This is a genomic window from Pectobacterium versatile (genome assembly GCF_003932035.1).
In the GTDB taxonomy this organism is placed as follows: domain Bacteria; phylum Pseudomonadota; class Gammaproteobacteria; order Enterobacterales; family Enterobacteriaceae; genus Pectobacterium; species Pectobacterium versatile.
In genome coordinates, this window is the sequence record NZ_CP034276.1 from 576,714 (window position 1) to 634,384 (window position 57,671).

Genomic DNA, 57,671 nt, shown 5'->3' on the forward strand with positions numbered 1-57,671 from the left:
TGACCGGGCGCTGCTGAACGATATGTGGGGCGCAGGGCTGAATAATCATCCTGAAAAGCAGCGTGTCGTGAGCGCGCTGGCACCGGATGAGCACGATACGGTGCTGGTGAAGTGGCGCTATAGCGCCTTCCACCGTTCGCCGCTGGAACCGATGATGAAGGAAATGGGTAAAGACCAGCTGATTATCTGCGGCGTTTACGGGCATATCGGCTGCATGATTACCGCAACGGATGCCTTCATGCGCGATATCAAGCCGTTCATGGTCGGCGATGCGGTAGCGGATTTCTCACTTCAGGAACACCAGATGGCGCTGAAATATGTGGCGACGCGCGCCGGACGGGTGGTTAGCACGGCAGAACTCACAGGAGCAAAAATGGCACAGGCACTGACGAAACAAGGACTGAGAGCGCACCTGCTGACCTTAATCGACGAAGAAGAAGATCAATTCGATGAAGATGAAAACCTGATCGACTACGGTTTGGATTCGGTGCGCATGATGGCGCTGCTGACCGAATGGCGCAATCAGGGCGTCACGCTGAGCTTTGTCGATCTGGCGCGTAACCCTAGCCTGAATGCCTGGTGGGTGCTGATCGAAAAACAGCAGGGAGCCGCATCATGAAGCCCTTGAGCGTTGCGCAGCGAGGGCTGTGGTTAGGTCATGCCCTGAACGATGATAAAGCGACGTTCAACACGGCGGAGTGCATCGCGTTTGATGGCAAAGTCGATAGTGAAGCCATGCTAAGCGCGATCCGTCAGGCAGTCATGGAGTGCGAGTGCCTGTACTGCCAGTTTGTTGAAATTGCAGGTGAACAGGCCGACCAGCCGGAAATCGGTTTTGTGGCTTCACAACTGCCGGTGCCGATCGGCGTGCTGCCGATTATTGAACTGTTGCCTGCGCCGATGACGGATGAAGAGCAGACAATACGCCACTGGGCGCGTGAGGAAATCTCCCAGCCGTTGGATCTGCTAAACGGATTACCCTGCCGCTTTGCGCTACTGTGTGGTGAAAAGCGTGATTTTCTCTATAGCTGCGTTCACCACATTGCGCTGGACGGCTTTGGCACCACGATGCTGTTTCAACGCATCGCCCAGATCTATACCGCACTGACGGCGGGGCAACCCGTGGCGGTGGCGGAGTTCGGCCCGTTCAGCGAGGTACTGGAAGAAGAACAGCAGCGTGATGCCAGCGGGCAGACGACGCAGGCGCGTGATTTCTGGCTAGAAACGCTGAACGCAATGCCGGAGCCGGCCAGCTTCAGCGAGAAAAAAGCCCCGATTGCGGCACGTTTTTTACGCCAGAGCAGCGTGTTGCCGACGGATATCTGGCAGCCGCTGACGGCGCTGTGTGAAGGCAACAAAATCAGCTGGCCGGATCTGTTTCTGGCGATGCTGGCGACGCACCTCAAGCTGGTGTCCGGCAGCGACAGGCTGACGTTCGGCATGATGGTGATGAACCGTATCGGCTCCGCTTCGCTGACGGTGCCGAGCATGCAGATGAATATCGTGCCGCTGTGCATTCAGGTAGATGAACAGGCGGACTTTGTCACACTGGCACAGCAGGTTGCCCGCACCAAACGCACGCTGCGTCGTCATCAGCATTATCGCTATGAACATTTACGGCGCGATCTGAACCGCGTCGGCGGCGAACAGCGCCTCTTCGGCCCGCTGATCAATATCATGCCGTTCGATCATCCGCTCAATTACGGATCGTTGTCGTCCAGCACCCTGAATCTCAGTGCCGGGCCAGTAGAAGATCTGACGATCGAGATCCATTTCAAACCGGATGGCACGCCGGTGTTGGATTTTGATGCTAACCCAGCTTGTTACAGCGCGGAAGCGCTTGCCAGTCTGCAAGAAACCCTGTTCACGCTGCTTCAACGCTGGCTGGCACAGCCGCAGCAGACCAGCGGCGAGCTGCTGGGACGCTGGCTGCGTGAAGAACGCGAACTGTCGCTGATCACCAGCCGCGAGCCTGAGCCGTTTGCCGAACCGGTTCTGACGGCGATCGCCAAACAGGCGCGTAAAAACCCGAACCATCCGGCGCTGACGCAGCGCGATCGGCAGTATAGCTACCAGCAGTTGCTGGATCTGAGCGGTCAGGCTGCCGCGACGCTGCATGAGTGCGGCGTTCAGCCCGGCGAACGCATCGGCATTATGCTGAACCGTAGCCCTGAAACCATCATTTGCCTGCTGGCCGTGATGCAGTGCGGTGCGGTGTATGTGCCGCTCGATCCTGAACAGCCACGTGAACGTCAGCAGCACATCATCCAGATTGCCGATCTGCATACGATCGTCACGCAGGCGGATTATCAACATCGGCTGGCGTCGGTCTTTTCCGGCGAGATCGTTCTGGCGGGGCATCTTCTGTCATCCAACGCACAGGCCGCCGCGCTGCCGCCTGTGGAAGCGAGAGACGGGCAGATTGCCTATGTCATGTTCACATCGGGATCGACCGGATTGCCTAAAGGCGTGGAGATCGGCGCCAGTGCGTTGGATCACTTCACGGCGGCGGCACGTCAGCGCTACGGCCTGCGTGCGGTGGATCGCGTGCTGCAATTTGCCCCGTTCAATTTTGATGCCAGCATCGAAGAAATTTTTGCCACGCTGACCAGCGGTGCGACGCTGGTGCTGCGTACCGATGAGATGCTGGAATCGATTCCGACCTTTGTCGAACAGGTCGAAGAGCAGGCGATTACGCTGCTCGATCTGCCAACGGCATTCTGGAATGAATGGGTGGTGGGGCTGAAAACCGGCACGCTGACCATGCCTTCCGCACTGCGCGCCATCATCATCGGCGGTGAAGCGGTGTACCCCGAACAACTGGCGCAGTGGCAGCGTCATGCACCGAATACGCTGCGCTTAATCAATACCTATGGCCCAACCGAAACCACGGTAGTCGCGACCAGTTGCGATCTGCAAACGCAGTCTGCCGATGTGGCGCAGCTTCCTATCGGTCTGCCGTTGGCGGGCGTTAACGCGCTGATTTTGGCGGCGGGCGATCGCCCTGCGGCGGAAGGAGAACTGGTGCTGCTGGGGCCAACGCTGGCGGCGGGTTACATCGGTACAGAACACACGGCGTTTACGCAAATAGCGGTGGGTGATCAGGATCTTCCGGCTTACCGCACCGGCGACAGAGTTCGGCTGGAAAAAGGACAGCTACTGTACCTCGGGCGTATGGATAACGAATTTAAAATCAGCGGCTACCGGATCCAGCCAGGGGAAGTCGAAGCCCATCTGCTGGCGCAGCCGGACGTTGATGAAGCCTGCGTGCAGGGCATTGTTTACCCTAACGGCGTGCGGCGTCTGGTGGCGTTTGTCGCTACGAAAGCAGGCGAGATTGATGCACGTGCGCTGAAACAGAGTTTGAGCAGCGTGCTGCCGCCAGCGATGATCCCGACCGATTACCGCGCCTTCCGTCAGTTGCCAAAAACCGGCTCTAACAAGGTCGATCGCAAACGTCTGCTGGCGGAATACCGCGACGAGGCACCTGTTCAGGCGTTAGCCAGCGAAACCGAGAACCGGGTCAGCGCCATCTGGCAGCAGATCCTCGGTGTGTCGGGGATCCAATCGCGGGATAACTTCTTCGAACTGGGCGGACAGTCATTGCAGACCATCCAGATCGTTAATCGTCTGGCCGCCGAATTTTCCGTCAGCATCAAGGTGTCTGATGTGTTCGATCATCCCCAGCTCAGCGACTTCTGCCGCTATCTGGACGACAGGCTGTCACAGGATGAAAACAGCGTGGAAATGGTGTGGTAGGGAAAATGATGAACAAGGCACAACCTCTTCAGTTTGATTTCAGCGGCAAGACCGTCTGGGTAACCGGGGCGGCGAGCGGCATTGGCGAAAGCATTGCCCGCCAGTTTGTCGCGCTGGGCGCGAACGTGATCGGCTTCGATCGCGCATTCCGACATGACGATCATCCGTTTAGCTGTGTGACGCTGGATATCAGCGAGCCGGACAGCGTGGCGGCGGTGTGTCGCCAGCAGTTGGCGGAAACTGGGCTCGATGTTCTGGTCAACGCGGCTGGGATTCTGCGTCTCGGTGATATTGATGCGCTGAGCGTGGACGACTGGCACCAGTGCATTAACGTCAACGCTTCTGGCGCGTTTTACCTGCTGAACGCACTGATACCGCATTTCAAGCAGCAGCGTCGTGGGGCGATTGTCTGCGTCGGCTCCAATGCCGCTCATGTTCCCCGTATGCAAATGGCGGCGTACTGCGCGTCAAAAGCGGCGCTCACCAGCCTGTCTCACTGCGCGGGTCTGGAGTTAGCGCCTTACGGCGTGCGCTGCAATCTGGTGTCGCCAGGATCGACGGATACGCCGATGCAGCGCGGCATGTGGCACAGCGCGGATGCTGAGCAGCGCACTATCGCGGGCTTTCCTGACCAGTACAAACTGGGAATTCCCCTGGGCAAGATCGCTCAGCCGGAAGAGATCGCCAATACCGTGGTTTTTCTGGCTTCCGATCTAGCCAGCCACATCACCATGCAGGACGTGGTGGTGGATGGCGGGGCAACGCTGACGGCCTGATTTGCTGAGAGAGTGATAAGTCATGAAAGATATCGTAACGCTGTTAAAACAGTTGGAACGGCAGGGTGTTCGTCTGGCGTTGAATGCACAGGGGCAGCTGATTTCGCAGTCCAACAAAGACGCGATCACGGCAGACATTGGGCGCACGATTAAGGAAAACAAAGACGCCATTGTGCGCTGCCTGACGGCGCAGCAGGCGTTTGAGCGCCCCATCACGCCGCAGAATGCGACGTCCGGCCCGCTGTCATCATCGCAAAGCGGGCTGTGGTTTATCGAGCAGTACGAAGAGCAATCACACCTCTACAATATGCCGGTCTATTTTCGGCTGACCGGCACGCTGGATGTGGCTGCGCTGGAGTTTGCCTTTGATGCGCTGGCGCAGCGCCATGCCAGCCTGCGCACCCGTTTTGTGGTCAATGAACAAGGCAAGGGTGAGCAGCGTATCGATGCCTATCAACCGTTTGTGATACAGCCTGATGATTTCTCACTGTTGCCGGAAGCCGAACGGGAAGGGCGTTTGCAGCAGCAGGTGAAAGCGGAAATCAGCCGTCCGTTCGATCTCACGGCGGGCGATCTCACCCGCGTGCGGCTGGTGAAGATGAGCGAACGGGTGCACGTTCTGCTGATCACCCAGCACCATATTATTTCCGACGGCTGGTCGGTGAAGAATATGTTCGCGGACTTCAAACCGGCTTTTCTTGCTTGTCAAAATCGCCAGCCTCATCCCGTCGAACCGACCCAGCTTAACTATATCGATTACGCACACTGGTTTAATTCCGCTTCGTTTCTGGATTACCACAATGAATTCAAACCGTTCTGGGTTGAGCGACTGACGGGGATCCCCGAAGTGCATAGCCTGCCGCTGGACAAACCGCGTCCGGCGCATCAGAACAGTGGTGGGGAGGTGATCTTCTCCGCGATCAACAACGATCTGTGGGATAAATTCAAACGCCTGTGTCAGCGCTACAATACGTCTAACTTCATCGGCCTGCATGCGGTGTTCTCCTTAATGCTGGCGCGCATCAGCGGTGAGAAAGACATCGTGATTGGTTCGCCGCTGGCTTACCGCGAAAGGCCGGATATCGAAGATGTCGTCGGCTTCTTCGTTAACACCATCGTGCTGCGCACCCAGTTGCAGGACAGCCAAAGCTTCGTGGATTACCTTCAATATTGCCGTGAACAGGATCTGTCGGCTTTCGATCATCAACTCTACCGTTTTGAAGCATTAAGCGAGGCGATCGGCTCCGATCGCACCACTGCGATCAACCCGATCTTTCAGGTGATGCTGGTTTATCAGGCCAAAGTAGATTTCAACGATCTGATCCCCGGTTGTGATGCAGAAGAAGAAACCTCGCCCGTGCTGCCTGCCAAGACCGATATTTCGGTCAAGGTGACGGAGCTGATGGGCGAGGTGCGGCTGGACTGGCTGTTTGCCACCGCGCTGTTTGAGCGCCAGACGATCCAGTATTATGCCGACCGCTTTATCAGGCTGATTGAGGCCGTGGTTGAGGCACCGGAAACCGACGTCTGGCATCTGCCGCTGATGGAAGCGGAGCGGTTTACTGCCGTGCTGGCGGAAAGTCAGCAACTGCCGCGCAGCTATCCGCAGCCACAGTTGACGGTAACCGATGTGATTGAAGCGATGGCACAGCGTGCTCCACAGCAGCTGGCGATTGCTTTTGATGGTGAACAGCACACTGACACACTGACGTACGCTGAACTGAACAGGCAGGCGAATCAGCTGGCGCATTGGCTGCACCGTCAGGGGCTGGGCGAACAGTCGCTGGTTGGCGTGCTGGCGAAACGCGATCGCTATTTTGTCATTGCGCTGCTGGCCGTCTGGAAAGCGGGTGCTGCCTATGTGCCCTTGGATCCTGACTATCCGCCGGAGCGGCTGCGCCACATCATTACCGATGCCAATCTTGCCGTCATTCTCGGCGGCGATGGGCAGCAGCTGGCGCAGTGGTCCGCCGAACGGTGCATCGATCTGACCGATCCTGCGGTTGTCGCGCAGTGGCACGATCTACCGAGCGATGAAGCGCCAACCATTCCGCGCCATGCACAGCAACTGGCACAGGTGATCTACACCTCGGGATCGACCGGTTTGCCGAAGGGCGTCATGATCGAACACGGTTCGCTGATCAATCTGCTGGACGATCACCGCGATCGCATCGGTTTCACGCCACAAAGCACCATGTTCAACTGCATGTCGCTCTCGTTTGACGCCGGTAACATGACGACGCTGCTGCCGCTGAGCAGCGGCGGCACGCTGGCGTTTGGCGAACCCAACGATCGGGCGATTGTGCAGGCCGAACAGGCGGGCGCGACGCATCTGATCTTGCCAACGGCGCTGATGTCGATTCTCGATCCACAGCAGGTTAATGGCATTCAGGCGATTGGCATGGGCGGAGAAGCCTGCCCGAACGCGGTGGTGGAAAACTGGGCCGATAAGGTGGCGCTGTACAACATGTACGGGCCGACGGAGTGTACCGTCACGGCGTTGAGTACCCGTCTGCGCAAAGGCCAGCCTGTCACTATCGGTAAACCGCTTACTCATATTCAGGCACTGATCCTGGATGCGGCGGGGCAACTGTGTCCGGCGGGCGTACCGGGAGAGCTGTGTCTTGCGGGGCTTGGGCTGGCGCGTGGCTACCTCAACCAGCCACAAATGACGGCCAGCCGCTTTGAACACATCACGCTGAATGACGTGAATAATGTCGAGCACGGCACGGCGACGCTGCGCATTTATCGCACGGGCGACAAGGCCAGACTGCTGAACAACGGCGACTATGAATACTGTGGCCGTATTGATGAGCAGATCAAGCTGCGCGGCTACCGCATTGAACCGGGTGAAATCGAGGCGCAGCTGGCGGCAGTCTGCCCGTCGCTGAAACAGGTTAAAGTCATCGTGGCGCAGGTGGGGAACCGTCCGGCGCTGGTTGCCTATGGCACGGTGAAAGCCGATAGCAGCACGCCGGAACCCGCCGCCGTGCTGATTGATGTCGCGAAGCATCTGCCCGAATACATGGTGCCGTTCCGACTGATTCTGCTAGAAGACATGCCGCTGACGCCGAACGGCAAGCTTGATACGAAACAGCTGCCGCCGGTGCTGGAAGCCAGCGAGGGGGACGGCGAAGCCGATAATCCGCTGGAAGCCGATGTGCTGGCGATTTGGCGTAGCGTGCTGAATACGCCGCTAGGCGTTGAGGATGATTTCTTCCGCTTAGGCGGCGATTCCATCCTCAGTATCCAACTGACCACTCGCCTGCGCAGCGCGGGCTATGTCTGCACGGTGAAAGACGTTTTCGAAGCGAAGAGCGTGCGGCGTCTGTGCCGCGTGCTGGCGCAGAATAACCGTGACACAGGCATTGTCGCGGAGCAGGGCACGCTGGAAGGCGAATTCGCGCTGCTGCCGATTCAGCGCTGGTTTATGGAACAGCCGTTGGCATGTCCAGAACACTGGAATCAGGCGGCGATGATCCAACTACCGGACGTGGATACCGAACGTCTGACCACGATGTTGCAGGCGTTGATGGCGCAGCATGACGCGCTGCGTCTGGCCTGTGATACCGACGGGCAACGCTATCTGACGGAGGTGCCTTGCCCTGTTGTGTCGACGCTGGATTATCGCCAGCTTGGCGATGACGGCCTGCAACAGGCGTTTACCGCGTTGCAGAGTGAATTCGATCCCGCGCAGGGAAGAACGATGGGGTGTGCGCTGGTGCGACACCATCCGCAGGCGGACACGGCTGTATTCCTCGCTTTCCACCATCTGGTGATTGATGCCGTGTCTTGGCGCATTCTAGTTGACGATCTGGAGCGGCTGTACCTTGGTGAAGCGCTGGCGCCGAAAACGTCGAGCTATCGCCAGTGGGGCACGGCGCTGCATAACTACGTCACACAGCATACGGATCAGTTGACGTACTGGCAGGCGCAGGAAGACGGCGTGGATCAGGCAGCGCTGCTGGCGGCGAAAGATCCGCAGGGCCAGGCCAGCGCCGCGATTCTGACGCTAGATGCCGACACTACAGGCCAACTGGTGAGTGAGGCCAATCGTGCCTTTAATACAGAAGTCAGTGATTTGCTGCTGGCGGCGCTGACCCGCACGTTAAACGATCTCGGCTGGGGCGACAACGCGCGCATCATGCTGGAAGGGCACGGCCGCGAAGCGATTGATCCGACGCTGGATGTCAGCCGCACGGTGGGGTGGTTTACCAGCACCTATCCGGTGTGCCTGCAAGACAAGCCTGACTGGGCTTCCCTGATTAAATCCAGCAAGGAACAGCTGCGTCAGGTGCCGGATAAAGGCGTTGGGTTTAACCCGTTGCGCTACCATCATCCGCAGGGCAATGCGCTAACGCTGTCTCCGATTGTGTTCAACTATCTCGGGCTGTCGGTTCAGGCCGCTGGCACATGGCGTCCGGTGGACATCGCGCCGGGCTGCTGTGTGTCTCCAGAGAACAAACCGGCGGAGGTTATCAGTCTCCACGGTGGTATTGCAGGCGGGCAGTTAACGCTGCGTCAGGTCGGCTGCCTCAATCAGCGCGACAGCGAACGCCTGATGCTGCAATTGACGGAGAATCTGCGGGCGCTGACGGCAGCCTGTCTGGCACAGTTGCACCACGGAACTGCCTTTACCCCCAGTGATTTCCCGGCGGTTGTGCTGAGCCAGACGCAACTCGATAGCCTGTCGCAGCGTTATGACATCGACACCTTGTTGCCGCTGTCATCGCTCCAGCAGTCGATGTTGTATCACCGCCTACGCTGTCCGCAGGATGATGCTTATCATCTGCAAACGCCGATTCGCTATGCGCAGGCGCTGGATGTGGAAGGCTATCGTCAGGCATGGCAGCGTCAGATTCAGCGTTTCCCAGCGCTGCGTGCCGCACTGGAAAGCGAATGTGCCAGCGTGCAGGTGATTGTGAAGCAGGCAGACCTGCCTTTCTACTATCAGGATGTGGCGCAAGACGCCGATCCACTGGCGGTCATCGAGCGCTATCGCCAGCAGGATTTACGTTCAGGATTTGACTTGTCGCAGCCGCCGCTGTTGCGCATTGCCTGTTTCCGTTTGGGTGAGCGTGACTATCGAGTGCTCCTGAGCTGTCACCATAGCGTGATTGATGGCTGGAGCGGGCCACAGCTGCTGGGCGCGGTACACCGCGACTATCTGCTGCTGATGAACGGCCAGACATTCATGCACGGCGAGACCCCCGCGATTCAGGTGGATCGCGCCTATGTGGATCATGCGCTGCACGCCGTGGCGCAGCAGCCTGCCGTCGATGCCTTCTGGCAGCAGCGTCAGCCGCTGCTGGCGCAGACGAATGATGTGGCGATGCTGTTTGCGGCGGCGGGGAAACGCGCCGATCTCAGTCAGCATCTGACGCAGGTTGAACCGCAGGTCACCGGTGTGAGCCTGAACCAACAGGATCAGGCTGCACTCATTGCCTTTGCCCGTGAGGTGGGCGTTACGCACAGCATTATCGCGCAATATGCCTGGCACCGGCTGCTGGCGCGGTCGACTGGCGATGCGGTCAGTATTGTCGGCAACGTGCTGTCGGGCAGGGAAAGTCCGGTAGAAGATGTGGCGAGCAGCGTGGGTCTGTACATCAACAGCCTGCCGCTGGCGTTGAGCTGGCAGCAGCCGGTGTCGCTGCAACAACATCTGGTGCAGTTGCAGAATGAGCTGATGGCGATGAACCAGCATGCCACGCAGTCGCTGATTGCCCTGACGGCCGGACGTCCGCGTCTCTTCAACAGCCTGTTTATTTATGAAAACTATCCTGGCGCGAAAGCGGAACAAGGCCAGCGTGCTGATGAGCCGCATCGGTTATCTCCCGAATTCTCCACCGCCTATGAAAAAGTCGAAATGCCGCTGAATCTGGTGGTGCGTGAGCAGGCGGGCTGCATGCTGCTGCGCTTCGAGTTTGATGCCGATGTGCTGGACAGTGCGCAGGCGCGTCGGGTGCTGATGCGCTGGCATGACGAAGTGGTGGCGCTGGTGAATAGCTCACCGCAGCAGCCAGCCGAGATCGTTGGACATAATAAGGTGACCGATGCGGTGATGAAACAGGCTGTCACGCCGGAGAACCGCGCTGGCTCGCCTGATACGCCGTCAGCCCAGTCGCTGCTGCGCGTGTGGGCGCAGGCGCTGCATCTCAGTGAATCTGGCCTCTGGTCGCAGACGCTGTGTGAAAGCGGTGTCGATTCGCTCCAGCGTATTGCGCTGGCACAGGCATTAAGCCGTGCGTTAGCGCAGCCGGTGAGTGTGGCGTTATTACAACGCTGCCCTTCACCGCAGGCGCTGAGCGGGTATCTGGCACAGTCGAGGTTTACCGCCAATGAGGAAACGCTGTCATGACAGGGAACGATGAAATCGTAGGGAACCCGCTGGCGGATATCCAACAGCCCACGGCCTTCGGGCAGCGGGTGGGTGCCGCGCACGGTGAACAGCGGCACAGCAGTGAGCTGATTAAGCACTATCCTGCATCGCTGGTGAGCGCAGCATGGAGCTGGCTGCTGTACAAATACAGCGGTGAAGAGCAGGTGTGTGCCGCGCTCATCACGGCCGATCTTCCTGATAACGTAAGGCCGTTGATCGCGCATTTTCAACGGCGCGATCGTCTCGTCAGCGAGTGGATCGCTGCGGTGGGATCGTCGTGCGATCCGCAGTCTGCGTCAGAGCTTCTGGCAGCAGACATCCAACATGCGCTGTTTAGCAGCCTGCTGATCGTGGGGGAGATAGCATCGTTACCTGTGGTAGTACAAAAAGCGGCGCAAAACGTAGCGCTGATCGTACAGGTTCAAAACGATCGGGTCATTCTGACCGCACCTGACGGACAGTTCGATAATCGGCAGCTACAGCGCATTGCCCGCCATCTCACGCAGCTACTTGATGGTTTGCTGGCATCGAGCTGGGAACGGCTGACGCAGATCCGCCTCAGCCCGCGGGTGGCGCCGTTACTGCACCGGGCGACGACGCATACTCTGCACGATGAACTGCTGGCGCGCCTGACTCAGGAAGCGCGTCAGGATTGCGTGGCGATCGCTTTTCAGGAGCGCGACATTCGTTATCGGGAACTGCTGCAACGCGTGGCGCTGATTCAACAGGCGCTGGCTGCACAGGGGGTGACTGTGGGTCAGCGTGTGGGGCTGCACCTTAGCCGCCAACCTGACACCGTCGCGGCGCTGCTGGCCTGCCTGTTTTCTCAGGTAACGTTTGTGCCGCTGGAGCCGGATTTTCCGGGGGAGCGTCTACAGGCGATTCAGCAGGAGGCGGCGTTGGCAGCGGTCTTGCAGGACGGCTACACCGGCGGTTCGCTGGCGTTTGACTGCCCGATACTGAATCTCTGCGATTTACCGTATGCGGCCAGTGATTCCACGGCGAACGTACAGCTGGCGCGGGCCGGTGGGCCGGAAACAGCGGCCTACATGATGTTTACCTCCGGTTCGACGGGGAAACCAAAAGGCGTGGTGATTGGTCAGCGGGCGCTGCAAACCTTTATTCATGCCAGCGTAGAACGGCTGGCGTTAACGGATAAAGCCAACTGGCTGCTGATTACCACGCTGGCGTTTGATATTTCCATGCTGGAAGTGTTTGCGCCGCTGTGGGTGGGTGGCGTGCAGCACCTGACCACGCACGAGGAATACAAAGATCCGCAGGCGGTTTCGGCGTATTTGCAGTCTCGGCCGGAGATTAATGTCTTGCAGGCCACGCCCGCTTTCTGGCGCATGATGTTCAAAGCGGGCTGGCAGGGTAAACCCGATCTGGTCGCGCTGTGCGGCGGTGAAGCGCTGGATCTGCGACTGGCACAGCGTCTGGTTAGCCGTTGCAGGACGCTGTGGAATTGCTACGGGCCAACCGAAGCGACAATTTGGTCGCAGATGGCGCAGATCGACGGGGCCGCGTTGGAGAACCAGCACACGGTCGCGTTGGGCAACACGCTGGCGGGCTATCAGCATTTGGTGATCGATGACGATCGGCATCCGTTAGAGGAAGGGATGGTCGGTGAACTGTGTATTCTCGGCGAAGCGCTGAGTAGCGGATACTGGCAACGTGACGATCTGACGCAGGATCGTTTTATTCAGCAGGTGGAATCCGGGCAGCGAATGTATCGCACCGGCGATAAAGTCCGGCTGCTGGCGGACGATCGTTATCAGTATCTTGGTCGCTTCGACGATCAGGTAAAATTACGGGGATTTCGCATCGAATTAGGAGAGATCGAGGCGCAATTGAAGCGGATCGAGCAGGTGCAGGATGCGGCCGTCAAACTTCAGGGGGAAGGGGATGACGCGGTGCTGGTGGGCTACGTTGAGTATAAATTCGGCTCGGAGATGACCAAACTGGCGCTGCGCAAACAGCTGCATCAGTTCTTACCGGCTTACATGGTGCCAGGGCGCATTGTGGTGCTCGACAAGCTGCCGAAAACCGGTAGCGGCAAGGTCGATCGCAAGCGCCTGACGGACGTCTGACAGCAAGAGGGGCAGCGCTGCTGCCCCTCCTACTCGCGTAAAACATGATATTTCAGGCACGACAATAATGCGTATCAGAACGATTGCAATGTACTGATTTTGCCCTGTTGCCAGTTGGTGTCAGATTGACGCAGTGCCTGACTGATATCTGCAAGGCTGTTGGACGGGAGGGTTTTCGGTAGCAAATCCAGTCCGATCGTTGAGAATATCTGGCCGTAGCTATTGCGTAGCTCTGCATAGGCCAGATCTTGACGCAAACTGGCGTTGAGGGCGTTCAGCTCACCTTGAATCAATGGTAGTTCACCGATGCTATTAGCCTTATAGCGGTTTCTCAGCTGTTCGACGATTTTAGTGTCAAGGTTGCGCAATTCTGAACTGGTTTTATATTGTCGCTGCGCCTCATTGAAGTTGGCTCGGGCGATGTATAACTGTGCCATAATTGCCAGTGACATCGCTTGGCGCTGCATTTCCGACACGGACTCGTTAGCCTGAGCGGCTTTACGCGCGGCTGGGCCGGACAGCAGATTGAACAGGTTCCAGGTGGCTTTCACGCCGACGTCAGCCCAGCTGTTGTTGACCAGAAAAGAGTTGCTGTCATAGTGGCCACCTGCGCTGATTTCCACGCCGGGCAGCATACGCAGCAGCGCTTTACGGGTTTCAGCGGCATGAATTCGTACCTGATAATCCTGCTCGCGCAGTTCTGGGCGACTGACCAGCGCCGCTTCTTCCAGCACCTTCACATCGACATTCAGTTGCGGTACGGTTTCGTCACCGCTTTGTGGCAACGCAAGCTTGTAGGCCGTATCCAATGGCAGGTTCATCAAGGTTGCCAGCTCAGTCTTGGCTAGCGACAATGCGCGACGCTGCTCCTCCAATTGGCGTGTGGCGTCGATCAGCGCGCGTTGGTAGCTAAGGACTTCAATCGGGTCACCAATCTGCTGTGACGACATGTGTTCGCTCGCGTCGCGCGCAGCGTTGACACGGACGATCAGGCCATCAATCTGTCCCAACAAGCGTTCAGCTGCCACGGCGCGCCAGTAGGCGGAGCGTACGTCTTGCTGGATGGTGTGCACAACCTTACGTTTGCGCTCTTCGGCAATCCAGCGCTGATCTGATTTTTGCTGGGCGGTCACGTAGCTGACGCCAAAGTCGAGGACGTTCCACACCATAGTCAGATCGGCCACGTCACGATCGCGATCTTGTGAGGTTGAATAAGGTACGGACGTGGTACCGGTATTCACGCTCCGACTGCTGGATGCGCTGACGTTATTACGACCAACGTAACCCGCTGAGGCCGCCAGTTTCGGCAACATATCGTAGCGTGCTAGCTCCACCTGCTGCTGGCTCAGCGCATATTCCATCACTTTTAAGCGTGATTCGAGGTTATATTTCAGCGCACGTGCCATGGCATCATACAGCGTGATCGGTGCTGTGACGGGCTCCTGCTGGCTGAACATGGCGACTCGGTCCTGCTGGCTGCGTTGCTCGCTTTCGACCTTGCTGATCGGCTGGGTGGTCACGGCACAGCCGCTGGCGGCTAGCACGATGGCGCTAAGGCTAAATAGTTTCCGACCCTTTAACACGATTCCGCTCCTCGTCATTATCATCATTACCAATGTTATTCTTGTGATGGTTCTCGTTGTTCTTGCGATCGTCTTACGTATCGCAGTTGCTGCGCTGCCGCGCAGGGTTATCCCTGCTGCTGACCACTTTCCTGCAATGCTTGCTCAATGGCCGCAAGACGTTGCTGTTTCGAATCACCTATCTGTTGTAATTGCTGATGCAGCGAGGGCGTAAATGCCACCGAGCGCCCAGTGCCGTCATCAGTGCTATTCATTGCGTTATTCGCCCCATCGAGCGGAATATCCTTCCAACTGCCGCCGGAGAAGACCTCCATTGGCTTCAGTGAAGGCAGATAGATCCCTGAGAACGTGCTAGCCAGCGATGAGGTGCCACCTAAAGCGGGATCTTTGCTGAAGCTTGGGAAGGAACCTAGTGTGCTGTCGAAGTTAATGCCAATGCCGCTGGCGGCTCCACGTCCGAAAGTGCCCGCCATCTGACTCGTTGGGAGGGTGCCTCCCTCGGTGTTCTGGCGTCCGGTAGCAAAAATGGCCGACATCACTGACTTCGGTGCGCCGTCGTTACCCACGGTGAAACTGCCGAGCGATGTATTGGCAATCAGACCATCCAATGCCGGCAGTGCTACCGTAGCATCTTGCGTAAACAGCTGGCGTGTATCGCTGGCTGACGGCGTCCGGCCAATACCGTCGTTGGCTTTGAACTGAGGATCGCTGCTTACAAAACTGCTCGTCACCGTCAAGCCAAAGCTGGTACTGATGGACGTATTACTGCCATCGGTGGCCGTTACCCGGATCACCAAGGTACCGACATCTGCATTGCCCGGTGTACCGGAGAAGGTGCCGATGGTCGGATCGAAGCGTAACCAGCTCGGCAGCGGCGACCCGTTGGCGAGGGTGGCGCTCAGCGTCAGCGTGTCACCATCTGGATCGCTAAAGGTACCGTCAGGCACGGTAAAGTTGAAGCCACCCCCCTGAGTCACGTTTTGCGGCGGGATTGGCGTGGCGACCACGGGTGCGTCGTTGGCGTTAGTTACCGTCAGGCCAAAGCTGGTGCTGATGGACGTATTACTGCCGTCGGTGGCCGTTACCCGGATCACCAAGGTACCGACATCTGCATTGCCCGGTGTACCGGAGAAGGTGCCGATGGCCGGATCGAAGCGCAGCCAGCTTGGCAGCGGTGACCCGTTGGCGAGGGTGGCGCTCAGCGTCAGCGTGTCACCATCTGGATCGCTAAAGGTACCGTCAGGCACGGTAAAGTTGAAGCCACCCCCCTGAGCCACGTTTTGCGGTGGGATTGGCGTGGCGACCACGGGGACGTCGTTGACGTTAGTCACCGTCAGGCCAAAGCTGGTGCTGATGGACGTATTACTGCCGTCGGTGGCCGTTACCCGGATTACCAAGGTACCGACATCCGCGTTGCCCGGTGTGCCGGAGAAGGTGCCGATGGTCGGATCGAAGTGCAGCCAGTTCGGCAGCGGTGAACCGTTGGCGAGGGTGGCGCTTAGCGTCAGCGTGTCACCATCTGGATCGCTAAAGGTGCCGTCAGGCACGGTAAAGTTGAAGCCCCCCCCCTGAGTCACGTTTTGCGGCGGGATTGGTGTGGCGACCACGGGTGCATCGTTGGCGTTAGTTACCGTCAGGCCAAAGCTGGTACTGATGGACGTATTACTGCCGTCGGTGGCTGTCACTCTGATCACCAAAGTACCGACATCCGCGTTGCCCGGTGTACCGGAGAAGGTGCCGATGGTCGGATCGAAGCGCAGCCAGCTCGGCAACGGTGACCCGTTGGCGAGGGTGGCGCTCAGCGTCAGCGTGTCACCATCTGGATCGCTAAAGGTACCGTCAGGCACGGTAAAGTTGAAGCCACCACCCTGAGCCACGTTTTGCGGCGGGATTGGCGTGGAGACCACGGGGGCATCGTTCACATTGGTAACGGTCAGGCCAAAGGTGGTGCTGATGGAAGCGTTGCTGCCGTCGGTGGCGGTGACCTTGATGGTCAGGCTGCCCACATCCCCATTGGCCGGTGTGCCGGAGAAGGTGCCGGTAGCTGGGTTAAACGACAGCCAGGATGGCAACGCGGTGCCGTCCGCCAGCGTGGCACTGAGCGTCAGCGTATCGCCGTCCGGATCGGTAAAGGTGTCGGCGGGTACGGTGATATTCAGACTGCCACCTTGTGCAATATTCTGCGCCGGGATCGTGCCGGAGACCACCGGGGCATCGTTCACATTGGTAACGGTCAGGCCAAAGGTGGTGCTGACGGAAGCGTTGCTGCCGTCGGTGGCGGTGACCTTGATGGTCAGGCTGCCCACATCCCCATTGGCCGGGGTGCCGGAGAAGGTGCCAGTGGCTGGGTTAAATGACAGCCAGGCTGGCAGCGCGGTGCCGTCCGCCAGTGTGGCACTGAGCGTCAGCGTATCGCCATCCGGATCGGTAAAGGTGCCTGCCGGGATGGTGACATTCAGGTTGCCACCTTGTGCAATGCTCTGCGCGGCAATCGTGCCGGAGACGACCGGGGCTTCATTAACGGTGGTGACCGTCAAACTAAAGGTGGTGCTGACTGAGGCGCTGCTGCCGTCGGTGGCGGTGACTTTGATGGTCAGGTTGCCAATATCACCACTGGCGGGGGTGCCAGAGAAGGTGCCAGTGGCTGGGTTAAACGACAGCCAGGCTGGCAGCGCGGTGCCGTCCGCCAGCGTGGCACTGAGCGTCAGGGTATCGCCATCCGGATCGGTAAAGGTGCCGGCGGGTACGGTGACATTCAGACTGCCGCCTTGCGCGATGCTCTGCGCGGCAATCGTGCCGGAGACCACCGGGGCATCGTTAACGTTGGTGACGGTCAGGCCAAAGGTGGTGCTGACCGAGGCATTGCTGCCGTCGGTGGCGGTGACCTTGATGGTCAGGCTGCCCACATCCCCATTGGCCGGGGTGCCGGAGAAGGTGCCGGTAGCTGGGTTAAACGACAGCCAGGCTGGCAGCGCCGTTCCGTCCGCCAGCGTGGCGCTGAGCGTTAGCGTATCGCCATCCGGATCGGTAAAGGTGCCGGCTGGCACCGTGACACTTAGACTGCCGCCTTGCGCAATGCTCTGCGCGGCAATCGTGCCGGAGACCACCGGGGCTTCATTAACGGTGGTGACCGTCAAACTAAAGGTGGTGCTGACCGAGGCGCTGCTGCCGTCGGTGGCGGTGACTTTGATGGTCAGGCTGCCCACATCCCCATTGGCCGGTGTGCCGGAGAAGGTGCCGGTAGCTGGGTTAAACGACAGCCAGGCTGGCAGCGCGGTGCCGTCCGCCAGCGTGGCGCTGAGCGTCAGCGTATCGCCATCGGGATCGGTAAAGGTGCCGGCGGGCACGGTGAAACTCAGGCTGCCATCCTGCGCGACACTTTGCGCGGGGATCGGCGTGGCGACGACAGGGGCATCGTTGACGTTGGTGACGGTCAGGCCAAAGGTGGTGCTGACTGAGGCGCTGCTGCCGTCGGTGGCGGTGACCTTGATGGTCAGGCTGCCCACATCCCCATTAGCCGGTGTGCCGGAGAAAGTGCCAGTGGCTGGGTTAAACGACAGCCAGGCTGGCAGCGCGGTGCCGTCCGCCAGCGTAGCGCTGAGGGTCAGGGTATCGCCATCGGGATCGGTAAAGGTGCCTGTGGGCACGGTGAAACTCAGGCTGCCATCCTGCGCGACACTTTGCGCGGGGATCGGCGTGGCGACGACAGGTGCATCGTTGACGTTGGTAACGGTCAAGCCAAAGGTGGTGCTGACCGAAGCGTTGTTGCCGTCGGTGGCGGTGACCTTGATGGTCAGGCTGCCCACATCCCCATTGGCCGGTGTGCCGGAGAAGGTGCCGGTAGCTGGGTTAAACGACAGCCAGGATGGCAGCGGGGTGCCGTCCGCCAGCGTGGCACTGAGCGTCAGGGTATCGCCATCCGGATCGGTAAAGGTGCCGGCGGGTAAGGTGACATTCAGAGTGTCCCCTTGTGCAATGCTCTGCGCGGCAATCGTGCCGGACACTATCGGAGACGCGTTGTTACTCGCAGTCAATGTCAAGGTAGAGGTTGCGGTGCTACTGGCATCATCATTGGCCGTTACCGATACGGTCCGATTTCCTGCCGTTGGCGTAGCGGCTACGTTGGCATACACAATGGCACGTAGCGCGATCTGGAAGGCTTCCTGCGTCGCACCGCCTGTCAGCGTCAGCGTCTGGCTACCATTGCCGGTTACGTTGATGCCGGCAGCATGGGCAGCGAGCAATGCCTGCCGTGAAAGGGATAAGGACTCACTGCTACCGTCTGTCGTTCCTGCCAAATTGAGCGTCAGCGTCCAGAGGCGGGAATCCCCGTCGGTTTGACTCAGGGTTGCTAAGGCATCCGTCACGGAAATACCCGTAGCGGCGGAGGCGGCGGGTACCGTCGTGGAGTAATTATTGCCTGTGGTGCTGCCATTCAAATCGACCTGCGGGGCGGTACCAGCAGCAAACTGCGATTCATAAGCGCCAATATCAACGGCGCCTTGCCGTACCCTATCCAAGCCGCGTACATCTGTCTCACCCGTAACATAGAAACGGTTGCCTTGATTAATCGCATTGCTGGCCGTGGCGGCTAGTCGCGGATCGGTTGACGACACCTGATTCACGCTGCCACTCAGGATGTTGTTGCCGCCGTACAGGGTGTAGCTGCCGCCGGATGGTTGTCCCGTTGGGGTGTAGGCGACAATATCCTGACTGGTGCCAGTGATGATGGAATTGCGCACGCTGGCGACCCAACTGAGGGCATTATTGATAAATTCGAAGACGATGCCGTTGTCCTGCCCGGTAATGGTGGTGTTGATCAGGCTGATGTGGGTGCTGGTGGGGTTACCCTGATTCCCGGTTAACCACAACCCACTGATACCGAAGGTGCTGCCTGCCGGGTTAATACCGGTATTGTTGGTGATGGCGGAATTGGTGATCGACAGGGACACTGTTTGCTGGGTACTGGACACAAACAGTCTGATCACCCCTTCATTCAAATTGCCAATCATCAGGTTGTCGTGAATATTCACCCGGTCAAAATCGAAGTTGTAGCTGCCGGGGGCAATGTTAAACAGGTCGAAGACGCCATTGCCGAACATGGTGTCACGGTTGCCTGAAATATCCACGTTGTACAGCCGGAAGTTGACATCGCTGGCACTGTAGCTGATCCCAAACACGCCGCCGGTGTCGGTACTGTAATCGGTGGTGAAATTGGTCAGTGTCAGGTTTTGGATGGCCAGGGTGATCGACCCGGTAACGATTTGAAAACCGGAATAGCCGCCACCGTTCAGGGTGAAACTCTGACCGTCAATCAGCATGCTGTCGGTCGGCGACAGAAGGGAACTGGCCAGCGTCACGTCGGTTTGGAACACAATACGGTCAATACCCGCCGTGTTATTTGCCCAATACAGGGCTTCACGCAGACTGAGCCCGCCGCCGTCATTGGCATCCTGTTGCACCGAACTGCCGAAAGTTGCATTGTCGCCGATATCATCCCCGGCGGTGACAAACAAGGCGCTGTTGCTGGTAAGCACGTTGACGTTTGAGGTCAGGTTGAGTGCTGTGCTGTTGTTACTGCTGCCGTTGTCGCTGACCGCGCTTAGGGTGACTGCACGCGTAGCCGCGGTGGCTGTGGCGCTGGTATTGCCATAGCGCAAGCCATCCACCAGCCCGGCTATCTCACTGTTACTGGCGTTCATGCCGCTCAATTGCAGCGTGACGGTGTTACCGGAGCGTGTCACGCTGTAGTTGCCGATACCGGTCAGGGTGCCGGAATTGTTGGCGCTCAGGCTGATGTTATTGCCGCCAACGTTGATAAATTCGCCGCTGTCGGTGGCATTGGAAACAGTCAACGTTAGCGAACTAAAGGTCTGGCCGCTGTCGTTGGTATTGGCGCTGACGCCGCTGAACAGATCAATCGAACCCGCCATACCGCCGATAAATACTGGGTTGCTGCCGGTGGCGCTGAGTGTCGGCGCTGTGCCCGCGCTGGCCGTGGTTGCATCAACCTTAACTACACTGACCGTATTATTACCTGCACTGTCCCTCGCCACCACATACACATCATACGCAGTGCTGGCGGCAAGGCCGGCCAAGGTAAAGCTAAAGTTGAATGGCGAAGAACCCAGCACCTGGCTGCCGGAGGCGGTGGCGCTGCTGCCTGTGGCGGTTTGCCCGGCGATCACTTGCGTCGCGGTTGGAGCACTGGCACCGTCAGCCACCACCACATAATACACATTGCCAGTTTCAGTTAGGCTGCCGCTCAGGTTAAAACCGCCCGCGGTGGCGTTGGAGACGCTGGGTGACTGGTCAAACGTGGGGGCGATATCATCTACCACCACCAATGACACCACTTTGTCATAGGTAGCGGCACCGTCAGATACCTGTAGGCGTACCGAGTAGGTTCCCGCTGCCATGCCAGTGGCGTTGACTGCTTTTAGGGTGTTGCCGCTAATGGTGAAGAGCGCGTTATCGGTACTGCCGCTGCCACTCACCAGACTGTAGGTAAACACCGAGGAATCCACATCGGTCGCCGTCAGGGTGGCAACAGTGCCGTTGCTGCCGAGCGATTGCGCAAAGGTGGTGGCAGAGAGCGTAATATCGGTCGGTGCATCGTTCACCGGCACCACGGTGATGGCGCTGCTGATATTCGGCGCAACGGTATTGTTGCTGGTGCCGGAATCGGTCAGTTGCGTCAGCGTGACCGTGCGTGTGGCATTGCCGGGGTTGTCGCTGCTGTTGCCGTAGGCCATGCCGGACAGCAGGCTGCCCATGTCGCTGTTGCTTAGCGTGGCACCGGTGATGCTGACGGTGGCGATACTGCCGCTCAGGCTGACACTGGCGGTGCCAAAGCCGCTGCCGAGCGAGACGCTGTTACCGTTGCTGAGCGCGACATTGATGCCGTGAAGGGTCAGGTATTCGGTGCTGCCCGCAACGTTGCTAACGGTGAATGCCGCACTGGTGAAAGTCTGGCCGGTATCTTGGGTATCGACGCTGACACCAGTAAACAGGCCGACAGCCGTGCCGTTCTCGGTATAGGTGGGGTTGGCCCCAGTGGCGGTGACGCTGGGAACGTTATCGGTGGACGCAGCGAGAGGTGCGGTGACGATATTATCCCACGTAACAGTACCGTTACCGGTTGCGGCTGTTGTTAATCTCACCTCGTCAATATTTTGAAATGCATTGGAGAGCGTTACCGTCTGGAATGTTGTCGTGAGGGTGATGGTTTGCGTTACACCTGCCACCGCGCTACCGTCTTTATACCCAGTGATGGTGAACGGTAATGCGTAATTAAGCGCTCTAAGATCAATGCTCGATAGTTTGAACTCGCTGCCATCCGTCGATTTAAGCGCAAAATAGTTAAGATTTCCCCCAGGAGTAACAATCGTATTCAGGACCTGATTACCGCTAAGTGAAACAGTTTGAATTGTTACATTGCCAGTACTGTCAGCAACGTAGGTAAAACCGTTGTTGGGATCGTCATAAGTTTGGAGACCCGGCTTGACGTTGACAAATGCAGTCGTGCCTGAGAACTGTGAGAAATCGTTAGTACCATGCGTTGGGGAAGCCAACAAGCTATTGTATTCTTGCGCGATGGCTCCCAGTGCCGCGTCGGTTGTCTCTATCTTGCCGACCGTTGTTTCCAGTTGCCAATCTCCCCCTTTGGCCGTTGCGCCCGTCAAATCATCCGAGGCCGCAATATCTGCCTGAGTGAGCTGTGAGAGTAAAGAGACAAAACTTTTTCCTGTGTCCTGTGCAATATCACAGCCATAGAGCAGCAGATCGCCATCCTGTGTTAACGCTGTGCCGAGTTTAGCTAGGTCGGCCGAACGAGCCTCCGCCGTAGCGCTATCAAGCGTCAGATTACCAAGGCGAACCTGTCCTTCATTGCCATGGCTCAATATATGGATCGCATCGTAACCAGTATGGGTTTCAGCCCATGCAGCCATCTGAGTCAGGCCGTCTTTACTGCTATCCAATAAAAATACGTCAACCCCAGTGGGGACACTATTGACCAGTGTTTGGTAATCCGTCAGGGCCGTATCAATAAACACGGCTTCTTTGCGTGTTGTTTCGCCTGCAACCGCCTGTACAACGACGTCAGTCGTGATGTCATGAGTGGCACTATTCTGATCGGATGATGTGCTGTTCTCCGAAGCGGCCTCAGCAGAATGGTTTGCAGTCTGTGCAGGATGAGAAGAGGCTGTGGCGTCACTCGAATTACCGGTTTCGGCCTGAGTAGCCGTTGCGGCTATTGCGCCGTCAAATAAGACGCGGGATTCAAGGACACAACCAAGAGGAGTGGAATAATCCTGCTCAATGTGATCAGTTGGATGGTCACTTTTCTTACTGAATAATTGGCGCCACAGCATAAGACATACTCCAGAGTGGTGTTAGTACGTATAATTTTTCTACAGCTAATAGCGGGAAGTCATCACTAAATACGGACTATCGGTACGCTTGCCATTATGCGTACAAACAGACCACTCCTATGCCCATCATTAGATTACATATTACGCTTTTAATTTCAAAATCTTACAAATGTTGCGCTCCCCTGAAAATGAGGGAAGCGCGTGGTTATTAGTTTGGATTTACAGGAAAAATGCCTATAGCCGCTATGCACGCCGTTAGCCCCACACTGGGGTTACGAACGCTGAAAGGTGTGCCGCCAATATTAGGGGAAATAGTTATACCCGTTAGGCTAGCCGCACTAAACGGGGCGGAAAATGGCTTCAACGTCGTGGTAGGTGAGGCATTACTATAAATTTTAGCTGGTGAGTCAGCTCCCCCAAGCGAGCTTAAATCAAACGAAGGAGACGTTGTCGCCAATGATGTCGTGTTGTCTGGTACGTTAGTCGTTGCCGCACCGTTTACCACAGGAATAGCGATAGAAGCCGTACCGCTAACGCTTCCTGAAGCGGTAATGGTAGCCGGATGTATGTGTGGGGCAACATTACCTGTCGTCAATGCGACATTCTCTGCCCCAAAGACTTGTGCACGAGTGACATTGGCTAACCCTGGCCCTTGTCCAACCCCTACCGGTACGCGCCCGCGCATGTCGGGGAGCGCAAAGTTACCTTGCTGTAGAGAGCCTCCCCAAATATTTCCGATCAAGGCATAAAGCGCCTGATATTGATTGATCGTTACCGTTTGTCCATTTGCAGGAAGATATCCCTCTGGGCAATAGCTGGTGACCATATAACAAATAGAGCCAATGTAAGGCTCTGCAGCGCATGCAGATGCGGATGTCGGCTGGAATAGACCAGCAGCCATCACAGCAGCGAGCGCCGATTTGGCAAACAGACGTTGAACGCATTTCATAAACATCTCTCCTTGGAATGGGGACAATTCCACGCTGGGTGAAATATATCTGATGATTTCGATGCTTGGTCTTGTGATGCCTAACTTCACTTGCTAAGTGACATGTAATTTTATGTAAACAATAAAAACAAAATTACATATAAAAAATGAAACTAGCAATAGGCTTTTACGTAGACTGATAAGAAAAAGATTATCTTTTTTAAATTGTTGATTTTAATTGGTATTTATTTGATTTTATTTGGCTGGGATGTGCTGGGATTGCTACGATATGTGTATGTTGTCAATGTAATAAAAAACCAGAGAGAAATTCATTTGTTAATAAAATGTAGTGTGTGTTCGACGCAATAGATACGTGAAAACGTTAAGTAATCTTATTAACTGATGAGATTAGGAAAGGTGTAACGCTTTTTTACAGAATCTGGAGCATCTCCTGCTCCAGATATTAGCTAAGACAGATGTATATGTTGAGAATAACTAACCCGCTAAAAACCACTTTCCCTGATACCCAATGCCGCTACCCGACGCCACACCGTACCAAGAATCGATTCCTTTTCTCCTTCCAGAATGACGCTGCCCCGTAGAGGCTGTTGCAGCGGCAGAAATTGCTCTTCCTGTATTATGAAACGAACGCGGTACTGTGCCTGCACTGGTTGAGGATTGTGGTCGCGGTCGCGTCGTACGGCAATCGGGCCGTGGAGATCGGAAGCAAGCATTTCTTGTTGCAGGTAAGCGCTGCCCGTGGGAGCAATGTCATGAAGCGTGACGTCAAGACGTGGGAAAGCGGGATCGTCGGCAAGGAAGATGCCCTGCATGCCCTCTTGAGTACGCATGAGCGACTCTTCGGGTATATAGCCAATTACCCGTCCCTGCGTGGGTTCCACCACGCGTAGTAATGGCGTATCCGCCGTTAACCAGCGTCCTGCTGTCATATCACGAGCCAGATCGCGTACTACACCTGCTTGCGGTGCTCGAATCGTTAAGCGTTGACGCTGTGCTGCCAACCCACGATAGCGTGCCAGCGCCTCAGCTAACTGCCAATCCATGACCTGAATTTCACTCGCCGTCTCCTGTCGTGCCGCTCCACGCTGTCGTTGCTGTTGTAACTGGGCGATACGCTGACGCTCAATATCGAGACGATAATCCAGATCGACTGACGTGAGTTCCAGCAGAATGTCTCCGGCATCTACCCGCTGACCATCTGTAACGTGTAGCCGGTTAACCTGCGCCGGAACAGGACTGTAGAGGGTACTGACCTTCTCGGATTCCAATACGGCAGGAATGTGGATGCTGCCACCCCATGGATAGAGCAAGATAAACAAGAGTGTCAAGCACAGCAGGGCGCTGCGCAAAAAAGCGATGGGGTGTATTGATTTGCGCATTGACCACCAGGCATAGGCTTCTTTGGCTATCGGTAGCGCGATAAACCAGACGATTTCAACCAGCATTAAACCAATGCCGATCACCTTGATAAAAAAGTGGTAAACCACCAGCGCGATGCCAAAGAACAGGAAAAAGCGCCATATCCAAGAGGCATAGCCCCATACCAGCAGTTTGCGTTGCAGGGAGGGAGAGAGGTTTTCCGGCGCTGGGTGACCATGACCGAACAGACTTTCCCGCAACCGCCAGCGGCAGAGCGCATAAGCACGTTCTTGCAGATTCTCTACGCGCCAGAAATCGCTAAGTAAAAAGTAGCCATCGAAGCGCATCAAAGGGTTAAGGTTTACGACCAACGTAGTCAGCCACGTCGCGCTGGAAAGCATAAAGGCTGCCGTTCGTGCCGGGCCATCTGGCAGTAATGCCCAGGCCAATAGCGCAATAACCGCCAACATCAGTTCGGCCAGAATGCCGCCCGCGCCGATCAGCAAACGTGCCTGACGATCCTTCAGTTTCCAGGCGTCGGTAGTGTCAGTATAAAACAAGGGAAATAACACGATAAAGGCAACGCCCATGCTTTGCACACGGCAGCCTGCCCGTTTGGCCATGAAGGCATGGCCTAGCTCATGGATAAATTTGGCGAACACCAGAGAGACACCGAACACGGCCATACCGGACAGGCTGAAGAGGTGTGGAAACGAATGGGTGTAACGTACCCAGTCTCGACTGACCAAAAATAAGCCCAGCAGCAGGATTAATGGAAAGACCCAAATCAGAAAGGGCGCGCCATAGCGCTGTAGCAACGGCCAACAGCGGTTAAGTACCGGATCGGGTCGCCACAGAGGAATACGGAAAAAAAGATACTGGTGCAGCACACTTTTCCACAAGCTGGTGCGCATCGCCTGAGCTTTGCCCAAATAGCGCCGACGTTGTTCTGGATCGCTTGCCGCGACTAAATCGTGCTGGCGTAGGAACTGTAGTAGTTGCTCTAACTCTTTCACTCGCAGCGGCAGGCCAGGCTCACTGTTGGCGGCGGCCAATATTTGCTGCGGCTGGCGCAATGGCCAATGCCGCAGCAGGCGGATAGCCGAGGGGGTCAGGGTAAAATAACGCCCGGTTATAGGATCGGACAGCACCCACTGCGGGGCTCCGTTGATGCCAGGAGCCGATTCTACCAATTGAAGATCGGCGCGCAGTGGAGGCAGGTGCGGATTCATAGCCCAATCGCCTGACGGATCACTGCTAGCGGGCGACGGAACAAATAAACGGCAAGGGGAACATAGTCGCCGGAAATTTTTGCCGTGCCGCGCAGGCCGATACGTGGCGGTGTGTCAGTGAAGCGTGCATCCAGACGGTAGGCCAGATTGCCGGCTGGTGTCTGTTCCGACTCATAGGCGATACGTTCTAACAATGCGGCGTGTGGCGTCAGTGGATCGCTGTCCAGAAACAGTGTAATGGGTGCCTCTTGCTGCAACTGGATGGCGTCACCCACGTCTAACTCGATGCGTAACGCGGTGAGAGCGGGGTCTGCCAGCTCCATCAAACGTTCGCCGGTACGTACCGGTTTCCCCATCCAGCGCGTTGCGTCGGCAAATACCGCAATGCCATCCCGTTCGGCGCGGATTTCTGCGCGACTCAGCAAGGCATTGGCGTAATCGCGTTCCGCTCGTTTTTGTGCCACCTGAGCGGCGAGAAAGTCGAGCCTGGCTTTGGAGTCCGCATCCTGAAATGCGCGTTGAGAACTCGCGCGGTGCTCCGCTTCGGCGACATTCAATGCACGTTCGGCTACATCTGCCTGGGCTTTCAGCGTTGTGCTGTCAAAGCGAACCAACACGTCTCCTTGACGCACACTCTGGTTCGGTAACACGGTAAAGGATTGGATTACGCCGTCCAGTGGTGCGGCGACGACACGGCCTTGATGAGGAATAACCTCGGCGGGTGCCAACACGGATTGGCGCACTGGAATGAACAGGCAAGCGAGCAGTAGCAGCGCAGGTACGACGATTTTCCACCGAGCCCGACGACGCCAACGGGTCGTTTGCGGTTCGAGAGCCAGCCAGGCGTGGCTAAAAGCCCCGCTGAGTTGCTCCGCCAGTATCTGATCGGTACTCTGCCATGGTTGCTCTCTTGCATACCAAATACCACCGAAGGGGTTCCCCTGACGATCGTTCAGGGGAGACCATAGTGCCTCGGGGGCAGACAGCGCCAGCCAATCTTTACGGCTTTGTTCATCAAGCTGTGAGGCTTGAATCACTCTGCATTGAGCCAATGTTTTCTCATCGACGGATGATAACTGCGTACAGGCACGTTCAACAAAGGCGACAAAGGGGGCATGGGGTGCAGGTTGAGTGACGCCGGTTACGGCGCGCACCTTACCGTTAATCACAAGGGCGGCATGGCGAAAACTGAATAGCGGCTGGCTGTCGTTGACGATGCAGTAAGCTAGCTCTTCTGTGCTATTGGCTGCCCGCGCCTGCTGCTCGAGGTCAAGGAAGCGGGCAAACGTAGCGGTGCTGACAGACGTTGGCGTAGTACTCACCGCGCCTCCGAAAACTGTGCCGTTCCGCTCATACCGGCCATCAAGGTATTGTCCGCGTGGGCCAGTGTACCAATCAGGCCTAGGGTTTGACTGCTCTCATCAATACGTGCGCCAAGTCGTGTGACCTTGGCTTGTAACGGTTTTCCGGTTTCATCCGGCGTGAAGGTAAAGACTAATCCGGGTTTGAGCACCGACAGAAGTCGTGATGGTACTAGCAAGTTGATCTCTAGGTGGCGGTTATTCACCACGTCCAGCAGTGGAGCACCTTGCGCCACACTCTCAAAGGCTTGCACACGGCGTTTTACCACCTGACCGTCGAAGGGGGCGGTGATGTGACAACGATTGACCTGAATTTGGTAAACCTGGCTTTCTGCCTGAGCTTGTGCAAAGTGCGCGGCTGATAACGATACCGCGTGTCTCCCCACTGATTTCATCTGTGCCAACTGCTGATTTTGGCTCAGCTCCGCTTCTGCGGCTCGTGTGGCAGCAGAAGCCGCAGCCAATTGAGCTTGGTAAATGGAACAGTCAAACCGCACCAACAGATCGCCTTTCTTGAAGGATTCCCCTTCTCTAAACGGTATTTCCACAATACGTCCGGCCAATTCGCTGGACAGCGTGGCTTGTTCCACCGCTATCAGAATGCCGCGAGCCTGATTGTCAGTAGACGTGAGAGAGGGTGTGTCATGAGAGGGCATTGCCAAGAGTGGGTCGCTCGTTTGCGCATGGGCCGCAAACGCGAATAAGGAAAGTGCCAGCAATTGAAAAGCGTGGCGAAATATTACGTTACTGAAACCATCCACACTGACCTGCCTTATTTGTTGAGGTGTGTGCCACGTCAGAAAAGATAAAAGGACTTTCTGAATTTTCACTGATTAGCGGTGCTTATTTTGGGGAATATAATGGTACAAAATACGCTGAATTGACAACTGCAATAGAGGGCTGTTCTGGTCTCAATTTGTCGTTTTAGTCCATGTTTGTGCGATTTGAAGCTCGATAGATATTAACACCTGAAAATAACAGGGGCAGCAGTGCTGCCCCAATAACACGATACCGCGATTTCCCCATGATGAAACGGGAAAACCGGTCGTGGCTTACTGGTGTTCCTGATCGGCGTCATCGCCAAACGTGATCGCTCGTCCACGCGCATCCATTTGCGCTTTATCGCGGCTGAAGCCCATTTTGGCGCGAACGCCGCCCAGCATGCCGCTCCGTTGATAGATTTCGTTCGCCCGATCGCGGTTGTACTGGCTATCAGGACTGATTTCCAGCGCGCGGTCGATCCACACTTTGGCCAGATAGCTATTCTGGACGACGCCCGCCCCGTTACGGAAAGCATACGCGTAATAACCTGCCGCATAGTCGCAGTTGGCATCATCCTCATCTTTCCATAATTCAGGCAGGACGACATCCACACAGATCGCCTGATCTTCCGCAATGTTGCTAAAAAGCAGCAGCGTGCTCAGTTCCCTTGCTGCGCGTGTCCACACCGTTCTCCCCACGTTGGGGCGATGCAGTACGCCGAACATCAGTTCGCGTGCGCGCTGGTACTGCTCTGGCGATAGCGTTTCATTATCTCTAATCAGGCAATAGGCAATGTTGTACTGGCAAATCTCGCTGCCTGCATCTGCTGCGCGTTCCTGCCAGTAGTCTGATTTTTCCTGATCTTCGTAAGGCGAAGGATCGCGGCCGTTACGGCGGGAAAGATGGCCGGAGTATAAATCCGACAGCGCAGCCATTGAGGAGGCTTCCCCCCAGTCGGCGGCTTCGTGCAGCAGGAATACGCCTGCTTCTTCAGAAACGTACTCGAACAGGTTTGTGGCTGCTTGACCAAAATTTGTATCTGATTTCATTACGCGGCAACGGGCAAGCAACGCATCGCTATCAAATTGGCCTTTTGAGATACCGTAGAAGCCAAATTTACTGGCGAGCGCCGCGATGGTGGTTTCATAGTGCGCATCGCCCCAGTATTGGCAGCGTTCCAGCCATTTCGGCATTAAACCGAAACTATCTTGAATGTGGGCGAAATCCAGACAGCTAATTAACGTGGCGAATGCATCGCTTTCGGGATCGGATTCTGGGGAATCAACTTGCCACGCTTCAACCATCAGGTCGTAGGCCAGTTGCATATCCGCTTTATTCCAGTGGATGCCGTTTTCATCCTCAATACGGGCATAGTGGCTGAGGAACCAGGCGTACTGGCGTAAAACACGTGCGCGGGTTTCTGGAAAGAGCTCCAGACCCAGCAACCAGTCGAATGTTTCCCGACAGTATTTGATGCTTTCGGTATCGTCTGCGTCTGGAATGAGTGCGGCATAGCCAAGGTAGTCCCAACACTGCGTCACACGCAGGCTGTTACGTTCTTGCTCTATCAGTACTTCACACAGTGGCCCATCAATAAATTGCGCCATTGCCTCATGGCTGCCGCCCCAGCGTGGGTACAGGAAGTAAACGCACTCTTTGCGCACTTCTACGTCCTGTGGACGAACGGCCAAGGTGACACGCAGCCAGTAGTGCATGGGCTCTTCCCATTCGTGTTCCTCTCTGGCCGGCAGTGATGCGGGCAGAGCAACAGGAAGTTCAACAAGCGCTTGTGCGCCTTCATTACGCAGGTGCTGTAGACCCGCTTCCCACAACTCGGGTTCCACCTGCGCCTGACGCTGTGCGTAGGTCAGTGGTTCACCACCTTGTAGTAATACGCCCAGCCATTGCGGTTCCCCTAAATAGCAGGTCAAACGAAACAGGCGGGAAAAGGCCAGCGCAGGCCGTTGATGTAAAGCACTGGCGCGTAGGTAGGCCGAGACGCCCAGATCGCGAGCCAGTTCCGCGCCCATCCAGCGATCGTCTTCTACATATTGCCCGCCGTTTGAGGTACGAATCCGCGCAGCGGCGTTCTCCCAATATTGCCCTGTCAGATAAGTGGCGTGATAGCTCTCTGGGCATGCGGCAACCCATGCCTGCAAGTGTGGCAGGGTATCGGCATCAGATACCGCTGGGTCAAAGAGCGAATTAACGTGCCAGAGATAGGTATAAGGCCGGTTGGGGCCATCCAGCCAAATCTGGTGTTCTTGCTCCAGCAGGGTATCGAGTGCATCGAATTGATGCGTCGCGAACATCTCGCGCAGCTGCGTGCGGCGCTTAACCAATGCGGTGAGTGATTCAGAAATTAATGTCATAGCGTAAATTCTTGGCCTGTTGTTGAGTCATCACGCCGACAACATCGCGCTTTATCAGCAGCATGTGCAGGCAGGATTTCGGGGGTTACCGTGTTGTATCTACTTGATAATGATTACAGTTATACCAATAAATCGGTGCTCAGACATATATATTTACATAAATGTAAATAACCGTTTAAAACGGTGTAAATGGGGACGGGAACGGCACCTCACACACCTGTATGCGCCGGAAAAAGGCTTCCGCGACGCCGAGCAGCAGGCTGCTCTCGATCTATGACATCAGCGAACGGCTCATGGCAATCGGCAATTGACACTATGGCGATATTCGCCGTAAAGCGGCGCAGTGGATGGAAAACGTCGAGCTGCCCGAAAACCATCTGGACGATTTGCCAACCACCTTTTCCGGCGGTGAACAGCAGCGCATTAATATTGCCCGTGGGTTTATTGGCGACTACCCGATTCTGTTGTTAGACGAACCAGACAGCTTCGTTGGATGCCAAAAACCGACTGGCTGTCACACAGCTCATCAACAATGCGAAGAACAAAGGGTGTGCCATCGTCGGCCTCTTCCATGATGACGAAGTCCGCCAGGAAGTCGCCGATCGCCTTTACATGATGTCAGTGAACGCCATGTCGATGAACACGCTGCCGATAGCTTCCAACGCTCAGGAGACCGCAAATGATCATTAATAACGTCAACATGGTGCTCTCACGGGAAATTATTCATGGCTCACTGGAAGTGCGCAACGGCGTGATTCACCACATCAGCGATAGACCCAGCCGTCACCCCGGTGCGCTGGATGGTGAGCAGGCTTGGCTCCTGCCGGGGCTTGTCGAGCTACACACGGATAATCTCGATAAGTGTTTCACGCCGCGCCCCGGCGTTAACTGGCGGGTTCACGCCGCTGCATTGAAGAAGGGCGGCGAGCCGACCTGCTGCTCGTCAAACGGCATGCGCCACAAATGAAGCTGCTGCGCGTGTGGCGTCAGGGCGTCCGGGTATTCTGATCATGACGAAACTCATCTACCTCATTGGCCCTTCCGGTGCAGGCAAAGACAGCCTGCTGCTGGCGATTCGTCAGCTTGCGCTGCCACGCTTGCTGGTGGCGCACCGGTACATTACCCGTCCCGCTGAAATACAAGGCGAGAACCACATTGCACTGACGCCGGAGGAGTTCGCGATTCGTCAGCAGCTTGGCCTCTTCGCGCTCTCTTGGCAGGCGCATGAGTGCCATTATGGTATCGGGATCGAGATTGATGACTGGCTACAGCGGGGGAATGACGTCATCGTGAATGGCTCACGGGCTTACCTGACTCAGGCGCGTGAACGCTATGGCAACACGCTGTTTCCGATATGCCTGACCGTCTCTGCATCGGCACTGCGAGAGCGGTTACGCGCCAGAGGGCGGGAAAGTGAACAGCAGATCGCTACGCGTTTGCAGCGCGCTGAAGAAGAACAACGCCGCTTACAAAGCGACTGTGTTTTATTGAATAACGACGGCGATCTGCAACGCACCTTATCCACCTTTCAGTCGCTGCTGTCGTTTGACAGCGCTTGTGCGACGCGCAGCGAACAATAGGCCGAGTGGCAATCGCACCGAAGAGCAGGAGGAAACCGATGGCAGCAAATATGGCAGCAAATAGTGACGGGATCGTTTTTCACTTTCTGGGAACTGGTGGCGCGCAGCAGGTGCCCGCCTTTGGCTGCGAATGTGAGGTTTGCCAGCAGGCGCAACGCGATGAAAAAAAACGGCGTCGTGCCTGCTGCGCGGCAATCACCACAAAAGACCGCATCATCCTGATTGATGCCGGATTGCCCGAGCTAGCGCCTTATCTGCTTCCCTATCCGACTCGGCATATTCTGCTGACCCACTATCACATGGATCACGTTCAGGGATTATTTCCCATGCGCTGGGGCTACGGCGAGCCCATTCCGGTCTTTGGCCCCCCAGATGAAGCGGGCTGCGACGATCTCTTTAAGCACCCAGGGATCCTGCATTTTCAACCGCACCTGATGCCTTTCCAGCCCTTCGAACTGGACGGTATAAGGATCACGCCCGTTCCCTTAATCCATTCCAAATTAACCTACGGTTACCTCATCCAGACACCGACACATACGCTAGCCTACCTGACCGATACCATCGGACTACCGCCCGAAACCGTTCAGTTTCTTGCATCACACACGCTGGACTATGCGATTGTCGATTGCAGCCATCCTCCCCAGACGACGCCTCCGCGCAACCACAATGACATCACCTGTGCGCTGGCGATCTTCACTCAGCTAAACCCCAAACAACTGTACCTGACCCACATCGGTCACGAACTGGATCGCTGGCTCCAAACGCAAACGTTGCTGCCTGAAAACGTTCATGCAGCGTATGACGGGCTGGTGTTGGGGTTGTAGGGGGGATTCGGGGGCATTACTCTACACTTTTCTGACAGAGGCTATCTTCGAACAAGAAAATGAGGTTGCGTAATGATCGAATAAAATCCCTTAGCAGTAGGAACTACCTGAACTTCATAAGGGGTTATGCAGCTAATTATGCTTGAGGTATATATGCTGCATTGTCTTGGCCAGCTACCGTATAACCCAATTTTTTATTGCCGGTTGTGATTTTGTTGGACATCGTGCCATCGGTTGATGGCTGAGATATATTCGTCGTACTTCACATTACATGTACGTTGGCTACGTTTACTTATCCGAATCACTTACTTCAGCAAGCTCATCGTTATGAAATAATGGGACATCCTGTCTCTCATCGGAGTCCAACCAGCATGAAAATCGAATGATTTAGAGCATATATTAAAAACTATCTGTGAATATGGTTGGTTAATATTAATAGGGTGAACGCCATGGCGTTCACCCTGACTATATTTTATGAATATTTAATATACATAATTTTTATTTGGCTTTACACCGTTAAATATGTCATCGAAATAAGAATCAGCATCATCAATTGCTTTTCCTTCGTATTTATCTAAGAAGTTGTCAACTTTTTTCTTGAATGTTTCATTGCTAAAGTATTCTTCAATCCTGAATGTACCCCCAACCGTATCCACTCCAAATTCAAGATTTACTTCTTGATATGAAGCACAAGAGGTAGCGATCTTCTTTTGCTCCTGCTTGAAATGGGTACCATAAATTAAAAATCTTGGTTTGTAGAATACATTGCCACTAGTATCTTGAAATAGATCATGTGTTGAATACGCATAAAGGTAATTGTAATTTGCTTGGGTTTTATTCATTTCGGCACTTAAACCATTACCGAAATTTTGAAGGAATGTTGCAAACCCGGTTACGTTTCCAGCGATAACATTTCCTGCAAATTGAATTACACTTTTGGCTACTTCAACGCCTTTTACTGTTGTGTTTAAATTTTGCTCACCTTTTATAGGATCGGTGAAGAATGCCGGAATTAATTGATTAGAGACTTCCTTCCAGATATCGTAATGGTACTTTTCCTTATTGCTTGGTGCTTTCTTGTTGACAGCAGCACTCGCAACAGCAACAAAACGCTCCATGAGTATTCGACCGGCTTTTACTTGTTTTTGTAGGTGTTTCGGTGCTTCGTTGAATTGGTAAGTTTGATATTGAACAGCCCCATCTTTTGAGAGCCCAGGGACGATATCAAATGTTTCATTGGATGCAAGTCTACCCTCAGGGCCGTGAATATTTTGAAAATACAGATCCACATCTTGAATTGCTTTTTCATTTAACATAATCACTCCTATTGTGGTGGTTTACATATTTTTGATGATACATTTCAAACTACATACTTCTCTTGCTTATAATTAGCTTTGAATAATTTAATTATATATTTCTCTTGAATTTTAAATTATTTGAAAGGTTTTTAACCATAATTAAAGATATGTGATTTGTAGTGTAGGTTATTAATTTATTTTTTCCATTTTATTTTTCATGTTATTTTATTGAAGCAAAAATAGTTATTTTTTAAATCATTTCATTGATAATTATTTAAGGTTTTTTTGTTTTTTACATTAAATTTTTCGTGAGTAAATAGATGGGTGGCGAGTTAATAATTAGTTTTTTTATCTATAGAGTGATGCTCTAATACGAAAAGTTATGAAATTGAATTTCATTAAGTTTCTCCTGATGTTGATAGTGGTGGTTACTACACCACAGTTTGCGGCAGTGGAACCTACGCTAATACCACACAACTTTTGTAGTTGATAATCGTCTTGTTGGTTTCCTGTAAGCATCCTGGCAAACCAGACCATTCACTCTTAGAAACTTTTCAGCATTCTGGTACTGTGGAGGGCGCTATTTTTAAGACTCGATTCGCTGAATGCTATTGGTACCTCTCAAACCCTCTAAAACATAAGATTAATCGCATCCCTAATCTCATCTGCATACTTGCCGAGGTCCGCGATAGTTTCACCCATGACTTCAACGGGAACGCTCGATAGTTCAATGGTCATCAGCCGATAGTCTTCGCCGTTGATGTGAATTTTTTATCCCAAAATGGGATAATTGGATTGGTTCATCATAGGGAGAGGTGAGAGAAATGGATAAGCACGATTGGCATCCGGCAGACATTATTGCTGGCTTGAGGAAGAAAGGCACAACGCTGGCGGCGGTTTCAAGGGCATCTGGATTAGCGTCTTCAACACTTGCTAACGCGTTGACAAGACATTGGCCTAAAGGTGAGAGATTAATTGCTTATGCGTTGGGAAAGCAGCCGGAAGAGATCTGGCCGTCACGCTACCAAGGTATGAGTCCGAATCATGGGGAGGGGGAGGTAGGATAACGTTCTCGCAGAGGAGTGAACCCAGTTCAGAACCCAATCCCCCAAAAGCAAAAAACCAGCCGTTAGGCTGGTTTCTTTAAATTAGTGGTGCCCGGACTCGGAATCGAACCAAGGACACGAGGATTTTCAATCCTCGTGCTGAGATAGACGCAAAAAAGCTGCACATTCAACCGAGTGTGCAAAATGAAAATCTTACCCGTAATTTCGACAAAAGGCGGCGAAGGGAAGTCGACTCAAGCTGCTAATCTTGCAGGTTTTTTTGCTGATGCAGGGTTAAAGACTTTGCTTATTGATGGCGACTATTCGCAGCCTACTGCCAGCAGTATTTATGCACTGGAACATGAGGCTCCGTTTGGATTGTTTGAGCTGTTAATGCAGACAACAGATCTAAACCAGCCAGACAGCATAATTTCTCGAACAGCCATACCTAACCTCGATCTCATCATCTCCAACGATCCTGATGATCGTCTCCCCACAGCGATGCTTCACGCCCCTGATGGACGCATGCGCCTCAAGAATATTCTTCAACATCAAAGTTTTCAGGATTACGACGTCATCATGATCGACTCTAAAGGGGCCGCAGGCATCATGGTTGAACTTGTTGTTCTAGCCGCGACAGAAAATGTTGTTGGTGTGATTAAGCCCATACTTCCTGATGTTCGGGAATTCATGCGCGGAACAGTGCGTCTAATGTCCCGGCTACTGGCGTTGCAGGCTTATGGGATTAAGATCCCTGATATCAAAATTCTGGCCAATTGTGTTGAGAACACATCATTGGATCGTAAGACGTTGGAAGAGTTGGGCAATATCGTTTCTGAGAAAAAATACCTTCAATCCGAAAGCATAAACATCTCCATACTTGAAACAAAAATTGACCAGCTCGAAGTCTATAAGCGCGGTCATGCCTTTGGCCAACCTGTCCACCGTCTGGAATATGTCACTGATCGCAAGAGTGCAGCGGCTGCGGTGACTATGCATAGTCTAGCTTGCGAGCTTTTCCCTCATTGGAAAGGGCAGTTTGATTCTGTTTTACGGAATCAAACTGGTGCAGGGGAGGAAGCTAATGTCTAACCTTCAGCCACTATTATGCCGGAATGGCACTTGCCTGCGTGCTTTTAGGCCAAATATCCATTCCGGTGTACGGATCATCCAATCGGTCGAGCTGCTTCTCGATATCCCATTGCTTGGAGCTCCATTCAGGATCGGCTGCAAAAGCGGTCCAATAGTCGGTCAGCGCCAACGACATATCTTTATCGGACATGCTTTGAATAATTTCTGGCGTCCACTGATGCTGCTTAATCAGCGCATATTCCAATGCTTCTCGCGGGGAACTGGGACTGAATTGCTGATGCCAGTTATGTGTCAGACGAAGCCATTCGCCCAGCCACAGCAGTCGATAGGACATCTGAATCAGTTCTGCACCGGGATACTCCGAATACTTTTCTGCTGCCTGCCGGTAAAAAAATTTACAGCGTTTTTCAAAAGAATCCATGTCGGATCTCCGTTGTTAGGTTCTCTGTTGTTGGGTTTGCTGCCAGTTCCTTCTGACCTAAGTCGCCAAACTAAGCGGTCAGGAAATGATCTGTCAGTAAAATGGAGTGTATCCCTCGCAACGGTAGATTCGACGCCCTTTTCAGAAGTTTACATAACCTTATTAAAAACAGTGTTATTACATGACTTTAATGTAGTTTTGGCAGGCAGTCCTGTTGGGGAGGGAAAGTAATGAAATCCCTCTATAGAGCATTCTGCTCCTGCAATCATTGGCGCTATAAAGACGTTGATGAACAGACCGTTTTTTTTGAAACATTTCACACTGAGGATGCAGGGGAACGCGCACGGTCACTTCTGGCGAATACATGGGGTGTTCCTGAGTCCTCAGTCATTGTTTACAACGTTTTTCCGGAAGAAGAATTGTCCCTTCTCTCCCTGGATAATACAGGGTCATCTAGTGACACTATGCTGTTTGAAACTGGCTGGGATCAAGATGCCAAACGTCCCTGCTATTTGGATGATTTTCCGTTAATGCTGGTTTCTCCCAGAACACATGAGCGTCTGATTAAAGCATTTATGAGTATTAGTCAGATTGGCTGTGGCGGAAAGGAGGCTGTGCATGGCTAGCTCCCAGACGCAACATCTTCCTTTTTCTTTGGAAGCCGAGCAGTCAGTTCTCGGGGCATTAATGCTTGAGAATAACCGTTGGGACGATGTGGTTGAACGGGTCGTTGCCGGCGATTTTTATAACCGTGCACATCAGCAGATATTTAAGGCTATGCAACGGTTGGTCGAGAGCGGCCAGCCCATCGACCTCATAACGCTGTCAGAATCAATCGAAAAATCCCCTAATAACCTGTTTGAGTCAATTGGGGGATTTGCTTACCTTGCAGAACTGGCCAAAAACACGCCCAGCGCAGCAAATACGAATGCCTATGCCGAGATTGTCAGAGACAGAAGTCAGGCTCGCCAGTTGATCGCATTGGGTAAAAAAATCAGCGCCGATGCAATGTCTACGGCACATGGGCAAATAAAGGTTTCTGATATTGCAGAACAGGCTGAGCAAGCGCTTTTCAATATATCGGAACAGCGTGAAACCAAAGGCGAAATAGCACTCCAGCACGGATTAACGCTGGTTGTAGATCGATTGGAGCGCAACAACGCTGTATCCGATGGAATAACAGGAACACCCACAGGATATAGGGAGTTAGATAAAGAAACGTGCGGTCTTCAGGACGCCGACCTAATTATTCTTGCTGCACGACCGTCAATGGGGAAAACATCTTTAGGGCTAAATTTTTCTGAAAATGCGTTTGGACTAGTATCCGATAAACCCATATTCATATTTAGTTTGGAGATGCCAGCAGAGCAGTTGCTTATGCGGATGACTGCATCTATCGCAAAAGTCAGTGTACAGGCAATGCGTAGTGGTCAATTAGATGATGAAGCTTGGGCTCGAATATCTGATGCCCTTGGCATCATGAAATCTTGGGAAAACCGTCTAATAATTGATGATAACAGTGACTTAACCCCATCCTTGTTGCGTTCTCGCTTACGCCGTTTTATTCGCAAATACGGTAAACCATGCTTAGTCATGATTGATTACTTACAGTTGATGAGCTCTCCTGGTTCCGAAAACCGTACCCAGGAAATATCGGTAATTTCTCGTTCCCTCAAAGCCATTGCCAAGTACTTTGATGTCCCTCTGCTGGCTCTATCTCAACTTAATCGTGCATCACAAACCCGAGCTGATAAACGACCGACCCTATCCGATCTTAGGGATGGTGGTTCTCTGGAACAGGATGCGGACATGATTATGTTCATCCATCGTGAAGAGGTTTACGACTCGAATACATCAGACAAAGGGTTGGCAGAAATCATTATTGGTAAACAACGTCAGGGACCCGTGGGCACGGTAAAACTAGCTTTTGATGCACAATATACGCGCTTCAGGGATTTGAGTTCTGGCTATGGGGAGAAATACTAATGAATAAAAAAATAGCCTCGTTACAGCTCGGCAACGCAATGCTGCAAGGCAGTCGTGAGCCCTCAACGGCTCAGGTTTCCGCATTGCCAGTCAATGAAATTCCGATGGTGCTGACGTTGGACCAGATGGCTCCTAATCCAGACAACCCACGTACTACACGTAATCCCAAATATGACGAAATTAAAGAGTCTATTCGTCATAAAGGATTAGTCACTGTACCTATAGTCACGCGTGACCCTGACCTCCCTGATGTCTATATATTCAGTGATGGCGGTAATACCCGTCATAAAATTCTGAGTGAACTATGGGAGGAAACTCGGGAAGATCGCTTCTTTCGTCACACTGTTATTTTTAAACCTTGGCCCGGCCGGCTTAAGTGTGTCATTGGCCATCTGGTTGAGAATGAAGTCCGTGGTGAGCTGGCTTTTATCGAAAAGGCCTTTGGTATCCAGAAAGCCCGTGGAATTTATGAAGAACAACTGGGTAGATCTGTATCACTGCGTGAGTTAGAGGAATTGCTAGCAGGCGAAGGATTACCAACAGACAAATCCAGCATTAGCAGGATGGAAAATACGATAACTTTCCTGCACCCCTATATGCCGAATTTGCTTGAGTCGGGATTGGGAAGACCTCAAATAAAAAGCCTTTTATCACTTAGAAGCGTAGCGGAAACTGTTTGGTCTTCTTACGATTTTAGGGCGACACCACTAATGTCTTTTGAGGATGTTTTTGGTGGGTGCTGCAAAAAATTCGATTCTCCAGATGACTGGTCACTAGAAATATTCCGGGACGAGTTTATCGGCGCCCTGGTCAGTGCTTTACCGCACCCGTCTCTTAACTACGACCGCTGGGTGATGGAATTAGATCCGAAAGTGCGTAATCAGCGCAAGCTGTTCGGCGAGACTGACCCATTACCAGCATTCGTCCATGAGCCCCCACTTGAAGCCGCAAATAAGGACAAACGCGATGATGATGCTGGTCTAAAATCTGTACCTCAATCTTCCCAGCAGTCTGGAAAGAATGACGACAGGCAACATTTTTCAGCACCGCCTTCAACATCTGTGCCTCCATCGTTAAATAGCGCAACTGATGAACATTATCAGCATATCGATGAAGACGATAAACATGATGATGAAAGCGTAGAGGACAGTGAATCCTTGGGCAATAACAATGCCTTCTCTCATGACAATCTTTCTGGGTTGGCAAACAGCTCGTGTGAAGGCACAGATAATCAGACCACATTCCCTTTACCTTCTGATGAGCATTCTACTCAGCAACTGGCCTCTTCTGCTTCTGTGCTTTCTTTTGCTAACGAGGGTCTGGAACCCGTCTCTGATATTTGGCAGATCTCTGCGTTTCAGGATGACATAGAACATTTACAGGATAGCGCCTATCGACTGGCATTTGAGCTGGCTGAGGTTATGGGCTATCCCAATGAAATCCAGGAAGCGAAAGGGCCTCTTGAGGCTGGCTATATTGCCCCGATGATATCTAAAGCACCATTTATTCTGTTTCTCAATGGGCTGACTGGCCAACAAAGCAATGAACCATTCAATATATTCAGCTTCTGCATGAATGTTATCGGCTCTGCGAATAAAGGGGATTCTCCTGTTCTTGATGATATGTACACCGTAAAAATATTACGTCTGATTCGGGTATTGCGTCGTTTACGCGAACATCAGCGGCAGATCGCCACGGAACAAACAGAGCAGTAAAGAATGGGAAAATTGCGTTTACAAAGTGGCACCTATTATGAGGTGCTACTTAATGCACTATCCAGTGCAATAAAAGAGAAAGAACGGCAGATTCAGGATGCGTATACGGATGATGTCCAAACATTGGATCGGTGCGGGGAAATACTCAGTCAGCATGATGTGTGTGACGTTTTCTTAAAAACAGCGAATGAATGTAAACCGCTAATCGATGATTTTCGGTGTATTCATACGTATTTATCGGATAAGTATTTAGATAGTTCAAAAAGAGATGAATAACATTTTACAAATGGAGATGTTTTATGAGTGAGAGTTTATTACAAATAGCAAATGCATCCCAGTCAGCAAATAGCCTGCTGACTCAATTAGTGATGGATTTAAAAAGTGGTCACATTCGTCGATGTGAGTCCCTTGGATTAAAACAAGAGGAGATGCAATTACTGCAAAGTTTGACTATTGATGACCTGCATTATATTTCCAATAGCTCTGTCTCTGTATTGCAATTCAACATTCATCACGAAAATTTTTACCGTCTGGTTCAGCATGCCCGCCGTGAGCAAATGCGTACGCAGCGCATTGATCGTGCGTTATCACTAGGTGGCTCTATTGAACTTATGCAACACATGTTTGGGCTATCCAGTCTGGAAGTGGCCAATCGACGACGCATTGCTGGCATTGACGTACGTCCTGGGCGAGGTGTTGTCTTGAGTGAAGAGGAAAGTGCCACACTTTGGCAACGTTGGCAGTTGGCTACTGTAGAGAATATCGATAGCGGCGAGGGGCTGGATGTCATGATGTTAGCCGCAGAGCAGATGGATGTGTCTTTGACTGCTGTTTGGCACGCCGTTCGGTCGTGGAGTCAAACGCATAGCATGAATGCTTCTGCTGAATCAGCAAAAAAAGCGATGTCACGGTGAGGATAATAATGAGTTCTCGTTTATGTGAAATTATGCCGGGATTATATGCTCCAGTAACAGTTCCGAAATCACATTACCATAAAGCTAAAAATCAAATTCGACGTTTTCGGCAAGGAGAGAGAAACTACACTCGCCTTTTCGATAAAGGATCTAGATATCTAAAAATAGATATCGGTCCATTCTGGCGATTATTGAGCCGAAATCAAGGTGATTCATGGGAGTTAATGAATCATGAACGTTATAACAAAGAAATAAGAAAATAATAAATGATATAAGGTGGAGTGTTGCAAAAGAGAAATATTGAAAATGAGTCAATAAAAATATGACGAGTCAGTGTGTTTATGCTGCATCTGATTTTTCGGATGCAGAAAAAAATGCATTGATGTTTTTTATCGCGCGCCAACAGCCGGATAAGAAGCAGTCAGCGATAAGGACAATGATATGAATCTGCCGGCAGACAGCCTGATAGCTTACACCGTTGAGAAAATGAACCTCCGGTTGGCTGAGCGAATACCCAGCGATGACGCGGGACAGCTGCGTAGCGGGCTACTTTATATGGGGAATGTACATGATGCATACCCCAGACGTTTACTATTAGATACTAGGTTATCTCCTCTGGATAAGATGGCCTGGATGATGATCCGCCTGTACGCCCAGCAAAATGAAGGGGCGATTTTTCCCACCTATGATGAATTACAGCTTCAGTTAGCGTCACCCCATAAAGGTAAGGCCTCCCGGGAGACAATCAGCCGCGTACTGTTGATGCTGAGGATCACCGGCTGGCTAAGTTTGTGCAAACGCGTTCGTGATGAAAAAGGCCGAGTTCGCGGAAACATTTATGCGCAGCATGATGAACCACTCTCATTCCTCGATGCTGAGATTTTCGATCCAGGTTGGCTGGATACGGTTGCTGAAGCATGTCAGAACAAGAACAAAACTATCAGTCAGACAGCATGGGAAGTATTGAACGAGATCAAAAATGACACCACGATGCGGCATCGTCATAGTCGTATTGCGCTTATTGAGAGCCGCCTGGGCTCCACCCAAACACCGCAACAAATGGCAGTCAGACAGGCTGCTCGTCACCCTGGTTCGGAATCCGAACTAAGACAAAAATCACCGAGTTCGGACACAAATTCACTGAGTTCGGTATCCGAACTCAGTCATCCTGAAGAGGATAAATCACCTGGTTCGGAATCCGAACTCAGTGGTATTTCAAGGGGTTGTCACTCAGTTCGGAATCCGAACCGTTACGTACGTAGTAATACACAGTGTGTAAAAAGAAATACGTACGTACTGCCGAGCACGTTCGAACAGTTGCTACCGATGGTCGATCGTAGCATGGTGACGGAGCAACTTCAGGCACTGACCAGCGAGCAAGCTGAGCAGGTGCTGCAATCGATAAGCAGGGCGCTTTCTGACGGAGGGCTTACTAACCCGATTGGCTGGCTACTGTCTGTATTGAAACGAGCCCGTGATGGAAAACTTTTTACTCAAAAAAAACCGACACGGCCTGCGCAGCCCCAAGCTGCAGACGCGCTTTTCACGGAGGGTATGCGTGTGTCTCCTGAGGCGGCAACCGATATTGTGCCTAAGCCTGTTTCAGACAAAGAGTTCGTCCAGAATATGCTGGCTGATATACGGAAAAAGTGCTCTCCGAGATAAATGGGATTGACCAGTGTTTGGTTGCTTATGCTGAGTTGGTTAAATATTGGTCAGTGTTGCCACTGGCAACAGCGATTAAAAAACAACCATTGCATGATAGTTTTAGGCGATGTTATACGAATATGAAAGTTTATATAATAGTGTGGCTGGGCGAGTTGGGTTTTTGGTGGTACGTGTGTGCTCTTCTCGTCCCGGCACATTTATATTTACGTTTTCTCAAAACTGGTTTTGAATTGAGCTGATAGCTCCTTTTCCCTGAATATTTCTATCCCAAATCAGAAATATTTCAGGTCAGAACAAGGAGTCCGCGATGTCAGATACAGAAAACGGTGTGAATAAAGATACTCAGCAGGAGCCCGCTTTACCAGAGCCGACAACCCCATATCCTACCACTCAGCCTTCTCGTGAACGAGAATCCCGTTCCGGTGCATTGAAATCATCCTTAACTCTCGATCTCCATACTCATTATGCTATCAGGTTATGGGACGGGCGCCGCAAAGAGCAAACAGCGACAGCTGATGTGAATTCACAACGGCCCCCTCGCCATATTTTTAGTATGCCGCAAGTGATATCACGTGCCGGTCAGGTATATCAGGCATCAGTTGTCGATAATCCTTATGCTGATGCACTGCTGGTTAGATTGGAAGATGCCATTGAAATATCTACAGATAAAGTTCAGCAAGTGGTTCAAGAGATATCGGAGATCCTGAAATCTATCCCTGTATCAATAAAGCTAACCGACGTTGTGTCTGTTTCACCACTAAATATCGGTGTTTATAGCAGTTCTCCGCTTGGATATCGCTGTGTCTGGCTATTGGTCGGCTACGACCAATTAGCGATGAAGGTATTTCAGGCTTTCCACTATGGTCTTATTTCTCGTGCAACTCGCGATCAATACTTGGATAAGGGAGGGTATGCGATCAGACAGATATACAGCATCGTGCAGAATTACCGTGCTGTTGATGTTACCCGCAATGATATTCTCGCCAAAACGCCAGCAGGCCTGAGAGCTATTGAGCTTTACGGCGAGCCTGATGCTGACATTATGTCTGGGAAAGTGCGTTCTTCTTTTTCTGCACGGCTTTCTCCTATCGGGGGGGAGTAATGCGTTTATTTTTATGCGAAAAACCTTCTCAGGCTAAAGACATCGCGAAAGTTATGGGAATAACTCAGCGTGGTAAAGGATTTCTCTTTGGTAAGGACATTACAATTACTTGGGCTATTGGTCACCTTCTGGAGTTGGCTAATCCTGAGTCATATGGCGATGAATTTGCTCAATGGAGCCTTGATTCTCTGCCAATGCTACCCTCACAGTGGAAGCTTCTTGTAAAGAAAGATACGTCGGATCAATTCTCTGTCGTTAGTCGTTTGCTTAAGCAGGCTGACGACGTTGTTATTGCGTCAGATGCAGATCGGGAGGGGGAGGTTCTGGCCAGAGAGTTACTGGATTACTGCCATTTTACTGGAAATGTAAAACGCCTGTGGTTGAGTGCGCTCGACGACGCTAGTATCCGGAAGGGGTTAGACAATTTGTTGCCCGGGGAAAAAACGGTTCGCCTTTATTACGCAGGAATGGGACGTAGTAAAGCGGATTGGTTGATTGGCATGAATCTGACCCGCCTTTATACCTTAAAGGCTCGTGATAAAGGTTTTGGGCGACGTGATGTATTGTCTATCGGACGAGTGCAAACGCCAACGATGGCACTCGTGGTTCGTCGCGATCTTGAAATCGATAGTTTTGTGCCAAAGCCCTATTGGAAAGTTTGGGCTGAGTTAGAAAAAGATGGGATTCGGTTTACCGCAATCTGGATCCCAGCCGCTGGTTATTGTGATAGTGAGCATCGATGTATACAGCAGAACGCAGCATTGGCAGTAGAGCAACTGTGCCGAAATACTGAAACGGCCGTGGTACTTGATGTCACGATGAAGCGAGATAGGACCCCTGCACCTTTATGTTTTAGCTTAAGCGCTCTTCAGCAAGTTTGTTCTCGTAAATGGGGGATGGGGGCAAATCAGGTACTGGGTATCGCGCAAGCACTCTACGAAACACATAAAGCAACAACGTACCCTAGAACGGATTGTGGATATCTACCTGAGTCAATGAAAACAGAGATTGACGAAGTCCTTTCTGCGCTTGTGCAATCCGATCCTGTTATAGCCTCTGCTGTGCAAAGAGCTGATCGCTCGTTTATTTCCCGTGTCTGGAATGATAAAAAAATCACTGCGCACCATGCCATTATCCCTACTAGGCAATCCTTTGATATGGCGAAATTATCACAGGATGAATTGAAGGTTTACTCCCTCATTCGGCAACACTATTTGGCTCAATTTTTTCCGCTTCAGGAAGCTGATGTAACTGAAGCTACGTTTAATATCGGTGGGCAACTATTTCGGACCCGAGGACGTATTAGTGTTGTTCTTGGCTGGAGGGCTCTTTTTGTCGACGAGAAAGAAGATCATGTAGCCACTAAGGAGCTGGATGATAACGGCGGTGGCGAGTTACCCAAATTAAGTCAAAACGATTTATGCCAGGTAAAGGGGGGAGAAGTTAAGTCTCTGCAAACGAAGCCTCCATCTCATTTCACTGACGGAACGCTCATTGCTGCGATGGAAAATGCGGCAAGTTTTGTTACTGATCCTGAATTAAAAAAGGTACTTCGTGAGAATGCAGGCCTGGGAACGGAGGCAACACGTGGTGGAATTATTGAAACATTGTTTAAACGGAATTATCTGGAGAGAAAAGGTGCACATATTTATGCGACCCTAATCGCCAGAGAACTGGTGGCGGCTCTACCAGATACGTTAACAAGCCCTGGCATGACGGCGTTGTGGGAGCAGTCTTTGGAAGATATATATCAGGGAAAACTCTCTCTTGAAGTCTTTATGCAACGCCAAACAGAATGGACGCGTATCTTGGTTGAAAAGGGTAAACAGCAGGTAATTTCACTAACGCCTCCGGTTACTCCGCCATGCCCAACATGCGGTGGTATTACTCAAAGAATAAAAGGTGACAATGGAATGTTTTGGGGATGTATAAAATACCCTCTTTGCAAAGGCGTTGTAAGCGAAGGAACAAAAACAAAAAGTAAATCAGGTAAAAGGACCGTAAAAATTAAGAATAAACCGGTTACCTGACAAGCGGTATTTTTGATATTGTAATTCTGCTTTGATGCAATTCGTACCTCGCAGGCTACGATGTAGTGTGATGTTCTTACGGGGAACTGAACGCTACGAGCCCAGCAGATGGCTACCGCACACTAGTCGATCTGTAAGACGCATACCCTCCGTGAAAAGCGCGTCGGGAAACTTCCCCGGAGCTACATTGAATACCTCAGGGATATGGTACACCCCACTAGACGGTGTCGGATAAAACCGACACCGTTTTTATTTTTACTGGCATATAAACAATTTAGGTTTGACGATACTGCGCTGTGATTTAAAAATGACCGTGCTTAATCGTCATCTTCGATGACCACTAATGATCCGGTGACTCGTGAGGATCGCTTTCGGGTAGTCACAAAAGAACACTTCTGTAGCCTGCAAGGAAGAACACGCTCAGTTGCGTGTGGTAAATCTGCCAGCCTTTGGAAGCAGATATCACCAGGTAGTTTAAACGCCGTTGCGAGCGTGGTGATGAAGGTCCGATTTTACTAACCAGACAAGTCAGGATAACAGCTGATCCTGACCCTTGACGGGAAAAACAATTCCCTCAATGGAACTGTTTTCTCCGTCGCACCTTATTTAACACTCCTGGAGAAATACAATGTCTGCAAATAACAACTCTCAAGCTCAAAACAATTCTCAAGCTAACAAATCAGAATATTTTAATCTTCTGATTAATGGATTGGGATATGTCAGTAATATTCGTCACGTTACTGGCACGTCAGGATCATTCCTGAGTTGTGTCATTAACGCATTAAGTGGTCCGGCAGATAAAGCGAACTATGTTCGTTTTGATGTTACCGTTGTTGGTAAGGAAGCAACTGACCTGATTGCGCGCTGTCAAAAAGCGTCTGATGAGGATAAGAAAGTCCTTATTGGTTTCACACTGAGTAATCTCTCTGCTGAGATTTTTACATTAAAATCCGGTGAACATGCCGGTGAACAGCGTGTTAGCCAGAAAGCCCGATTGATTAAGGTTGACTGGATCAAAGTGGGCCAACAACAGGTCTATAAAGCTGAAAAATCTGACTCCGTGCCTCCTCAGAATAATGGTACCGCTGCGGCTAAATCCTATGCGAATAACTCATTCTGATAACTGGTACTCATTATAAACACCTCGCTTGCGGGGTGTTTTTCAATGTAAAAGGAGACAAATTATGGCTTCACGTGGTGTTAACAAAGTTATTTTAGTTGGCCATCTCGGTCAGGATCCTGAAATTCGCTATATGCCGAATGGTGGTGCAGTTGCCAACATGACATTAGCGACCTCTGAATCCTGGCGGGATAAGCAAAGTGGTGAACAAAAAGAGAAGACCGAATGGCACCGTGTGGTGATTTTCGGGAAGCTCGCTGAAATCGCTGGCGAATATCTCCGCAAGGGATCTCAGGTTTACATTGAGGGATCATTACAAACGCGTAAATGGGCCGATCAGGCTGGAGTAGAACGCTATACGACTGAAATTGTCGTTAACGTTGGCGGCACATTGCAGATGCTAGGTTCTCGTCCTAACAACAACCAAAGTGCGGCTGGTACTTCATGGGGAAAACCTCAGCAGCCCGCAGCACCATCACATAGTGGTACACCTCAGTCACCCGGTCCAGCAGGCAATGAACCACCAATGGACTTCGACGACGATATTCCGTTCGGCCCGCTCGGTTTGAGTATTTCGAACCATGGGCTTTATGCCATTTCTTAATCTCATGCGCCAGGGTTGTTCTGGTGCTTTTCTTATTACCTTTCCTTGCGGGAGAATTTTCCCGCGGGAAAGTTCTCCTAATGAACCGAATTAGGAGAATATGATGAACAATATACCTTCTTTTTTTCATACACCCTATGAACCAGGTATTTCGCTACGCGAAGACATCTTCAATAGACAGTTCACCGCTGACGTTATGGGCAGTGTTGAGTACCTGGAAGATGATCGGAGCGGTTCCTTTTACCGAACTGAATCACTTCAAATCTCTGGCGGTGCAACTCTTGTTGAGGCGATTGATCGATTGATGACCCTTTATAGCAGTGATAGCTGGCCGTTTCGTGATGAAGATGCTGATTACTATGATCCCGACCTTGGGCATGATTGTGGGCCACAAAGTTTTTATCCTAGCCAGATCAGAATTCTAGATAGATTCGGAAGGCTGGTCATCGGGGGTGTCTTTGCTGGCGATGGTATTTTGTGGACTCCGCCTGTTTCTAGTGATGTTGAGGTGAATCAATTGTATTCCCAATGTGAAGAACTCCGCAAAGAAGCGGCGATTGAAGCATCATGGGATAATTATTCGACCGCGGAACGAATGAGAGATAAGGCAAACACTCTATTGCTTGCTGATGTCGATCGGCACTGGCGGCAGTATCCGGAAGTTCTTGCTCTTGCTAGCTAAATTGACGGGTACTTTCTTACATGACAGACTTAGTAAAACACTTACTTTTTCTGTGATCCTTCGGGGGTAAAATGACTACTCATACTCGATACGAGACTGATGTTGTCGCCTGGTCTAATGAGCAGGCGGAACTTTTACGTTCCGGTAAATTTTCAGAGATCGACGGCAAAAACATTGCCGAGGAGATTGCAGACGTGGGTAAGAGCGAACAACGGGAGCTGGCAAGCCGCATGGCTGTCTTGATTGCTCACTTACTGAAATGGAAATATCAACCGGAACGTCGTGGTTCGAGCTGGGAAAAGACGATCAAAGCGCAGCGTAAAGATGTGGCATACGCGCTGAAAGAGTCTCCGAGCCTGAAAACCAAACTGAATGACCCTGATTGGTATGATGTGATCTGGTCTAAAGCCGTGGCCATTGCGGCGTCGGAAACACAGCTGGAAAACTTACCGGACGAGCAAATCTGGACGGTAGAAGATGTGCTGTATTCTGAGTTTTGGCCAAATTAACCTTTCTCATGTAGCTATGGGACACTAACGCTGGCTTCGGTCAGCGTTTTTCTTTTCTGAGCACGTTTTTAGTTTAGCGTTGTTCAGTCCGGGCTTGTCGGCAGAATAACCACCTGATTTTGAGATTTCTCTTAAACACGGTGGAGACTGATGACAAGACCTATGCGGCACCCTCGAAATACGCCAGCTACGACGACGCTGGCATGCCTTTCTGCTGCAATGCTGGTAGTGGGGTGCGCACAACAAACAACCTCTTCAGTTTCCCGCCCGGCTGTGCAGCCAAGGACGAACGATATTTATCAAAATCGTTCACCTGAAGTCGTGCGTTATGACCGTTACACACTGGTCAGCACTCGCCCTGCAGATTCACAACGCGATCCACTCAACCAAATGATCGACATCACCATGCCGCCACAACTGGTGCGTAGCGTCGGGGATGGATTTCGTTATTTGTTGCTGGAGTCTGGTTATTCGTTGTGCCCCTCAACGTCATCAACGTTTTCTGAGCTGCTTGGTCGACCTTTGCCAGGTGTCCAGCGCAATATCGGTCCGGTTCGTCTCAGTGAAGCGTTGCAGATAGTTGCAGGGCCCGCGTGGCGGCTACGCGTTGACGATGTGAATCGTGAAGTCTGCTTTGCTCTGCGTGATGAATATCGTTCGTTTGCACCGGCCGCTTCTGCATCATTGTCTACTTCCCCCGTTAAATCGGCCATTTCTGTCCCGCCCCGCACTTCCGGAAATCCTTTTACGAATCCAGGGGCGCAGACGAAATCAGGCATGTTAAAACCGGACAGCCAACCCTTACCTGTACCAACCCTGACAACGCTTTCGCCGACAGCGACAGAGAGTAAACCTTCGGTATTGGCTACGGGGGTACCTGTTTCTGTGAACAAGCCGGTCGCTTCTGCCTCCATATCGAAACCTTCTGCTGCCGCCCAAACAGCCCCGTTGTCTGCGCTGCCATCACCTGTAAAATCCTCAGTCGCTCCAGCTCCAGCTGCAAAATCAATCCCGGCACCGACGACAGCATTGCCGCCGGCTCCTGTCGCGCAGCCGCCAAAAAAAGATGAAACGGCAAAGTTGCTTTTGACGTCGTCTAAGACGAGCCCAGCAGTAGTTGCACCTGTGGTCCCGACGCCAGTAGCTTCTCCTGTTGTGGCTTCTGAACCCAAGCCCGCACCTGTTATTACACCAGTCTGGAAAGCCGATCCCGATACCACCACATTACGTGAGTTTTTGACGCGAAAGGCTTCCTCAGTCGATTGCCCCTATGGCGGAAAATGGGCTGTGGTTTGGCCGATCAATGTCGATTATCCCTTGCCGCCTCGCCTGGTTATTCATGGCAGTTTCGATGCATTTGTGAACCGCATTTTTTATTTATATGGACCAGAAAGGGTGGATGGGAAAGTGGATACCCCGCTCTATGGCCTCGCTAACCGCAGCCAGTGTGTTGTTGTGGTCTCTGATAAACCCCTAAGAACAGGGCTGAACTGATGCAAGGCATGTTGGTGTTAATGGCGTTGTTAGTCCTGGTTGGCGGATACCAGGGGGCACGCTCTACTGGTGATTTGTCGGTGGATACGGTCATAGAAACTTCTACGGCACGCCAAATGCTTCAGACAGCCAACACGCTAGGAAGGTTAAAAGCTCTGGGGGGAAATGTCCTGTCCTTATGTCCCGGGAACCGTCCTTCGAATCTGCTTTCAATCCCTGGTTTGGAAGATAACCCAGACATTTACTGCACCGAATATAACGGACGAGTTTTCGTGTGGGCAAAAGAAAAACCAGGTATGGCCAGGGTGTTACGTGAATTATCACGCGACTCACGCCTTCTGGCTCGTATCAACGAAGGGCGTGTGAATACTCTTGTTGACCCCGCTCCCTGGCCAGTTCCATTGCCTGCCGGCATCACGGAAGGCTCTTTGGTATACATCAACTAAGAGAAGACGATGTCACAATTTACCCCGCATTTTACATACCGGAACGTTGCGCTGGCATTGCTTGTTTCTACCGTCCTGAATGGTTGTGCTACCAACGGGTTTAGGGGGGCAGATGAGCAAGCGGAGCGGGATATCCGAACGGCTGAGCAGTTACATGGATTATCTCGCACACAGCCTTCCTCTCCTTCACTTGTCTGGGTTGACGAGCCCTGGGTCAATCCCCGTCCTATTCGTGTCAGTGCACGGGCGCAACAGGTCAAGTTACCTCCATGCAGCCTGACATTGATTATTGATGGCAGCTTGTCTCTGTATGAAGTTGGCCAGCGTATTACCCGCAGTTGCGGGTTCCCGGTTGTGATAACGCCTGATGCCATGAGTGCGCTATCCGGTTCAGCATCACAGGGGGGCGCTGGGGCGACTCGAGCTATCCAAGGGGCGCTTCCTCGTCCGGATGAAGGTGGGCGTCCTGCACTGGCCAGTATTGGCGGCGTAACGTCTACCTCGTCATTTTCACCGAATATCGGTGTGGGACTGATTACTGATATCAGTTGGGAGGGCGAGCCTCTCGGTGGGGCACTGGACCAAATCACATCGCGTACGGGGCTCAACTGGAAATTCGAAAACAATCAGGTGGTGCTGTATTACCTGGACACGCGAACTTACCGATTAAAGGTTCTCAACGCTGAAACATCCATGAATTCCAACTTGACCGGCACTAGTAGCTCGACAGCCGGAGGTGATAATAGCTCGGTAAGCGGCAGCCAGAATTCAGGACAGAGCACTAGCGTTAAGCTGGAAAGCAAAATTCATAATGACATCGGTCAATCCATTAAGTCGATGATCAGTCCATCGGGGAACTGGCACCTTTCTGGTTCAACGGGCGAACTTGTTGTAACAGATGTTCCCCAGGTACTGGACAGAGTTGAGGGTTATATCGACAACCTGAATGTGCGTATGAATCGGATGGTCAAGCTTATGGTCAGCGTCTATTCGGTTCAGCGCAAAGGTTCCAGTCAGACGTCACTGGACTGGTCTGTTGTTGCTAATCGTCTCGATCGATTTGGCTTAACGTTGGCGGGTACGCCAACGGCCACTACTGCAATTTCATCCGCAGGTATTAATGTTATTGATGGAAAATTTGCAGGCACTACGGCGTTGTTCCGAGCGTTAGAGTCGCAAGGCAAAGTGTCTGTTGTGATGGCTCATGAGGCAACGACGACTAATTTGGTTCCTGCACCGTTTCAGATTGCGGGCCAGATGGTTTACCTGCGAAACCAGAAAACAACCGTGTCCGAAAATTATGCCACGACGGACATGGAACCCGGAAGCATCACTACGGGGACACAGATGACACTATTGCCTGATATCCGTGATGAAGGCGATATTCAACTGCAATTTAACTTCAGTCACTCCGATCCGGCTCAGTTGCGCAAAGAGTCATCTGAGGACGGAAGAACCAAAATGGAGATGCCGTATACCACCGTACGGAGCTTAAGTGAACGGGTTAATCTGAGGCCGGGTCAGACGTTGATCGTCAGTGGTTATAACTCGCGCAATCTGACTACATCTCGGGAAGGCGCATTTGATCCTGATGTCACTGTCGCCGGCGGTGGTAAATCAAGTGAAACGGATGATGTCACCCTGATCATCGCCGTTACGCCAGTTCTGATGTGAGGGCGGCGATGTGATTACTGTACCTCATGAGAATGGTGGGTTAGTCGCAGGATTGCGCTGGGAGCCGACAGCAGAGAAAAGTGTCCAGCGGTTTGGGCGCGATATGTTATCCCTGAAGCTCAACCCTGTTCGTCGGCGCAATAAAGCGAACTCAGCTCCAGCTTCCGATATTCATTCTGGTGCGTCAGCGGTCACGGGCGCTTGCCCATGGAGGCCAGGTCGGTTGTGGTCACTTGCCGCACTGGCGACGAACTGGACGGGGGAAAACGGGTATGGCGTTGTCCAACTCGGTAACGATGAATATGTTTTTTTAGCGACTATTCACGGTGTTCCTGCGCTTAACGGCGACATTTGCGGTACGCGCGACGATATGTTCGCCATCACAAATGAATTTATTAACCTCACGCTTGCGCCGGAAGCGGGATGGCATGTGGCCTCTACGCCGGATGCGCCTGCGGTACCCGCTGATATCCTGCCGTTGCGTCGTCGCGACTGGCCAGCACGTTATCGATTGACGTGTCCCGCCAGAATACAACGTACGTTATTGATTAGTGTGCCTGTGCTGTTTGCGGTCAGCATTGCAGGGATGTGGGGCGTGCAGTATTGGCAGAACTGGTCTGCTCGCCAGGCCCAGGCAGCAAAAGCAAAGCTGGCTGCGATGGCTGCAGTGGGCAGCGAGCTTTCTCAAAAAGAAAAACGTGTATTACCCCATCCATGGGTGATGCAACCATCGGCTCAGACTTTGCTAACGGTCTGCGAACGTAAGCTGGATGCGCTTCCTCTGGATCTGGGTTTTTGGCCATTGTCCTCTGCCGACTGCCGGGCTGATGGCGTTATGACCGCATGGGTGCGGGATAAGAACAATCGACTGGCGACGGTCAACCGCCTGATTCAGGCTGTGCAGTCTCTTCCAGGCTCACCGGTTGTCTTTATCGATGAGAGTGGGGATAACGCGCAGGTGGCGTTCTCCTATCCTGCGCTGCCCAGTGGCGGTGACGATCACGTGATTGACAGTGAAACTCACCGTCGACTTTTGCTGAGTTTCTTTCAGTCCCGGGGGATCCCTCCATCACTCCAGAATGTCCCGCCAACATCAACTCCGGTGGATGAAACGGTCGAGTGGATTCAGGACTGGAGCGCATTTGCCTTTTCTCATACCTCTCGCTTAGCCCCTTCCTTTCAGCTGGCAGGTTTGTCTGCGGTGGGACTCCGTCTGACGCGTGTTGGACTGAAGGTTGAGGGGCGGTCATTGACCTGGTCATGGGATGGAACGGCGTACAGTCGTGCCCAGGACAGCGTTGCACCAGAAGGAAATACACCATGATGAAAGTTTTTTCCCTATTTCCGTTGCTGTTTACAGCATCGGTATTGGCTTCTGATATGACGGAAATTAGTCCTGTTCCCTCAGGGGACGTCCTGGTTTCTGATGAAGTGACAGTCAGGACGCTGAGAGCTGTCGAGCTGGAAATTGATTTGATAAAAACACAGCAGGCTCGTCAGGACGCGCAGAACGCACTGGCGGAAAGTCGGTTGAAGGGGCAAACGCTGAAGAACCGGCCCGATATGTTACTGCCTTCAGCTACACCAGGTGTTGGGCTTGGGACTGCGAGCAAAGGCGCCGGGGTAAGCCTGGCTATTACGACTGCGCGGTTGAAAGAGATATGGAGTGAAAACAGAACGCTGCGCGCGGCGGCTGAATTTAATGGTCGCCGTATCGTACTTCAGCCAGGCGATATCTGGCCAGGCAGTGAGCATCGCGTGAAAAGCATCACTTCACGTGGTGTCGAACTTAGCAACGGACAGATGATCCAGACAGGGGTAGCGCAGTAATGAAAACGGATAACCATCAATCAGCTGATGCCGATTTGGCCTGCCGCGTTCCAGAGCCATACAGTGATGACATTGAGCTCATTCGTCTTGATAACGAGTCTGTGAGTGTGCGCATTAACCGGGAAATTAGTAAGGAGCCGGAATTCATCAGCTGGTTTGCCGGATTGCGCCGGGCCGGGCTGAAGCCATTGCCGCCTGAATTCGTGATGAAAAGTGAGCTTGGTCAGGTAGGGCTGGCCAATACGCATGATGTGGAAGCGGGGATCAGTGGTGCTCAGCGCGAGGTCCGTCGGATGTTCCGCGATGTCATCTCGATGAGCGCCTCTGATATTCACGTACATCTCGACCGTCGCCAGGGAAGTCGGATCCGTACCCGGATCAATGGGTTGTTGTACACCATTCGTGAACCGGATTTTGAAGAGGGAGGAACGCTGCTGTCGACTATGGTGGAAAGTATGTGTGACACCAAATCTCAGGGTTACAACCCGCGTGTTGCTCAGGATGGTCGTGTTAAACCTGAATTTCTGGCGGATATGAATTTGTATGCAGCCCGCTATAGCCATCGTCCGACTGACGATGGTGGTGTTTTTGCGGTGATGCGCCTGATTGAAGACGATCGTGGGCGTACCCGAACGCTGCAAAGCTTAGGCTATCAGCCGGAGCATGAAGCGGCGGTGGAAGAAATTGAGCTGACATCACAGGGACTTATCGGTCTGTGTGGGACGACCGGGTCGGGTAAATCCACTACGCAAAGGGTACTTGCAAGTCGATGGCTGGCCAGAAACAACGGACAGGTCAGTCTACAAACCCAGGAAGCGCCGATTGAAGGGCTGATTTTGGGCGCAGTGCAGTGTGCCGTTAATACCGACAATCTCAGTCTGCATCAGGCGGGAGAAGCCTGGGCGGGCAGTGTGGTGATGTCCATGCGTCTTGATCCGGATGGTATCTATACCGGAGAAGCCCGCGACTACGCATCAGCATACGCTGCATTGGAAACGTCCGTCAGTGGCCACCCTGGCTGGTTTGGGCTCCATTGTACCTATCCGCTGGATGCACTGACCCGCATGCGTAACTGGGGAATTGATGCGCGTGAGCTGGCGAACCCGACGTATTTTCGGGGACTGATTGCACAGTCGTTGGTGAATACGCTCTGCCCGTCCTGCTCATTGCCGTGGTCTGAAGCCCTTAAACGTCAGTTGATCCCGGCTTCGCATCAGACGCTGGCAAAGCGCATGTTTAATGCGGATGAGCTTGAGCAGTTACGTTTTCGAAACCCTGACGGTTGCGGTAAGTGCACGAAGCAATTGCTGGGAACCGCGATTAACCAGGGGATTAGTGGACGAACCATCGTGGCTGAAATCGTGCGCCCCGACCGTCATATCATGAAAAGCTGGCTGGAAGAGGGGAGTTTTGTGGCGCGCCGGCTCTGGCTTCAGGCGGGCGGGTTTAGTCGTGGGCAGCATTTGCGGCGTCTGCTGCTGGCTGGTCAGACAGACCTTGTGATGGCCACAGAGCACATGGATCCAGATGAAGACCGCGATTTTAGGGAGTGCGTCTAGCTATGGTGACATTACTGATAGTCATCTTCTGTGTGCTGCTGGTCTTAGGGATTTTGCTGATCCTCTCTGTAACTTGGCCGCCGATGATGCGCCGGACGTTTTGGCTGACGGAACGAATTAAGTTTTGGCAGATGGTGCGCACATTCTGGCGTATGGGGATGCCGCCGGCAGAAGTGTTCGACATTATGCGGGATATCTACAGCGATAACGGAAAACGGCGTAATCGCGGTAGCCTGCTGTGCCAGCAATTGAGCGATGCGGTTAGCAAACGCACATTCGGGGAGATGAATCTGCCCGGCCCCCGCGATCAGATAGCGACACCGGAAGATGTTCTGGCAGCCTGGTGCTCGCCACTAGAAGCTGTGCTTTTTCGGGTGGGTAATGTCTCGGGCAATATGTCTGAGGCATTAGCCCAATCTATCAGCCTGCTTAAATATATTCAGCAAATACGCAGTGCGATGGTCCCTGCATTGGGCCAGATGGGCCTGGTTCTGTGCTCTGTACCCGGGATACTCTACGGCGTATCACAACATCTGTTGCCGGCAATGTCCAAGCTGATCCCAGAGGAGCGCTGGACGTTGCATATCATCATATTGAACAGTGTCAGCCACGGGATACAAGAGCACGGAGCCGTTCTGTGTTTTGTCATCGGTATGATCACTTTCCGCATTATCCACACTATTCCGAAGCGTGGGGGCGTTATCCGTCGCCGCTTTCTTGAGTTTATTCCTCCCTGGTCGATCTACTCCACCTTGCAAGGGGCGCTATTTATGCTCAGTGCCGGTTCGTTGCTGAAGGCGGGCATGTTGCCGCTGGACGTCCTGAATACGCTCAGTAAGCACGCCTCTCTGTGGCTTGTCGCGCGCCTTGATGCTGCGGCTTTCCGTGTGCGCAGTGGCCGCAATCTGGGGTTGGCGCTCTATGAAAGTGGCTACAACTTCCCTTCCAGGGAAAGTGCCATCTTTCTTAGTCGTGCCGGCGCCAGCCGGGATATTGCTGATGTGCTCAATGACTGGGGGCAGGAGCAAATGCCTGTCGCACTGGAGCGTATTCGGTCACTGAGTAACTGGCTGACCTTTG

The 57,671-nt window shown here is 52.8% G+C and carries 39 protein-coding genes and 2 pseudogenes (2 of these 41 cut by a window edge); 31 read left to right on the forward strand and 10 right to left on the reverse strand.

The genetic code is table 11. The features are described from left to right. The 5 genes in view from EIP93_RS02645 to EIP93_RS02665 are tightly spaced (at most 22 nt apart) and all read left to right on the forward strand, a layout consistent with a single transcriptional unit that may run on beyond the window. On the forward strand, positions 1-619 hold the 3' portion of the coding sequence (locus tag EIP93_RS02645) for an isochorismatase (RefSeq protein WP_125232239.1). 257 nt of this gene lie to the left of the window's left edge; the window shows 619 of its 876 coding nt (coding positions 258-876); the start codon falls outside the window, past its left edge; it ends in the stop codon at positions 617-619. Beyond that, on the forward strand, positions 616-3,759 hold the full coding sequence (locus EIP93_RS02650; protein WP_125232240.1) for a non-ribosomal peptide synthetase: 3,144 nt from the start codon (positions 616-618) through the stop codon (positions 3,757-3,759). Before EIP93_RS02645 ends, EIP93_RS02650 begins: the two co-directional genes overlap by 4 nt. Positions 3,760-3,764: 5 nt before the next feature. After that, positions 3,765-4,535, forward strand: coding sequence for a 2,3-dihydro-2,3-dihydroxybenzoate dehydrogenase (dhbA, locus tag EIP93_RS02655; RefSeq protein WP_125232241.1), 771 nt, complete (start codon positions 3,765-3,767; stop codon positions 4,533-4,535). A 22-nt stretch (positions 4,536-4,557) separates the two neighbouring features. Beyond that, positions 4,558-10,893, forward strand: a complete 6,336-nt coding sequence (locus EIP93_RS02660) for a non-ribosomal peptide synthetase (RefSeq protein WP_125232242.1) — start codon at positions 4,558-4,560, stop codon at positions 10,891-10,893. Continuing rightward, positions 10,890-13,004 carry an amino acid adenylation domain-containing protein gene (locus tag EIP93_RS02665; RefSeq protein WP_125232243.1) on the forward strand — a complete coding sequence of 705 codons (2,115 nt, stop codon included), beginning with the start codon at positions 10,890-10,892 and terminating at the stop codon, positions 13,002-13,004. The genes EIP93_RS02660 and EIP93_RS02665 overlap by 4 nt, the downstream gene beginning before the upstream one ends. Before the next feature lie 74 nt (positions 13,005-13,078). On the opposite strand, the gene EIP93_RS02670 is transcribed toward EIP93_RS02665, so the two are convergent. The 7 genes from EIP93_RS02670 to EIP93_RS02700 form a co-directional block, all read right to left on the reverse strand. Continuing rightward, on the reverse strand, positions 13,079-14,587 hold the full coding sequence (locus EIP93_RS02670; RefSeq protein WP_125232244.1) for a TolC family protein: 1,509 nt from the start codon (positions 14,585-14,587) through the stop codon (positions 13,079-13,081). A gap of 107 nt (positions 14,588-14,694) precedes the next feature. Beyond that, entirely contained in the window at positions 14,695-22,962 is an 8,268-nt protein-coding gene (locus tag EIP93_RS02675) for a putative Ig domain-containing protein (protein WP_125232245.1), read from the reverse strand. A gap of 208 nt (positions 22,963-23,170) precedes the next feature. Next, a complete protein-coding gene (locus tag EIP93_RS02680; protein WP_116586188.1) occupies positions 23,171-23,911 on the reverse strand; it encodes a phage tail protein in 741 nt (246 codons plus the stop codon). A gap of 482 nt (positions 23,912-24,393) precedes the next feature. Continuing rightward, a complete protein-coding gene (locus EIP93_RS02685) occupies positions 24,394-26,502 on the reverse strand; it encodes a site-2 protease family protein (RefSeq protein WP_103972001.1) in 2,109 nt (702 codons plus the stop codon). After that, positions 26,499-27,824, reverse strand: a complete 1,326-nt coding sequence (locus tag EIP93_RS02690; protein WP_125232246.1) for an efflux RND transporter periplasmic adaptor subunit — start codon at positions 27,822-27,824, stop codon at positions 26,499-26,501. The genes EIP93_RS02685 and EIP93_RS02690 overlap by 4 nt, the downstream gene beginning before the upstream one ends. Further along, complete coding sequence (locus EIP93_RS02695; protein ID WP_125232247.1) at positions 27,821-28,624, reverse strand: efflux RND transporter periplasmic adaptor subunit; 804 nt, start codon at positions 28,622-28,624, stop codon at positions 27,821-27,823. Before EIP93_RS02695 ends, EIP93_RS02690 begins: the two co-directional genes overlap by 4 nt. Positions 28,625-28,915: 291 nt before the next feature. Beyond that, positions 28,916-30,997: a DUF4034 domain-containing protein gene (locus EIP93_RS02700; RefSeq protein ID WP_125232248.1), complete on the reverse strand. Its 2,082-nt coding sequence runs from the start codon at positions 30,995-30,997 to the stop codon at positions 28,916-28,918. Positions 30,998-31,329: 332 nt separating this feature from the next. Here EIP93_RS02700 and EIP93_RS02705 point away from each other — a divergent pair. From EIP93_RS02705 to phnP, 4 genes and pseudogenes are all read left to right on the forward strand, one after another. Next, a pseudogene (locus EIP93_RS02705) lies at positions 31,330-31,687 on the forward strand (ATP-binding cassette domain-containing protein); the annotation flags it as partial. Further along, positions 31,677-31,904, forward strand: a pseudogene (locus tag EIP93_RS02710) (alpha-D-ribose 1-methylphosphonate 5-triphosphate diphosphatase); the annotation flags it as partial. The pseudogenes EIP93_RS02705 and EIP93_RS02710, both read left to right, overlap by 11 nt. A gap of 103 nt (positions 31,905-32,007) precedes the next feature. Beyond that, positions 32,008-32,577, forward strand: a complete 570-nt coding sequence (gene phnN / locus EIP93_RS02715; protein ID WP_125232249.1) for a ribose 1,5-bisphosphokinase — start codon at positions 32,008-32,010, stop codon at positions 32,575-32,577. A 38-nt stretch (positions 32,578-32,615) separates the two neighbouring features. Next, entirely contained in the window at positions 32,616-33,401 is a 786-nt protein-coding gene (gene phnP, locus EIP93_RS02720; protein WP_180790426.1) for a phosphonate metabolism protein PhnP, read from the forward strand. A 482-nt stretch (positions 33,402-33,883) separates the two neighbouring features. Here phnP and EIP93_RS02725 read toward each other — a convergent pair whose 3' ends face one another. Together EIP93_RS02725 and EIP93_RS22855 are read right to left on the reverse strand one after the other, a co-directional pair. After that, positions 33,884-34,717, reverse strand: coding sequence for a hypothetical protein (locus EIP93_RS02725; RefSeq protein ID WP_103861490.1), 834 nt, complete (start codon positions 34,715-34,717; stop codon positions 33,884-33,886). A 612-nt stretch (positions 34,718-35,329) separates the two neighbouring features. Beyond that, complete coding sequence (locus tag EIP93_RS22855) at positions 35,330-35,467, reverse strand: CcdB family protein (RefSeq protein ID WP_223878623.1); 138 nt, start codon at positions 35,465-35,467, stop codon at positions 35,330-35,332. Positions 35,468-35,523: 56 nt separating this feature from the next. On the opposite strand from EIP93_RS22855, the gene EIP93_RS02735 reads away from it, so the two are divergent. Further along, complete coding sequence (locus EIP93_RS02735) at positions 35,524-35,766, forward strand: helix-turn-helix domain-containing protein (RefSeq protein WP_107332272.1); 243 nt, start codon at positions 35,524-35,526, stop codon at positions 35,764-35,766. Positions 35,767-35,949: 183 nt separating this feature from the next. After that, positions 35,950-36,837 carry a ParA family protein gene (locus EIP93_RS02740; RefSeq protein ID WP_044209329.1) on the forward strand — a complete coding sequence of 296 codons (888 nt, stop codon included), beginning with the start codon at positions 35,950-35,952 and terminating at the stop codon, positions 36,835-36,837. Between the two features lie 13 nt (positions 36,838-36,850). Here the strand turns inward: EIP93_RS02740 and EIP93_RS02745 are convergent, their stop codons facing one another. Beyond that, entirely contained in the window at positions 36,851-37,258 is a 408-nt protein-coding gene (locus EIP93_RS02745) for a hypothetical protein (RefSeq protein ID WP_052510505.1), read from the reverse strand. A gap of 230 nt (positions 37,259-37,488) precedes the next feature. On the opposite strand from EIP93_RS02745, the gene EIP93_RS02750 reads away from it, so the two are divergent. The 20 genes from EIP93_RS02750 to EIP93_RS02845 form a co-directional block, all read left to right on the forward strand. Beyond that, positions 37,489-37,884, forward strand: coding sequence for a hypothetical protein (locus EIP93_RS02750; protein WP_052510506.1), 396 nt, complete (start codon positions 37,489-37,491; stop codon positions 37,882-37,884). Beyond that, positions 37,877-39,244: an SPI-7-type island replicative DNA helicase gene (gene dnaB-PI / locus EIP93_RS02755; RefSeq protein ID WP_044209331.1), complete on the forward strand. Its 1,368-nt coding sequence runs from the start codon at positions 37,877-37,879 to the stop codon at positions 39,242-39,244. The genes EIP93_RS02750 and dnaB-PI overlap by 8 nt, the downstream gene beginning before the upstream one ends. Beyond that, the gene (locus EIP93_RS02760) at positions 39,244-40,959 is read left to right on the forward strand and encodes a ParB family protein (protein ID WP_044209333.1); all 1,716 of its coding nucleotides are present in this window, start codon (positions 39,244-39,246) and stop codon (positions 40,957-40,959) included. The genes dnaB-PI and EIP93_RS02760 overlap by 1 nt, the downstream gene beginning before the upstream one ends. 3 nt (positions 40,960-40,962) lie before the next feature. Further along, the gene (locus EIP93_RS02765) at positions 40,963-41,235 is read left to right on the forward strand and encodes a hypothetical protein (protein ID WP_044209336.1); all 273 of its coding nucleotides are present in this window, start codon (positions 40,963-40,965) and stop codon (positions 41,233-41,235) included. Positions 41,236-41,258: 23 nt separating this feature from the next. Further along, positions 41,259-41,873, forward strand: coding sequence for a DUF2857 domain-containing protein (locus EIP93_RS02770; protein ID WP_044209339.1), 615 nt, complete (start codon positions 41,259-41,261; stop codon positions 41,871-41,873). Positions 41,874-41,881: 8 nt separating this feature from the next. Then, positions 41,882-42,136 carry a ParE family toxin-like protein gene (locus EIP93_RS02775; protein WP_072014162.1) on the forward strand — a complete coding sequence of 85 codons (255 nt, stop codon included), beginning with the start codon at positions 41,882-41,884 and terminating at the stop codon, positions 42,134-42,136. A 178-nt stretch (positions 42,137-42,314) separates the two neighbouring features. Next, complete coding sequence (locus EIP93_RS02780; protein ID WP_044209342.1) at positions 42,315-43,538, forward strand: STY4528 family pathogenicity island replication protein; 1,224 nt, start codon at positions 42,315-42,317, stop codon at positions 43,536-43,538. Between the two features lie 310 nt (positions 43,539-43,848). Beyond that, positions 43,849-44,643, forward strand: coding sequence for a PFL_4669 family integrating conjugative element protein (locus tag EIP93_RS02785; protein WP_080738478.1), 795 nt, complete (start codon positions 43,849-43,851; stop codon positions 44,641-44,643). Continuing rightward, the gene (locus EIP93_RS02790) at positions 44,643-46,673 is read left to right on the forward strand and encodes a DNA topoisomerase III (RefSeq protein WP_044209346.1); all 2,031 of its coding nucleotides are present in this window, start codon (positions 44,643-44,645) and stop codon (positions 46,671-46,673) included. Before EIP93_RS02785 ends, EIP93_RS02790 begins: the two co-directional genes overlap by 1 nt. A 628-nt stretch (positions 46,674-47,301) precedes the next feature. Then, positions 47,302-47,793 (forward strand): STY4534 family ICE replication protein, encoded by a 492-nt coding sequence (locus tag EIP93_RS02795; RefSeq protein WP_044209281.1) that lies wholly within the window; start codon positions 47,302-47,304, stop codon positions 47,791-47,793. Between the two features lie 64 nt (positions 47,794-47,857). Further along, complete coding sequence (locus EIP93_RS02800) at positions 47,858-48,397, forward strand: single-stranded DNA-binding protein (protein ID WP_044209279.1); 540 nt, start codon at positions 47,858-47,860, stop codon at positions 48,395-48,397. A gap of 100 nt (positions 48,398-48,497) precedes the next feature. Beyond that, positions 48,498-49,079 carry a hypothetical protein gene (locus EIP93_RS02805; RefSeq protein WP_125232250.1) on the forward strand — a complete coding sequence of 194 codons (582 nt, stop codon included), beginning with the start codon at positions 48,498-48,500 and terminating at the stop codon, positions 49,077-49,079. Positions 49,080-49,150: 71 nt separating this feature from the next. Continuing rightward, positions 49,151-49,588, forward strand: coding sequence for a DUF29 domain-containing protein (locus tag EIP93_RS02810; RefSeq protein ID WP_039512823.1), 438 nt, complete (start codon positions 49,151-49,153; stop codon positions 49,586-49,588). Positions 49,589-49,738: 150 nt separating this feature from the next. Next, positions 49,739-51,082: a PFGI-1 class ICE element type IV pilus protein PilL2 gene (pilL2, locus tag EIP93_RS02815; RefSeq protein ID WP_125232251.1), complete on the forward strand. Its 1,344-nt coding sequence runs from the start codon at positions 49,739-49,741 to the stop codon at positions 51,080-51,082. Continuing rightward, entirely contained in the window at positions 51,082-51,528 is a 447-nt protein-coding gene (locus EIP93_RS02820; RefSeq protein ID WP_116164956.1) for a type IV pilus biogenesis protein PilM, read from the forward strand. Before pilL2 ends, EIP93_RS02820 begins: the two co-directional genes overlap by 1 nt. A gap of 9 nt (positions 51,529-51,537) precedes the next feature. Further along, entirely contained in the window at positions 51,538-53,202 is a 1,665-nt protein-coding gene (pilN, locus tag EIP93_RS02825) for a PilN family type IVB pilus formation outer membrane protein (RefSeq protein ID WP_125232252.1), read from the forward strand. A gap of 10 nt (positions 53,203-53,212) precedes the next feature. Next, complete coding sequence (gene pilO2, locus EIP93_RS02830) at positions 53,213-54,526, forward strand: type 4b pilus protein PilO2 (RefSeq protein WP_125232253.1); 1,314 nt, start codon at positions 53,213-53,215, stop codon at positions 54,524-54,526. Continuing rightward, positions 54,523-55,032: a type IV pilus biogenesis protein PilP gene (gene pilP, locus EIP93_RS02835; protein WP_125232254.1), complete on the forward strand. Its 510-nt coding sequence runs from the start codon at positions 54,523-54,525 to the stop codon at positions 55,030-55,032. Before pilO2 ends, pilP begins: the two co-directional genes overlap by 4 nt. Next, on the forward strand, positions 55,032-56,591 hold the full coding sequence (locus tag EIP93_RS02840; protein ID WP_116167163.1) for an ATPase, T2SS/T4P/T4SS family: 1,560 nt from the start codon (positions 55,032-55,034) through the stop codon (positions 56,589-56,591). The genes pilP and EIP93_RS02840 overlap by 1 nt, the downstream gene beginning before the upstream one ends. Positions 56,592-56,593: 2 nt before the next feature. Continuing rightward, a protein-coding gene (locus tag EIP93_RS02845; RefSeq protein WP_125232255.1) for a type II secretion system F family protein crosses the window boundary here: on the forward strand, positions 56,594-57,671 show its 5' portion. Its footprint extends 89 nt past the window's final position; the window shows 1,078 of its 1,167 coding nt (coding positions 1-1,078); the start codon lies at positions 56,594-56,596; its stop codon lies beyond the right edge, outside the window.

Excerpts from the sequence above, each read along its gene's own strand:
- EIP93_RS02760 (WP_044209333.1), top strand. The coding sequence starts at position 39,244 with ATGAATAAAAAAATAGCCTCGTTACAGCTCGGCAACGCAATGCTGCAA.
- EIP93_RS02750 (WP_052510506.1), top strand. The coding sequence starts at position 37,489 with ATGAAATCCCTCTATAGAGCATTCTGCTCCTGCAATCATTGGCGCTAT.
- EIP93_RS02700 (WP_125232248.1), bottom strand. The coding sequence starts at position 30,997 with ATGACATTAATTTCTGAATCACTCACCGCATTGGTTAAGCGCCGCACG.
- EIP93_RS02735 (WP_107332272.1), top strand. The coding sequence starts at position 35,524 with ATGGATAAGCACGATTGGCATCCGGCAGACATTATTGCTGGCTTGAGG.
- EIP93_RS02790 (WP_044209346.1), top strand. The coding sequence starts at position 44,643 with ATGCGTTTATTTTTATGCGAAAAACCTTCTCAGGCTAAAGACATCGCG.
- EIP93_RS02780 (WP_044209342.1), top strand. The coding sequence starts at position 42,315 with ATGAATCTGCCGGCAGACAGCCTGATAGCTTACACCGTTGAGAAAATG.
- EIP93_RS02800 (WP_044209279.1), top strand. The coding sequence starts at position 47,858 with ATGGCTTCACGTGGTGTTAACAAAGTTATTTTAGTTGGCCATCTCGGT.
- EIP93_RS02840 (WP_116167163.1), top strand. The coding sequence starts at position 55,032 with ATGAAAACGGATAACCATCAATCAGCTGATGCCGATTTGGCCTGCCGC.
- EIP93_RS02765 (WP_044209336.1), top strand. The coding sequence starts at position 40,963 with ATGGGAAAATTGCGTTTACAAAGTGGCACCTATTATGAGGTGCTACTT.
- EIP93_RS02685 (WP_103972001.1), bottom strand. The coding sequence starts at position 26,502 with ATGAATCCGCACCTGCCTCCACTGCGCGCCGATCTTCAATTGGTAGAA.
- phnP (WP_180790426.1), top strand. The coding sequence starts at position 32,616 with ATGGCAGCAAATATGGCAGCAAATAGTGACGGGATCGTTTTTCACTTT.
- pilN (WP_125232252.1), top strand. The coding sequence starts at position 51,538 with ATGTCACAATTTACCCCGCATTTTACATACCGGAACGTTGCGCTGGCA.
- EIP93_RS02660 (WP_125232242.1), top strand. The coding sequence starts at position 4,558 with ATGAAAGATATCGTAACGCTGTTAAAACAGTTGGAACGGCAGGGTGTT.
- phnN (WP_125232249.1), top strand. The coding sequence starts at position 32,008 with ATGACGAAACTCATCTACCTCATTGGCCCTTCCGGTGCAGGCAAAGAC.
- EIP93_RS02795 (WP_044209281.1), top strand. The coding sequence starts at position 47,302 with ATGTCTGCAAATAACAACTCTCAAGCTCAAAACAATTCTCAAGCTAAC.
- EIP93_RS02665 (WP_125232243.1), top strand. The coding sequence starts at position 10,890 with ATGACAGGGAACGATGAAATCGTAGGGAACCCGCTGGCGGATATCCAA.
- EIP93_RS02785 (WP_080738478.1), top strand. The coding sequence starts at position 43,849 with ATGTCAGATACAGAAAACGGTGTGAATAAAGATACTCAGCAGGAGCCC.
- EIP93_RS02675 (WP_125232245.1), bottom strand. The coding sequence starts at position 22,962 with ATGCTGTGGCGCCAATTATTCAGTAAGAAAAGTGACCATCCAACTGAT.
- pilP (WP_125232254.1), top strand. The coding sequence starts at position 54,523 with ATGATGAAAGTTTTTTCCCTATTTCCGTTGCTGTTTACAGCATCGGTA.
- EIP93_RS02775 (WP_072014162.1), top strand. The coding sequence starts at position 41,882 with ATGAGTTCTCGTTTATGTGAAATTATGCCGGGATTATATGCTCCAGTA.
- EIP93_RS02810 (WP_039512823.1), top strand. The coding sequence starts at position 49,151 with ATGACTACTCATACTCGATACGAGACTGATGTTGTCGCCTGGTCTAAT.
- EIP93_RS02725 (WP_103861490.1), bottom strand. The coding sequence starts at position 34,717 with ATGTTAAATGAAAAAGCAATTCAAGATGTGGATCTGTATTTTCAAAAT.
- EIP93_RS02770 (WP_044209339.1), top strand. The coding sequence starts at position 41,259 with ATGAGTGAGAGTTTATTACAAATAGCAAATGCATCCCAGTCAGCAAAT.
- EIP93_RS02740 (WP_044209329.1), top strand. The coding sequence starts at position 35,950 with ATGAAAATCTTACCCGTAATTTCGACAAAAGGCGGCGAAGGGAAGTCG.
- EIP93_RS02820 (WP_116164956.1), top strand. The coding sequence starts at position 51,082 with ATGCAAGGCATGTTGGTGTTAATGGCGTTGTTAGTCCTGGTTGGCGGA.
- EIP93_RS02805 (WP_125232250.1), top strand. The coding sequence starts at position 48,498 with ATGATGAACAATATACCTTCTTTTTTTCATACACCCTATGAACCAGGT.
- pilL2 (WP_125232251.1), top strand. The coding sequence starts at position 49,739 with ATGACAAGACCTATGCGGCACCCTCGAAATACGCCAGCTACGACGACG.
- dnaB-PI (WP_044209331.1), top strand. The coding sequence starts at position 37,877 with ATGGCTAGCTCCCAGACGCAACATCTTCCTTTTTCTTTGGAAGCCGAG.
- EIP93_RS02680 (WP_116586188.1), bottom strand. The coding sequence starts at position 23,911 with ATGAAATGCGTTCAACGTCTGTTTGCCAAATCGGCGCTCGCTGCTGTG.
- dhbA (WP_125232241.1), top strand. The coding sequence starts at position 3,765 with ATGATGAACAAGGCACAACCTCTTCAGTTTGATTTCAGCGGCAAGACC.
- EIP93_RS02650 (WP_125232240.1), top strand. The coding sequence starts at position 616 with ATGAAGCCCTTGAGCGTTGCGCAGCGAGGGCTGTGGTTAGGTCATGCC.
- EIP93_RS02745 (WP_052510505.1), bottom strand. The coding sequence starts at position 37,258 with ATGGATTCTTTTGAAAAACGCTGTAAATTTTTTTACCGGCAGGCAGCA.